The sequence below is a fragment of the Psychrobacter sp. JCM 18901 genome (assembly GCF_000586435.1).
Lineage (GTDB): Bacteria > Pseudomonadota > Gammaproteobacteria > Pseudomonadales > Moraxellaceae > Psychrobacter.
Genome location: NZ_BAWH01000017.1, coordinates 1 through 57,671, shown reverse-complemented (window position 1 = coordinate 57,671; position 57,671 = coordinate 1). Strand labels below are relative to the sequence as shown.

Genomic DNA, 57,671 nt, shown 5'->3' with positions numbered 1-57,671 from the left:
AGCAACCTTTATGCAGCACTATCAGCAAGGTCTGTGCCGTAAGCTTGGCCTACCGCATCAAAGAGAGAGTCTCAGCTTGGCCTTTGAATGGTTGACGCTATTAGAAGACAACTTGCTCGACTACACCAATAGCTTCCGCGCACTACTCGGTTTGGTCGCACCAGCAGATCATCCTTATGAGCAAAAGCTACTGGATACCATGACCACTGAATTAAGCGGTGATGCGCAGCAAGTATGGCAAGACTGGTCAGCACGTTATCTGGCACAGATCGAGCAGCTGCTACTTGAGCAGGCAGTTAACGACATGACAACCAACAATCCTGTTTATGTTCTTCGTAATAGCATGGCGCAGCGTGCAATTACTGCCGCAGAGCAAGGTCAGTTTGAAGAAGTTGATCGAGTGTTTCGTTTATTAGCCAACCCTTATAGTGTGCAAGATATCGCTAATGATTTAGATAGCAGTGCGCCTGCGCCTGATACACCGCAGATGCCTATTAGTTGTTCGTCTTAGTAGTTGCTCATCTTAGTAGTGGCTCGTCTTAGCACCTTTCAATTCTGTAATATTGTGAAATATTATGAAATTAAGGTTGATATCTAGACGCATTTTTTTGGCATTATCAACGAGATAAATAACGAATATCATTTTATTATATTATTCGCACAATTCACCGTTGTTGACTAGGCAGTGAATTGGCAATAATGCTAGAATGAATATTTTAGCTAGTTTGCTTTTTTTGACCTGATTTTTGATCGTCGACCATGATTCTGATGGTCGCGAGTCGTTTAACGTCTGTATACCTTTCAGTTATTATCATTCAATGATTTTTGGAGGGTTAGACGTTGTTTTTTTTATCACCATTTAATTTATTCCAATTTATTCCAACCATGGCAATTATTATGAATGACGATACCACTTCGAATACGGATAACCTCAATACAGAAAAAGAGCAGTTTGAACAAGCTGCCTTACATTACCATGAGTTTCCACGCCCAGGTAAAATTTCGGTAACCCCTACTAAGCAGCTAGCTAACCAACGTGATTTAGCACTCGCCTACTCTCCAGGCGTTGCTGTACCTTGTCTTGAGATCCAAAGAGATCCAAAACTTGCGTCTAAATACACGGCACGTAACAACTTAGTTGGTGTTATCACTAACGGTACTGCTGTATTGGGTCTGGGTAATATCGGTCCATTGGCATCGAAGCCAGTCATGGAAGGTAAAGGCGTTCTATTTAAGAAGTTCGCAGGTATCGACGTTTTTGATATTGAAATTGCTCAAAATGATCCAGACAAATTCATCGAAGCGGTTGCCTCGCTTGAGCCTACCTTTGGTGGTATCAACCTAGAAGACATCAAAGCACCAGAATGTTTCAAAATTGAGCGCGTACTACGTGAGCGCATGAACATTCCTGTGTTCCATGATGATCAACATGGTACGTCAATCATCGTTGCCGCAGCCATGCTAAATGCTTTGTTGATTACTGGCAAAAAGATTGAAGAGATTAAAATTGTTTGTTCAGGCGCAGGCGCAGCAGCCATTTCTTGCCTAGATATCATTTGCGCACTTGGTGTTAATAAGAACAACATCATTGTTTCAGATTCACGCGGTATCATCACCACTAGCCGTGAAAACCTTGACGAAACCAAACAACGCTATGCTCGTGATGTTACGGCTACTTCTATCGAAGAAGTCATGGACGATGTCGATATGTTCTTAGGCTTATCTATGCCTGGTACATTGTCTGAAGACATGGTTCGCCGTATGGCCAAAGACCCTATCGTCTTTGCACTTGCCAACCCAACACCTGAAATCATGCCAGAATTGGCACATGCCGTACGTCCAGACGTCATCATGGCAACTGGTCGTTCAGACTATCCAAACCAAGTAAACAACGCGCTATGTTTCCCATACATCTTCCGCGGTGCATTAGATGTTGGTGCGACCACCGTTAACGAAGAGATGAAAGTCGCCTGCGTAAAAGCAATCGCTGCGATGGCACACGTCGAAGCCACTCCAACTACCAGCGCTAGAAACATCGAAAAGATGCAGAGCTTTGGTCGTGACTACTTAATCCCAGGCCCTCTAGAGCCAAATCTAATCATTGAAATCGCATCTGCTGTTGCCAAAGCAGCGATGGATTCAGGCGTTGCCACGCTACCTATCGATAACATGCAAGCCTATCGTCAGCGTCTGTCTGAGTTTGTTTATAACTCCGCGTTTGTCATGAAGCCAATCTTTGCTCGTGCTAAAGCCGATCCAAAACGTATTGTGTACTGTGAAGGTGAAGACAACAACATCTTGCTTGCTGTACAAGTCGTCGTTGATGAGAAGCTAGCACAACCTATCTTGGTTGGTCGCCCTTCAGTTATCGAAGCCAATATCAAAAAGCTAGGCCTACGTCTAAAAGCTGGCGAGAACATTACCATCGTCAACGTTGATGACGATCCTCGCTACAAAGACTACTGGCAGGGCTACTACGAGAAAAACAAACGCCGCGGTGTAAGCATCGAACTTGCTCGTCGTGATGTTCGCCGTAAGACGACTTTGATTGGTTCTTTACTGGTCGAAAATGGTGCGGCAGATGGCATGGTATGTGGTACCTTTGGCCATTACCAATTGCATTTAAAATACGTTGAAAGCGTCATTGGCAAAAAAACAAGGTATGAACGACTTCTATGCGATGAATGCGGTACTCATGCAAGATCGTAATATCTTTATCGCTGATACTTATGTCCATGAAGACCCAACAGCTGAGCAATTGGCTGAAATGACTGTCTTGGCAACAGATCAATTACGTCGCTTTGGTATCACGCCACGCGTTGCGCTAGTGTCTCATTCTAACTTTGGTGCTTCAGATCGTGCCAGCGCTGTCAAAATGCGTAAGGTTCATGAGCTATTGACCAATATGAATGTCGACTTTGAGTTTGAAGGCGAAATGCAAGGTGATGCCGCGCTTAACGAAAATATTCGTCTAAACGATATGCCATCAAGTCCGTTAAAAGGTGCAGCGAACTTGCTTATCTTGCCAACACTTGATGCCTCAAACATCGCTTTCAACCTGCTTAAAACAGCGACTGGCAGTGCTTCTATTGGCCCTATTTTATTGGGTACTAATAAGCCGGTACACATTTTGACGCCATCAGCGACAGCACGTGGTATCGTCAACATGACTGCACTGACCGTTACTGAAGCGCAAGACCTAGAAAACGAAAAATAATCATATATCATACCCATTATGAATGCATTATAGTCAGTTCAATATAATTTGGATACAAGGAAGCTGAGTGAAAGTACTACAAATAGTAGACTTAGCGAGGCTGACACCATACTCAATTTATAGAGGATTGACTATATTAAGAAGGCTCTGTCATCCATTGACAGAGCCCTTCTGCTATACTAAAACCAGTCAATGCAACTTATAGAGCATTGGCTGTTTTTTTGATTTATAAAAATTGAGCTGATGATATAAAGCTCGATAATAACAAGAGGCTTCTATGCAAATTTACCTCGTAGGCGGTGCTGTACGCGATCGACTGCTTAAACGCCCTATCAAGGATAAGGACTTTGTCGTCGTTGGCGCTACTGTGGCAGAGATGATTGATGCAGGGTTTCAACAAGTGGGCGCTGACTTTCCTGTGTTTTTGCATCCGACCAGTCATGAAGAGTATGCATTGGCACGCACAGAGCGCAAGCAAGGCTCAGGCTACAAAGGTTTTAGCGTACATGCCAGTCCCGATGTCAGTCTAGAGGATGATTTGCGCCGTCGTGATTTAACCATCAACGCGATGGCAATCGAAGTTACCAGCTTAACCGATGATACCCCGATTAACGGACAAGTCATCGACTACTATGGCGGACTACAAGACTTAAAAAGTAAGACATTGCGTCATGTGTCCAGTGCTTTTAATGAAGACCCATTACGTGTACTTCGAACAGTACGCTTCTATAGCCGTTACTACGATTTGGGCTTTACCATCGCGGATGACACTTTAACGCTGATGCGTCAATTGGTTGATACAGGAGAGCTGGCTCACTTGAGCGCCGAGCGTATCTGGCAAGAATCAAGCCGTGCGACTATGCAACTATCACCGCAAGTCTATTGGCAAAAACTGTTTGAAATTGGTGCACTCACAGAGTATTTCGCGCCTTTGCATCATGCTTGGGACAATGTCCAAATAAGAGAAACAGCGCAGACAGCATTATATTTCGCAGGACAGATGCATTTAAATTTATCACAGCGTTGGGCGCTATTAATGACTAGCCTGTCTTCATCATTATTTAATAGCGAAAACTCTGAGTCTACCTCTAACGTATCAACCGCTATAAAAAATATTAACGCTATCGGCAATAAAGCCAAAGTCCCCAAAGCACATACTCAGTTCGCAATTTTATTCGCTCAGCAAGCTGACAAACTAAGCACAATAAACAGTCTAAATGCGGCTGAAAAAATCGATCTATCCAAGCCTGCGGTGCGCATAAGGAGCCTGACAAGCTCTCTCAACTGCTAGTGTGCAGTCATGTGTTACAGCTAGCAACACAGCATCGCCAAATGATGTTAGCACTAAACAGCTTTCACGCCATCGGTATGACTGACATTGCGCCAGACCTTAAAGGCCCGGCTATTGGTACAGCCTTACGACAAAGCAGGATTGAACACTTGCAAGCGCAAGAATGATATAGACAAGCACCTTAGAGAAAAAAAGTAGTATTGCTATGGACCAAGAAACTAATGCCTACCAAGCAGAAAATATCAATAACCAAGCGCCAGTGATGCTTGTCACAGGTAGTGCTAGGCGCATTGGTGCGGCTATTGTTAAAGCGGCTCATAGGCAAGGTTACCGCGTCATCATTCATTGTCACCGTAGTGAACAAGACGCTAATGACTTGGCTGACCATCTGAACGACATCCGTGCTAATAGTGCAAAAGTTATCGTTGCTGACTTGACAATAGTTAATGATAAAGCAGCTTTAGACAGCTTTGTTAAAAATATCGTAGAGGCGTTTGGACAGCTTGATGTATTGGTGCATAATGCTTCGCGGTTTTATCCTAGCCCGCTCGGTAGTATCAATCATGCACAGTGGGATGAGTTGCTTTTGACCAACGCGAAAGCCCCTTTATTACTGAGCCAAGCCCTATTACCTTATCTTAGGCAACAACAAGGCTGCATTATTAGCTTATTGGACATACACGCGCATGATAGACCGTTTAATAACTACACTGTCTACAACATGGCAAAGGCTGCACATCGGATGATGGTACAGTCGCTAGCGCTAGAGATGGCGCCAGAAGTGCGGGTTAATGGGGTGGCACCTGGGTCAATATTTTACCTGACCCTACTAGCGACCAAGCTATTGATAACGAGCAGCAACAAAGTATTATCAATGCTATCCCCATGCGGCGCATAGGCCAACCTGATGAGGTTGCTCATAGCGTACTATACCTTGTTCAGGCAAATTATGTCACAGGAGAGATTATCACTGTGGATGGAGGCCGTAGTCTAACCATAGCTGGCGGTCACCTGTAATACAAAAATATGGCTCAATAAAAAATATCTTGATTACTGCCTATCTTTTACTTGAAAAATTAAAAAAATCAGGTATCATTGTGCGTCTAACGTTAGGGCCCATAGCTCAGTTGGTTAGAGCAGAGGACTCATAATCCTTTGGTCGTAGGTTCAAGTCCTACTGGGCCCACCATATTTAAGTTTTAATAAAAAAAGACCTTCAAGAGATTGGAGGTCTTTTTATTGTCTGTTGTTTTTTTAGTAAATAACAACTATGTGTATAAGCATAGATATAGGCACTTTATTCAAGCCTCTTCGCTGACAACGGATAATTATTGATAATTTTGTAGTGCTGTGTTTTTCAGACCTTTTACGAACTGCTACAGCGTAATGTACTAGTTTTAGACCCGAAAAGCCTAACTATTAATATAGATAGGCTTTTCTTAGGTAAACAGGTTTTCTACATCCAAAAGTCAGTAACAGATCTATACACGTAATGACTGTCTGTTCGTAGTAGACAGTTTGTATATAATCATTGAAGATGGCTGAATAAAATCCATGTACCGATTGCAATTAGCATCACACCACCAAATATTTCAGCTCTGTGACCGATTATGGAGCCCAACACCTTTCCTAACATCACCCCTAGAGTGACCATTATCGTAGTCGCTAGACCAATTAGACCTGCCGCCAGCAAAATATTGACCTTTACAAATGCTAGGCTCACACCGACAGCCATGGCATCGATGCTGGTACCAAATGCAGTCAAAGCAAGTTTGAAAAAAGAATGTCTCGATAGCACTTCTGCCGTTTCATCACTTGGCTTCAGTCCCTCATACAGCATGTGCAGACCGAGCGTAAAAAGTATGACAAACGCGACCCAATGATCCCATGCCTCAATAAAAGACGCATCTATAAAGGATGTGGCAGAGTGACCAATTAACCAACCAATAATCGGCGTGATCGCTTCAATGGTGCCAAAAATAACACCCATTCTGAAGGCTTCGGTAAAACGAGGGTTTTTAAGAATTGCTCCTTTACTGATTGCCACAGAAAAGGCATCCGTAGACATAGAAAAAGCAAGTAATAGAAGTGCGATAGGATTCATGTGATTTTCTCTGGTCGAGTATAGAGTCCACGACATAGCCACACCCCCGACCTGCAGTGTAGATATATCGATGGTCTCGCCAACCGAGAGGTGTTCGCACCATGGCATGTGGCCAAGTATGTTGATACGAACGCTTTCGCAGTACGAAAGCAGGCTACTCCCCAAAGAGTGCTTAGATTAGCATTGATACGCTATAAGTCAATCATAAAATACTAAAGAAGAATTTTACACCTGATAAAGCGTGAAGTTGGAAACGCTAGCAAATACTCTTGGAGCAGATGAATGATTTAGAGAGTTATGAACATTAAAAAAACCCTTCACGCTAAATTTTCATAGCATGAAGGGTTTTTTAATGCGTGACGCTTTTTAGTAATCCACGGTATAGCTCAAGCCGTAAGTTGTCCCTGAAGCAGGTAAGCGGTTTAAATCGCCAAAGGTCGTTTGATGATACACGGTCTGATAGTCTTTGTTTAAGATATTATACACGCCGTAGCCCATACGTCCGACAGGTAATTTGACTTGCCCAAGCACATCAAAGGTCGCATAGCCTGTCAATGGCTGCGCACTCGCGTCTGGGTCGTTCTGTTGGTCTTTATAAGCCTTGTCGCTACCGCCGACTGCCAGCGCTTGCAAGCGAATGTTACTGCCTTCGCTAAAGTTATACTGCGCGTATGCCGTGCCTTTGAGTGGCGTCAGGCGTACTGCATCCAGCTCCAGCCAGTCGCCGTCTTTTTTTTGTATTGCCCGCGGGTATAAGCAACACTGCCGCCTACTTGCCAGTCTTTGTTTAAATCATGCGTGAGCGAGGCTTCAGCGCCGTAAATACGTTCGTCCGTATCGACGACTTCGACGGTATAGTCGTTGGTAAAGCGCACGGTTTTGTCTGAGTCGTTATAAAAACCGCTAACCTTTGCGCTGGTATCACCGCGCGTACCTGTCCAGCCCAGCTCGTAGTTATTGATAGAAATGGGCTGAATATTGTCTGAGTTGACCACAAATCCAGCGCGCACGTCACGTAAGGCGCGCTGCACGTCAGCCGTGGTAAAGCCTTGCGAGAAGTTAGCAAAGACTTGGTCGTCATCGGTCAACTGATAGCTGGTACCAAGGTTAAACAGCACTTTGTCGTGCTTACTGCTACCCGCCTCAACCGCGCCTGCTTCGTAATCAATACCGTAAGCGTCAGCAATATCACTGATGCCATTGGTCGCAAAATAATCCGCCAATAGCTGTTCATAAATGGGCACAAAACGGTCGGTATCCGATTTGATGTTTTGATAGCGCACGCCAGCGCTGGTGTGCCATTTGTCGGTCATATCCACATCGGCATTGACGAACGCGCCCCATTTATCGATAGTGGTTTTTGGTCCGCCGTTATAGCTCAGACCATTACTTGTTGAAGTCAAGCCATTACTTGCAAGGAAGGTAGTCAGGTCTTGGCCATAATAGGTCTGCTCACTCTCTTCACGTTCAAAGTCCGCGCCATAGCTGAACAAGGTATTTTTACCCATAACATCGGTTTCAGTCTGCATAGCGGCGCGCAATCCCATCACCTCAATGTCCGCTTCTGATTGAGTAACCACAGCCGATGCAGCCAATAATTTTCCTAAGGTTGTTTCATCCGTCAAGCCATTATTTACCCATACCTCTTGGGCTTGTTTGTTAAAAAGCTTTCCTGACGGATAAAAGCGCGCCTTTTCGTCACGGTAATAGCCTGTCAGACTTAAGTTAGAACCCAAAAAGTCGCTGTCATTGTAGTTTAGGTTGACCGAGCTTTTGGTATTGTAGGGCTGGTTTTCGATATTGGCGCCATCGATAGCACGTAGTGACGGTATAGTACCTTTTACTAGCAGTACAGACAGATCATTGCCGTAATCGACGCCATAATCGGTATCTTGCTCGCTGTCATAATAAGTCGCCGCAAGATTCATGGTTTTGGTATCGCTAATATCAAAGCCAAGGTTGGCGTTGACGCTGATAGTATCGGTGTCTTGGTTGTCGGTTTGGTTGGCATCAGGCTGATGCGGTCGCCATGACTGTCAAACTTGCCACCTGTGTCTCGTAGTCTACATCGACATTACCATACACGCGCTCGCCGCCGTAGCCGATGCTTTGTCCCACATGATAGCCGAGCGAGTCGGATTTAAACTCGCGGCTGCTGTTGATGCCAAGCGCGTCTGTCTTGTCAAGCCATAGCCTGCCGTCGATTTGGTCACAATATTAATCAGACCGCCGGCTGCCCCCGCGCCATAGATGCTGGTCGCACCTGAGAGCACTTCGACGCGCTCAATTTGCTCAGGGTCGATGCTGTTTAGCTCGCGTGACAGACTGCGCGAGCCAGATAATGGCACGCCATTTAGCAAATACTGTACAGGACGCCCGTGCATGGTCGTGCCGTAGTTACTAACCGAGCCGCTGCTCACGCCAAGCTGGGCACGAGCTGGGCTAAGATGTCCCCAACTGTGCGGTTACCTGTCGCCTGCGCCTGAATGTCCGCCTCATAAATCACTTGCGTGACAGCAGGCATTTCACTGATTTTCTGTGCCAGCGCTGTGCCTGTTTTGGCATTGGCACTAACTGTAATAGCATCTAAAGTCACACTAGGTACATCGCTTGATGATGCATTCGGGGTCGCCGCAGCGGTGGCCTGCACACCTGATGCACTTTGCACTGAATTGGTATTAGTTTGGGCGTATAACTGCTGGCTGATACAAAGGGTAAGAAGAGATAGAGCAACATGATGGTGGCTTTTCATAATTACTTCACTTAGGTTATTTCACTTAGTTGGATAGGTGGACAGTGATACGCGTTATATTTAGCAAATAATACTGTATGTACTAACTTTGTGAATGATATTCTAAATGATAATGATTTTTATTTCTATAAGTATTTACAAATAGATTTTTATAAGTAGCGAGTGACCATGTTGACTGACTTACTGCAATTACCGTCCGTTTCTTTGGTAAATTTGGCGAAATGGTTAGACAGTGACATAAGCGGCTTGTCTCAAAGTTTGTTCAAATAAATAGATAAAAGGGATAAGCCTTCAAGCAGATCGTCATTGACACCGGTAATCTACATGCTGCCCAACTATGAAGTTGATCGTTATGGCGCGCGGGGTAATTTGCAGGCAGAAGGAAGTGTGAACAATAGCATCAACGCGATTATCACCAGTATTTCTTGGATAGCGCTTGCTATGCCAACATCACTACCTGCGGCTAGTAGCTGCGCGCTTCGACTATGGATATAAAGGGTTGTCAACGTGATAACGATGGTAGAGATGATACGGCGACTGATATTATTGAGTGCGGCTCCCTCAGTGACCGCGTCTTTGGGTAAGCTGCTAAAACCAACGGTAGTGGTCGGCAGATACGCCAAACCTACCCCAATACCTCGCACACTCATAATTAGCATTAATAGCCAAAGCGTAGGCTGATACAAGCACCATGCCAGCATCAAAGTAGACAGCGCACTAATCGCAATTCCTACGATGCCAATCCCTCGGGCACCTTGCTTATCTACCATTTTGCCAGCGTAATGCGTGGTGATACTGGCCACGAGCGTCGCGACCATCAGGACAATACCTGTCCATAAAGCACTTTCGCCCATCACATCTTGTATCACCACGGGCAATAACAAGAGACACAGCATCAAACCGACTGTTTGGCTAATGCTGATGATATTACTGTGCAAATAGGTTTTATTATTGAACAAGCGCACGTTTAATAATGGATATTTCTGCCGCCGCTCATATGCCCACCAAACCATCGCGGACAGTAGAAACCCAATAGATAATAAACCCAACGTGGCTATCTTTAATAAGCCCTCACTGCTGAATAATCCACTAGTAAAATCTATTTTCAGCGTGCTGAGCCAAACCATCATCGCAAGCAGCCAAATGAGTAAGCTGATAAACCCAATGGTATCGAAAGGGCTTTTTTTATCATGTGAGCGCATATCAGGTATTAACCACCACACCATCGCCATGACCGCCGCACTGAGTGGCAAGGTAATGGCAAACAGTGTCCACCACGCAAACTGCTCAACCAAGTAAGCACCGACCAAAGGGCCAAACGCTAATGACATCATAATAACAATGCCCCATAGCGCCATTACTCTGCCGTGCTGCTGCTGCGGATAAATCTGATACAGCATACCAATAGACAGCGGGATAATCAGACCGCCACTCAGTCCTTGTATAGCCCTAGCAATAATGACAAAGCTCATACTAGACGCCAGCATGCCAATAACTGAGCCCAACATAAATCCAAAAATTGCCGCCAAATAAACATGCTTAAACGGAAACTTTTTGTTTAAGTAGCCACTCAGCATCAGCCCCACACTCATGGCCAAGACATAAGCATTTAGCACCCAGCCGCCCATCACGATATCGACATCAAACACCGACATAAAGACAGGAATCGCTGGATTGAGCGCACTATTGCTAAAGCTGACGACCGTACCGCCGAGTAGTAATGTCAGTAATATCTGCTGTACTTGTTTGTCGGTCAAGCCATCACTACTACTCTGAGAGACTTCGCTTATAGGCGACTCAGTTGTAGATGCCTTATTTATAGGGGCATTGCTCATTAAGCAGTGGCACCATAAAATTGAGTGATGGTCGGCATGACTTGCTCCTAGTTATTATTTTGCTAGCCTGCCGAGCACGTCATCCAATCTCGCTGAAACTTAGCATCATTATTCTTATCAAAATACTGATCAAATAAGGTTAGATAAGCCTCTGCTGAATGAAGTCAAAATTGTCGGCTATTCAAATTCAATGCTTGCAGACATGAGCTACCTTTTTGCTGAGGCTGGTACCTTACGAATGAGCCATAAGAAATACCCACCACCGATAATGGCAGCAATCGTACCAGCTGGCAGCTCATAAGGGAAAATAACATAACGGCCAATCCAATCCGCTATCACCATTACCCCTGCCCCTAAAAGTGCAGCTAGTGGCAATTGTCGTTCAAGCTTCACAGCTCCCAGTGAAATAGCCAAATGCGGCACCATCAAACCAATAAAACTCAACGGGCCAACGGCAAGCGTGCTGGCCGTACTAAGTGCTGCTACTAATGCCAATAACGACAAAGTCACTGGCGTAACCGCCACACCTAAATTACGCGCCACACCTGTACCTAGCCCAAGAACTCGCAAAGGCTTAACCAGCAATAGACTGAGTACAAATAAGATAGCGGCAATGCCAATGAGATACCATACCGTACTGGGCTGAGCGCTATAAGTTGTCCCTGACAGCCAGCTGAGCATCGCTTCTAGACGCGGATCTCCTGAAAGCTTGACCATATGCATCACCCCATCCATCATGGCGGCAATGCCTATACCTACTAACAATAAATAACCTGAGCTGACCCTGCGTGCTAGCCAAATAATCAATAGCAGCACGGCCATCGCCCCTGACAGTCCTGAAATTAGCAACGTCCCTGCTCCCGCAGATAGCCCTAAACTTGGTAATAATAAAAACCCTAAAATAACCCCCAATGCAGCGCCTGAACTGACACCTAGCACCTCAGGACTGGCCATAGGGTTACGCGTTAATGTTTGCAGTAGCACACCGGCGACTGCTAACATCAAGCCTGTGGCAGCAGCACTCAAACTACGAGGTAAGCGGTACTGCTGCGTGAGTGCCCAGTCCGTACTGAGCCCCCAACCATTGATATCTTGTACAAATAAACAAGCCAACATGATGACAGCAAGTACACCAACGCCCCATCGCCAAAATGCAATGGATGTATGTTTACCCGCAAGCATAGGCGTCACTGTCTCTATCCGCGCGCGGCGCTGACGCAAAATCAGCCAAATAATCAGCGGTGCACCCAAGATACCTGTCATGGCACCAGCTGGAATCTGCATATCCAGTATCGGCTCAAGCAGTAACGCGACATTGCTAGTCAATAATAACAGCAGCGCCCCCAACCCAAAGGCAGTGGCCAAACGCTTACCAATAGCAGAGATGCCCAGCGCATTGACCAAGCTTGCTGCACCAAGACCAATGAAACCAATCAAGCCAACTTCACTAATCACTAGAGCAGTCACAACGGCAACAACCAATACGACAAGTGCACGAATCCCATTAATAGGCACACCCAAACGTTTGGCCTGCGTGTCATCTAGACTCATTAGCGTTAATGGTTTCAATAGTGGCAGACATACGACCGCCATCAAAATAGCAGTGATAACTAACGCGATACTGGTATGCCAGCTGTTTTGTGCCAAAAACCCAGCCGCCCACGACAGCATGCCATTACTACGCTCAGCAAAAAACAACACCAGTACATTGGCTACTGCGGCCAGCAAAATATTGACCACCAAACCGGCCAATATTAAAATCAATGGATTAAATCGACTGGGTGATGATAAGGCAAATACCAGACCCATACTAATGATAGCTCCTACAAAGGCTACATAAAGTCCGCCATAAATAGCCAAGCTTGCAAAAATAACGTGACAATAAGCATGGCCAACTGTGCACCCACGCCCACACCTAGCGTGGTATCTGATGCTAAGGGGTTTTTTACCAATTGCTGTAGTAAAATACTGACCACGCCTAATAGCCCGCCAGCCAACAACGCCACCACGCTGGTCGCCACTAGATGCAGCTGTATCGCCATACTGGCAATATCCAATTGCGAGCTTGGTATAAGCAAGTCACTCAGTGGGCGCGTCCACTGCTGATCTAGCAGCGCCCAACTACTCCATAACGACAAAGCCGCTAATCCGATGAGCATGGCCCATAGTCGCCAAGACATACTGGCAAACAAAGAAGTCTGGGAATCGGGTTGATTCGGTGGCTGATTCAGTGGTGATGATAAATGTTTCGATGACGTTGATGAGGATGACGATATCGATGAATCTGAAACCGTTGCTGCTTGAGAAGCTAATGTCATCGTATGAGACTGTCGTTATGAGAACTGTCGGTGTGGTTATTGATAAGGTTGTTGTTAGTATCTGCATTGGCGCTCATAGTACTTCCCCGCCTTTTAATGAAACTTCTGACAAGTTATTTGCTAAGCTGACCAATGATGACATCCCACCATAAATCCATACTGGTGGTAGCTCGCCCACACAGCGGGTATTGCCATAACCTAGACGCTGCCAAATCAAGCTGTCATCAATTTCAGCTCTAGTAATTGGGCTTAGTGGATCGATAATTAATAGACAAGTCTCATCATCTAATTGCGCCAAATCTCCCATTCGTATTGGCACAAACCCCCACTGATTGCCCTTGCCCAATACCACAAGCTCTCTACCCATCTGCTCTAACGCAGGCTGAAATAAGCTGTTTGCCACATACATACGCATGTTATTAGCATCCGCAAACTGTACCACTGCGAATTTTTTGGCTTTTGGATAACGCTGCTGGAATTGCTGACTGGCCAGCTGTATGGCTTTTTGACTTTGTACAATATAGTCTTCAGCCATCTTCGGGTTATCGATCAGAACGCCAAGCTCCCGCGTCGGTTCGGTATAGTCAGCCCACGTTGCTGTCTCTCCTTTTGCCGCAGACATTACAGATTCTGCAGGCACATCGCCGTATAAGTTGCGTGCATGCTCATAAAAATAATTATCTATGACCATATCGACAGGCAGTTGAGCGATTAGCTCAGCGTTGGCTGATAGCGTATGCCTAAGTCTGTTATCGACGCTGGCAGTTTGGGGCTACCCACCCATCTGTCCCAAACCCTGACATCACCTGTTGCAATTGGTGCATGCCCCATCGCCGTCAAAGTCGCTGCATTACCCCAGTCGGGAGACACGATATTCATCCTATCGCTATCACTTTCTTCTGCTTCTGAGGTAGTGGGTGTCTGACTATTACAGGCGGTCAATACCAAGCACAATGCGAGGGCGAACCATTTCAGTGATGTCATTACTGATACTGACGTAACTATTGGATGTTTTGATAATTTATCTGTATAAAAAAACGGGAGGCATAGAAGCGTATCTTTGTAGGCGAATTAAAAAGAAGGAGCAGAAACTAGACGTTAAGCGACTGCGACAGGCTGTCCAGTAATAGGATGACTGAGCAACTGCATATCGACATTAAAGATATCGTGTAGCACGGTAGGTTGCATGGTACTGGCGATATCGCCGTTGTGACATATTTGGCCATTTTTCAGCGCGATGACTCGATCGGCATATTGCGCTGCCAAGTTAATATCATGAATAATAATTACCACGCTCAAGCCTTGCTCGTCCACCAAACGACGAATGAGCTGAATGACCTCGATTTGATAATGCATATCGAGGGCAGCAAGTGGCTCATCGAGCAACAGGTAACGGGTATCCTGTGCCAGACACATCGCAAGCCACGCACGAGCGCGCTCACCACCTGACAGCGTGGCCGTGATTCGATCAGCGAAGGCTTCGGTTTGAGTCACTTTTAATGCTTGCGCGACTTTGTCTTTATCTATTTGAGTTGGCTTTTGCAGCCATTTTTGATGGGGATAGCGCCCTAACATGACCAGCTCACGCACCGTGAATCCAGCAGCTTCTGGCAATTGCTGCGGCAGATATGCCATTTGCCGCGCTAATTCCTTACTGCCGTAGTCATTGATACTGTGCTCATCTAATGTGACATTGCCGCTACTACTTGCCATCTCACCTGCTAGCGCTTTGATCAAGGTCGACTTGCCAGACCCGTTATGCCCAACCAAAGCCACCAGTTGATTGGTATCAATCTCACAAGTCACGTTGTCTAATAGAGTATTTCCTTGACGGCTGATAGTCAGCTGGTTTGCACGTAGCATATAAGCACTCATTGTTGATAAAAATAATATGTCATAAAAATGATGGTTTATCGGCCATCGGTTATAGACCGATTTTTGATGATCAAACCACAATAAAAATTGATTTTACTCGTAAATGATAACAAAAACAATTATCATTAACTATAAACTCATTCACTTTAATTTCAACGCTCTGTTGATTGCGAGTATTTATATGACCAACCTTCTTTTAGCTTCTACAGAAAACATCGATAACCAAAACAGCCAATACACTTCCCTAAACGACCCTGAAATAGCAAGTGTGGTCGCTCATATTAATGAAGAGCACCTCGATGAACTGCTTGGATTCTTGAGTGCATTTACCTCATTATCTACCACCGAATTAGATCTGGTCGATGCGCAGATAACTGATATTTATGCTGAAGGTATTGCTATACAGACTTTTCTAAAAAGCTCAGAGATTCAACCAGCTGGCGCTCACAACACCTCGCTTGATGACCAGACTTTCTTTATCGCTTTTGCCGCACCTATCTCCCAGCTTGATGACTTGCAAGCCCAATATATCTTGCTAAAACAAAGAGCAGATAAAAAGCTAGGCAAAAAAACAATCAAACTGACCAAGCAAGTGTTTGAGGTGCAAGACAGTTATAGAGTTAGCAAAAACATGCTGCGCCTTGAATTGAGCATGCCGTCATTAAGTAATGATACGCCATTAAATAATACCGCTCAGTTAAGTGATGCCAAGGGCGCAACAAACTCGACGTCAGTACCTACCAACGAAGCGGGTTACGCTTACTTGTTTGATTTAGAGCACAATGCAATGACCGACGCATTGATGACTGACAGCACTGATGGCAATAAAGCTGGTGACTATAAAACTAATGGTAGCGATAAGGAGAACATACGCCCTGCTCGTCCTCACTGCTATTACACTTTAAGAAAAGCATGGCAAGCTGATGATGGAATACGAGCTTGGGTCGATGTTTTTTTACATGGGGATACGCCAGGCGGCAACTGGGCAGCAGCACTCCAAGCAGGCGAGACCGTCGTCACAAAACGAGAGTTTCCAGAAAAGGTAGAGCACTTACGAGACGGTCAAGCGGTACTGATTGTCGATGAGACCTCGATACCAACGGCAGCACGACTGCTAGAGCTATGGAACAACCCTACGCCACCATTAGTCATTTGTGTGACGCAAGATGCAGGCGATCAAAGCTATTTTGATACGGTAAAAATGCGCAGTGGCCTCAATTGCGATACTGAAAACAGTAGTAATAACTACTTTACCGTATTGCCTATAGTAACCAATCAATCAAACTCAGGAGCAGAGTTAGCCACGCTAATCGACAGTAAATTGGGTAATTATTTGACTGACAACCCTCTAAAGATTGATAAAGTCTGGGGAGCACTAGAAGCGAATACTGCCAAAGCATTGCGCCCGTTGCTTAAAGACCGACTTGAGCTAAGTCGTACCGATGTCGTGGTAAAGGTCTACTGGCGTCACGATTAGATTAGCCTTATAAAATGAAACTCAAAACCTACCCTTATCAAAACTTATCCTATATATAGTGGATGCTACTGACGCATCCACTATTAATGTTTGCAGCAACGAATGCATGTAGGGTATAGTTTTCATTTTGAACGTTTAATCAACATAGTATATCGGCAGATAGTTTTATCGCTAGGATTACCAGTGATAGTCGAGTAGCACTTAGAGACTCATTTTTAATAGACTGTCTAACACCTGTGCCAGAATGCACTGTTATTTTTCTAACCCAAGGATGATGTATGAAAAAACTTAGGACACCTGACTCGTGTTTTGCTAACTTGCAAGATTACGATTTTGAACCGAACTATTTGATGGTCGATGATACAGAAGGTGGCGAGCTGCGCGTACACTACCTTGATGAAGGTCCAAGCGACGCTGATCCTATTTGATGGTCGATGATACAGAAGGTGGCGAGCTGCGCGTACACTACCTTGATGAAGGTCCAAGCGACGCTGATCCTATCTTATTATTACATGGTGAGCCTTCTTGGTCTTATCTGTACCGCAAAGTCATTCCCATACTAACAGCAGCAGGACACCGTGTTATCGCGCCAGACCTTCCTGGGTTTGGACGTTCAGACAAACCTGCATCGCGTACTGACTACACTTATCAGCGCCATGTCGATTGGATGCAATCGGTGCTTGATCAATTAGATTTAAAAAATATAACACTGTTTTGTCAAGATTGGGGCGGTTTAATCGGTCTACGTTTAGTAGCAGCGCATCCTGATAAATTCGATCGCGTCGCAGCAGGTAATACAATGCTACCGACTGGGGATCACGATCCGGGCGAAGGCTTTCGTAAGTGGCAGAAGTTTTCTCAAGAGACGCCGCAATTTAATGTAGCAGGCACCATCAAAAGCGGTACCACAACAACACTGCCTCAAGCCGTACTGGATGCTTACGATGCACCCTTCCCTGATGAGTCCTATAAAGAAGGCGCCAGACAGTTTCCTATCCTAGTGCCCACGACACCAGATGATCCTGCTTCAGAAAACAACCGAGCAGCTTGGGTCGTGCTAAGCAAATGGAGCAAGCCATTTATTACACTGTTTAGTGATTCCGACCCCGTAACTGGTGGCGGCGATCGCATCATGCAAAAGCTGATTCCGGGTACCAAAGGCCAAAATCATACGACTATCACTAACGGTGGTCATTTCCTGCAAGAAGACCAAGGCGAAACGCTGGCTGAGCTTCTACTGAAATTCATCAATGACAATCCGAAAGCACAGTAATAGATAACAAAAACCCTGACTGCTAATGTACTAGCAATCAGGGTTTTTAGTAATGCCGTGATAATTGGTCAACGACATGATCACATGCTAAAAAATCTGCTTTTTATACAACCTTGCTATACGATATTTTTAAAAATATCATCGATATATTTTTCTACTGCATCATTGTCGTTAGTGACTTGCGCATACGTCCTGAGACCTATAATTTGAATTTGGAAATAACGCGCCAGCTCAACTGGGTCTTTTTCTGCGCTAATCTCACCGCTATCAATGGCTTGTCCAAAGAGCACGGCAAACGACGCCTCTATACCTTCCAATATATTCGTTGCATGTGCGAGCAAATCTGGACTATCATTTTGAGTAAGCTCAGCGACTGTCTTGACGATCATGCACATACCACTAGGGGCAGTAGCGCTATTACAAACAATCACTGTATGGATAAAATGTTTTAAGCCATCTAACACTGTGTCTTTTTGCTCAATACAGTCGGCCAATCTCTTGGCACCATCTGCGGCATAGCGATTCAGTGACTCTGTAAATAGTTTATCTTTACTACCAAAAGCTGCATAAATACTACCTGGATGCATATTCACCACATCTTGCAAATTGCGCATTGATGTCGCGTGATAGCCTTTTTCCCAATAGAGATTTTTTGCTTTTTCGATCACATCCTCACGATTGAACTTTATCGGAGCACTCATAATTTTCACCTTAATATCTTTGCCATGAACTATCCACTACCTTACTTATAGGTAGAGGTTTCTTAGGTAACGCTCTTACTTAATACACTATTCTGTATCAGCGGTTAAGCGAATTTACTAAGCTAACCCTATCGCACCGACAGTTTTTGATTGTTTAACCAATATCAATCCTTGATTTAAGATATTGATGCTGGCATTGATGTCTCGATCATGGGTCTGCAGACACCTTGGGCAGTCCCATAATCTATCGCTGAGTTTAAGGTCATCTTTGCCAAGGACATAATCACAGCCTGAGCATGTTTTAGATGACGGGTACCATTGGTCTATTCTCACAAGCGCTTTGTCATACCATTCTGCTTTATAAGCAAGCATAATTGTAAAGACTGACCATGAACTATCGTTAATAGCTTTGGCAAGCTTTCTGTTTTTAACCATCCCTTTAATGTTCAAGTCCTCTATAGCAATGACATCGTGGTTTTTGATGATATTGAATGAGAGTTTATGTAGAAAATCAAGACGCTGGTTGGTTATTTTTTTCGTAAATCTTCGCGACTTTAGCTTTTTGCTTTTGATAATTACGACTGTCTGACAGCTTACGCTGCTGAGCTTTAGCAACCTCTCTACGTTTGGCTAAAATCTTTTGCTCACGCGCAAGCTTGTCTTTCAGCTTCGATAGAAACCTAGGATTAGCAACTTTAGTACTGTCTGATAAGACAATAAAGTTGGTCAATCCTAAATCAATGCCTATATTAGAATAAGTCTTTGGTAGCGGCTCCACTACTGTTTCAACCAATAGGCTGACAAAGTACTTACCAGATGGGGTTGCGCTGATAGTGGCACTTTTAATAAGCCCATTAATGCGGCGATGTATTTTTGCTTTGATATGACCAATTTTGGGGAGTTTGACACTGTTATATGTGAGTGCAACCGTCCCTTTTTGACTATTAGTGGTGTAGCTGTCTTTGATACCTTTTTTTCTTGAATTTAGGGAAGCCTGTGCCTTGTTCGAAAAACTTTTTATAGGCGCTGCGAAGGTTCTGCTGCACGTTAGCTAACGCTAAGCTATCTACTTCTTTGAGCCATTCAAACTCTTTTTTTTATACTGAGCAGGGGTGTTGTTTAGAATCGTTTTATTTGCTTTATAATGATTAACCTTATCAGCTAACATCTTATTCCAAATAAAGCGGGTACATCCAAATGATTTAGCAAAGAATACTTGCTGTTCGTCATTTGGATATAATCTCACTTTATAAGCTTTTAAGATTTGTTTGGGCATAAGGTATGATAACATCCTAAGCTATACTAAAAAAATAATGATATACTCATCCCTCTACTTTAAAGGTAGAGGAATTCTGCACATAGTCATTAAAATCTATTTTAAGGCAAAGTTTGTAGAATCAACCTTAGTTACTGGTTTTAATCACTTTTTATATTATAAAACTTATTAAGTCTCTTTGCTTCGATTAACTGTTTTTATCAAAGTTTTGCGGATAAAGCGCGCGTGCAGCAACGTCATCAAACTCAGTTTTGAAATCAATACCTTTAGGAATGTCACGAGCTTTTTGTACCGCTGGGCGGGCATTAATGCTATCAAACCAGCGCTTTAGATTCGGATAATTATCCAAGCCGCCTTCGCTTAGTACAACTGTCGCCTTATCAATCCAGCCCCAAGTAGAAATATCAGCGATTGAGTAGCTATCACCAACCATATATTCACGGCCTTCTAGATGTGTATCTAGCACTTCATAATGACGCTCGGCCTCACGAAGGTAGCGATTAATTGCATATGGGATTTTTCTGGTGCTTTATGTCTAAAGTGAACAGACTGACCAGAAAAAGGGCCTAGTCCAGATGCTACAAACATTAGCCATGACAGCATCTCGCTACGATCTTCTGGCTGTCCTGCCAGCTTGCCTGTTTTTTCAGAAAGATACATCAAGATTGCCGTAGAATCAAACACGCGTTTACCATCATCTTCTAGAGCAGGTGTTTTGCCGTTTGGGTTGATAGCACGGTACTCAGGTGTATGCTGCTCACCTTTTAGCGTATCTACTGCCACAAGCTCATAAGGCAGACCAGTTTCTTCAAGAAACAATGCTACTTTCTTGGGTTTGGCGTTTGATGGAAATAAAATTTAAGCATAACTTTATCCTATTATATGAAGACAGTCGTCTAATGACTACAAAAGCTGACAACTATAAAAATTGTAATGAGATAGCAAAAACAAGCATCTGATTTGAAGCACATTTTTATTGTCTGACATACACTATAAACGCAAATGAACGGTCGTTCAAGTAATGTTATATATTGATATAATAAGCATCATATCAATACTATTTTCTCTAAATGCAATGGATGAAGTCGATCAGCTCCATTTCGATAAGTCTTGTTCGTACTACAGAGCCACTAAAGTTAAAAAATATTTTTATCGTTGTTTTTTTCTTACTACTTACACAGTGTTACCTTCTTAAGATATTGATATTAATAGAGTAGTATGAATTAAGCAGAGTAATGTAATTTAGCCATTACAATTTACTTGAACGATTACTCAAATAATTATTGAGCGACTGCTCAATATCATTTATAGTAGTCTCTATTGACTCGCTTGCTAAGCAAAGTTGCTAATTTTGAGTAATTACTCAAGCCAATAATTAAATGTAAATCAGCGACTGCTTTGAAGCGGGCATGAAAACTCTAAAACACACTAAATCTTAAACCTATTATCAGGAATTATATTATGACCGAATTTACTCTACACGATAAAGACACAGCCCCAGCAGAAAGCAAAGACTTACTTGATTCTTCTATCAAAGCATTTGGTATGGTACCTAACCTACATGCTGTGATGGCTGAAGCGCCTGGCTTGCTAGAGGGCTATCAAAAGCTACATCAACTGTTTTTAGACAGCAGCTTTGATGATGAAGAAACCACTGTGGTATGGCAGACTATCAACGTTGAACATGCTTGCCATTACTGTGTGCCTGCGCATACTGGTATTGCTAAGAGCATGAAAGTAGATGACGCTATCACTGATGCATTACGTGACGAAACGCCACTACCAACTGAAAAATTGGAAGTGCTACGTGACTTCACACTTTCTGTAGTACGTGGTCGTGGTAACGTTGATGACAGCGCGGTTCAAGCGTTTTTAGATGCTGGTTACACTAAGCGTCAGATTCTTGAAGTTATTCTTGGTGCTGCTCAAAAAGTCATGAGCAACTACACGAATCACCTAGCTAACACACCAGTCGACAAACCATTCCAGAAATTTGAATGGCACAAAGCTGACTAATACGTTTTTCGGCTAACGCTGACACAGTCCATTTGATGTTTTCATACTGTTGTTCGAAACATCTTCGGGCAGCAGTTTTTCATTTTAATTTATCGCTAATGAGAGATCCTATGGAACAGGCAAAAAAACCCTTACGAATAGACATCGTGTCAGACGTTGTATGCCCTTGGTGCGCTATCGGCTATAGTCAACTGGCCAAGGCATTAAAGCAAACCAACACGCCGCACGAGATTCATTGGCATCCATTTGAACTAAATCCTAATACGCCGCACGGAGGACGAAACTATCGTGAGCATATTATGGAGAAGTACGGTACAACTGCTGAAGACGTTAAAGAGAGCCGAGCTAGAATGACAGCAGCAGGTGCAGAAGCTGGATTTAATTTTCAGTTTACCGATGATTTCCGTACCTACAATACTTTTAATGCGCATCAGTTGCTGCATTGGGCTGATCAGCAAGGACGTATGCACGACCTAAAACAAGCATTATTCGTTGCACACTTCGTTGATAATAAAAACGTGGCTGACAGTACCGTACTGGCAGATGTCGCAGCAGATATTGGACTAGATCGTAATGAAGCACTCGCCGTTATCGCAGATCAACGCTTTGCCAATGTGATACGTGAAGCCGTACAGCATTCAAAGCAGCAAGGTGTTCAAAGCGTACCATCCGTTATCTTTAATGGTCGGCATCTGGTGAGTGGCGCGCAAGGTGTAGAAAACTACAAAAACATCTTAAAGCAACTAGCAGACATGCCAGAATAAAAACAATAAACTGGATCTGACTTACCAATTACACCCTACTGAGCACAGTATATAAAAAGGTATCATCATTATGTCAAACTCTAATCATTACGAGCCACCCAGCGTCTGGACATGGGATGCAGAAAGTGGCGGTAAGTGGGCAAGTGTCAACCGCCCTATCGCTGGCCCAACGCATGAAGCAGAACTACCTCGCGGCAAACATCCGTTGCAGATCTACTCAATGGGCACCCCTAACGGTCAAAAAGTCACCATTATGGTCGAAGAATTATTGGCATTAGGTGTGACAGACGCTGAGTACGACGCGCACCTTATTCAAATTGGTGAAGGCGGACAGTTCTCATCAGGTTTCGTTGAGCTAAATCCAAACTCAAAAATCCCTGTACTTTTGGATACAGAGACTGGTAGCCGTGTGTTTGAGAGTGGCGCTATTTTGTTTTATCTTGCCGAAAAATTCGGAAAACTACTGCCTAAAGATGCAGCCGCACGTACTGAAGTGATGAATTGGCTCTTTTGGTTACAAGGCTCTGCCCCTTACTTGGGTGGCGGTTTTGGACATTTCTACTTTTATGCACCAGAAAAGTTTGAGTACCCTATCAATCGATTCACGATGGAAGTAAAACGCCAGTTAGATGTACTAGAACGTGAGCTTGCAGAAAATCGCTATTTAGGTGGCGATGAGTATACGATTGCAGATATCGCCACTTGGCCTTGGTATGGCAATCTAATACTAGGCGAAGCCTACAATGCAGGAGAATTCCTACAAGTTGAGAGCTATCCAAATGTACGCCGCTGGGCAACTGAGATTTTAGAGCGTCCTGCTGTGCAACGTGGTCGCAAGGTAAACCGCACTTGGGGTGAACCTGCTGAGCAATTACACGAACGTCATAACGCCTCAGATTTCGAGCTAAAAACTCAAGATAAAGTAGACCCTCAGACAACTGAAGAAGCGAAAAAATAGACGCTTTGTCTATGACTCACTAGGGCGTGTCATCATTTAGATTGTGAGGCTTAAAATGAGAAAAATTGCAGTCAAACAAGGAAGAACTCGCCACAAATATGAACATATTGACAAGATTTCTGACGATGTTTGACAAAATTTAGCCATTTTAAGACCACTAAATGTGTCAATGTGCTAATTGATGATATGCCCTAGCCTACTTAAATAGTCTTATTGGTCTATTTTAAAGGTAATGTTAATTTTTCCTGTTACTACTTGGGACGACTGTAAACATCCAATACTTTTGCACTTAAGACTGCTAATGTAACGCTGTTAAATACCAACTAACCATAAAAATACTATTAAAAAGGATAAGAACTATGTCAACAGATTATGCTCAAAAAAATTCAAGCCGGTACTACGTTTCCTAAAATGGAAGTACAAGTATTAAACAGTGAAATGACTTCGTTAGGCAAACCTGAAAACGGTCATGACTGGAAACTGGTCGTTGTATACCGTGGTAAGCATTGCCCAATTTGCACAAAATATCTAAATACTTTAGAGACAGTAAAACAATCTTTCTATGACGTCGGTGTCGATATCATCGCATTATCTGCAGACAGTAAAGAGCAGTTAGAAGCTCATCTAGATCAAATAGATGTTAGCTTCCCTATGGCTCATGGTCTGACTATCGAGCAGATGAACACGCTAGGTCTATATATCTCTGACCCACGTTCAGCGAAAGAAACTGACCATCCTTTCGCTGAGCCTGCTGTGTTCGTTATCAATGCTGAAGGAAAAGTGCATATTGTTGATATCTCGAACGCACCGTTCTCTAGACCAGATCTTGAAGCCTTGGCAAACGGTTTGGCTTTTGTTAGAAACCCAGAGAACAACTATCCTATCCGTGGTATGCACGGCTAATTGATATAGTAGATATAGAGTGTTGATTCACTCGATTATTTAGCTAATCAAATTTCATTGGTTAGATTATAGCGGGCGTATCGAGATAATTCTTGATATGCCCTTTTTTTGTTTATTGATAACTTAACTGTTATCAAAATATTTAACTTCATTAATCTTTGCTCAGTACTAATGTGTGAGTAGTACTGTTAATCTATAAAAAGAGGTTCTAGACGAAACTCATAGACTAGCCAGCATATAAGGCTATATTTGAGCTCGAAATATCACCATAGACACTTACCCTTTAAGTAATCTGTATTTCTTTTTTTATCGGTTTATTTTTATAGATAAAACAGACTGTTTTTATGGTTTGATTTGTCTCTCGTTTCGGCTAAATCTCAATACGATTGTACATTTTGATTTATCAATGCTGTTTATTATTTGTTGTTAACACTCGTACACTGAGATTGATTTCTGCTAAAATCATGCAGCAACATTATCAATATCTCATCATAGGCATGAGTAAAAGGATTCGATATGCGATTGAAATCAATCGTTCAAAAACTACATGAACGCGCTCCAAAACTGGGCAAAGCTGCCTCACTGACGACAGCAACCAGCGTTATCACTTTCAATAGTATGTTAGCTGGTCTACCTGTCTGGGTCATGGGTGCTACCAAGGCTATCACCGGTGCTGCCATCGCTGACAAAGCCGTTATCGATGTGACGAACTATTGGATCAATAGCAACAATGCATTGATCGATAACGTATTACCGCGCAAAGATTGGCGCATTAATCTGCCTGATGATGTGCATACCAACGGTAAGTATCTACTGGTGAGCAATCATCAATCATGGGTTGATACCAGTATCGTGCAATATATCAGCGAAAAACGTTTGCCATTGACGCGCTTTTTTACCAAGTTTGAGCTCATATATATTCCTGTCATTGGTCAAGCTTTCTACTTTCTCGACTTTCCTATGATGCGTCGACACTCTAAAGAAGCCATCGCCAAAAACCCTGCTCTAAAGGGTAAGGATATCGAAGAAGCGAAACGAGCATGTGCATTGCTCAAGGACAAGCCTTTTACACTATTGAACTATCTAGAAGGGACTCGCTTCACTCCTAGCAAACATGATAAACAAAGATCCCCATATACGCATTTACTTAAGCCACGCGCTGGCGGGTTATTACTGGCTATGAGTGCATTAGGGGAAGAGATTGATGGGATTTTGGACATGACGATTGTCTACCCTGACGGTGTTCCCACTTATAGTGATCTATGGAAAGGCAATATCAAACGTTTAGGCGTCGATGTGCGACATATTGAGATACCCAAAGACCTGTTTACGGCGATCAAGAACGGCGGCTATGAAACAGATGAAGCGATAAAAGCACAGATGTTTGAATGGGTAGAGCAAATATGGCATCAAAAGGATCAGCTAATCACAGAGATGTTGGCTGACTTTGAGAACAAAGATGCTATCAAAACAAGTGATCTTTGATACTTTTACCTAAAGGTACTCATATATAGATAAGAGTTTCTCATAGTGTAGTAAGTTCTAATACAGATAATTTGGCACCTCATGACTGAAAAGTTGACGTGCCAAAGTTTTTGATGATGTATGTTTTAATAACTAGCTATTAATAACGAAGTCATTCAAGCCTCTTGAATGTCTAAACCGATGACATGGTTAAGATGGCCAGTTTTTAGGTATATCGTCGCGCCCTCTACCCCTGCTTTTATTTGTACATTTATATCTATCGGCAGGCGTATCCAACTATCCTGCTGATATAACTGTCCACCCTCTATTAGCTCGCCTGCTACAACTAATATTTCTGCACCGCCATGAACTGTCTCAGTGCATAGCAACTCGCCTGCATCGATACGCTGTAGACTAACGTGCTCTACCCCATCAGAAAAAAGCGGGCAGATATTACGGTTGCCTTGTTGCTGCCAATTAGCATCTTTATAAGTGTCGATAACCACGTGCTGCGTTTCGTCAGACGACATTTGCCTCAATTTAACGAAAATAACAGCACCTTCATCACTATAAGGCCGATGACCTGAAGACGGTGGATTACGTAAATACCAACCTGCTGGATAATGAGTGTCATCTGCAGAAAAAGTGCCTGATAATACCAATATCTCTTCGCCGCCTGGATGCAGATGGTGCGGAAAGTAAGAGTTTGGCGCATAGCGTACAAGACTGGTAGCGCGAGCCTTCTCCGCGCCTACACGATCAAGCATGACACGCTCCACACCATTTTGTGGTGACTTAATCCATTGATGTGCTTCAGGAGTCAGTGAAGCACGTTGTGAAAAATCTGCATTAATTAGCATAAAGTATTCCAAAGGTATTAAATGATTAGGGCGTACCCACAATATGAAACTGAGGACACGCCCTAGACGATAAACACAAATATATGACGTTATTACCGCACTAGAATGACCGGCGATAACGTGCTAGCGATAATTTCTGTCGTTGTACTACCGAGAAACAATTGCTGCCATTTCGAATGTCCGTACGCACCTACGACCATAATGTCGACATTGTTCTCTACCTGAAACTTTAACAATCCGTCCACCGCATCAGAAGCAGATAAATGATGTGCTTCAACAACAAACCCAGCATCTTCTAACTGTGCGGCGGCGGCGCTCATACTTTGCTTAGCAGCGTCGTTATGATTGCCCACCATCACGATATGACCTTTCATACCTTTTAATAACGGACTTTTTGACACCATTCGTGCCGCTTTAATAGAAGTTTTACTGCCATCAAAGGCAATCATATAGGAGCTTGGCTCTTCAAATTTTTCTGAGCAAATCAATATGGGAATATCTGACCCACGAGCGACCGTCTCAATCTGACTACCAATATTGATCCGACTGTTCTTATGATCTTCTCCGCGTCGTCCCATTACAATCGCACGATTTTCTTCTTTGAAATGCTCAATACTAGGAAGCAGTTTGCCGTGGCGTTGATAAACGCGAACATTGACATCAGCGAAACTGCTTTGAATATGACTTTTGGCATCTTGTACCAGCGCATTGCTGTAGCTGTTGACGACTTTTGCTCTTTGCTCATCCAGCTGGGACAACTCTTCTAACAAAAACTGACGGCTATTTATACCTATAGCACCTGATAAATCTCGTCTGGTCGATGCCGGTATGTCACTGACATGCAATAATCCAACAGGTACGTTTAATTTATTGGCATACCACGCTGCATAGTCACAAACCGATTCAGTCACTGCCGAGCCGTCAATACAGGCTAAAATGTGCTGTGATGTTGTCATAACCTGTCCTTAAATTTAATTATTTAATCCTATACAGCTTGTTAGTCCTGACCAAGCTATGCTCTCTGGGTAGGGTATATTTTACTTACTTCACAACAGTTACCTTGCAGAAATCCCCTTATAAAGCAAATTTGCCCCTTCATTTGATAATAACCAATTTACACGGCTTCATCCAGCGATGTGTGCGACCCTTTTGCAATAATTGCAATTTGTTACCGACAGCATTGTGCATGGCTCACCGCAGGCTGATACCTAGCTATATATAAAGTCTTATCATCGTCTGACCACATGCGCTAGCAAAGTTTGCTACAATGTATTTTTTTAGCATTTATGATTTCGGTATCGTTATTTAGGTGATTGGATTATGGCAAAAAAATGCCCTACAGGCTCAATTATTAAAGGCTGGATTGGTTGATAGCAAAAAGGCCAAAAAAATCAGCAAGCAAACGCAACATGCCAAGCGTACTGGTGACTCAGAAAGCGTCGAAGCAAAAAAAGCGTTGGCAGAGGCGCAAGCTCAAAAGCTAGAAAAGGATCAAAAGCTTAATCAAGAAAAACAGCGCGTATTGGAAGAGAAAGCATTAAAGGCCAATATCGTGCAAATGATTAAGCAGCATCAAATTACTGAGACAGAAGGTGAGATCAGCTATCAGTTTGTCGATGAGTCCAAGGTAAAGAAAATTGCTATCACTCAGAAACTGTACGATCAAATCGTGGCCGGTCACGTAGTCATTGCACGTTTGGAAGAGAGCTACGCACTACTACCTCGCCCATTAGCCGATCGTATTGATTCAAAAATGGAAGGTTTTATGGTTGTGTCAAACGACACTGCTGAAGAAGCACTGGCAGAAGACGATCCGTATGCTGCTTATGTGATTCCAGATGACTTGATGTGGTAGAGAGTTGTTTTACTGCTGTTGGCTTTACTATAGTGTTATAAGCATCCCCTCAAAAGCTTTATAGAATTTATGTTCTATAAAGGGCTTTTTGCGTTTATACAGGTTAGGCGAATCTTTATAGCACAAAATAGACGTCAAATGTGTCGATAGGCTCAATCAAACGTACATAAATCAGGCTTCTTTAACCTAACATTGCTGGTTTGTTTAAAGAAAGTAACCTATCGCTATAATTGCCAGAATATGGATATAATCAACTTGAACAGTTATTCAATAACTACTACAATGCATTTTTAGCACATATGGTGGTAATACTTTGTTTTTTTTGAGTAATCACTCAAAATTATTCATCTTTTACCTGTGTTTGTTACCTGATAGTTCGGTGCCATCGTGCTCGTTTTATTTGCTTAATTTGTTCCAATTCACTTTTACTTTTTCTCAAAAAGAGATAATTCATGCCAAAACACTTGCCAATCTCACTATTATTTCTTCGCCTTGGTGTTTTCATCGTATTCTTCTTTTGGACAGTCGACAAATTTGTAAATCCTGAGCATGCCGCCAATGTGTTTGCTAAATTCTATGCATTGGAAAACTTGGGCATTACTATTGTTTACGTTATTGGTAGCTTACAAATTATTCTTATCTTCTCGTTCGTCATGGGTTTGTTCAAAAAATGGACATACGGCATCATTTTATTGCTACATGCCGCCTCTACGTTTGCATCCTTTGGTCTTTATTTAACGCCTTTTGAGAACTTATTATTTTTTTGCTGCATGGCCAATGCTGGCAGCCTGTTTGGCGCTATTCTTAATGAGAGACTATGACGCCCTAACATTGGGTAAAAATACGTCTCCAGTATAACTGTTGGCAGCAGTGCTTGTTGCTTCAGTCGTATAAATGTCAGCCAATAAGACATAATGTATATACTATTAAGACTGCCGACTTAAATTTTTTATCGTAGTTAAGCGATTCAGACAATTCGATTTGATTGCCACGTTACTCAACTATAGTCACTTAAGTATTGTTACTTAAGTTTAGTTATTCAGACGATGAGTGTTCTACTGTTTGAGTAATAACTACGATTTTAGCCTTTGCTCCCTTATTTGGCCAGATTTTCCATGATTAAAAGAATATTTTTAATACTATTAATATTGATATTAGCGGCAAGCTTTTTTTATTTTGACCTAAATCAATTATTGACGCTTGATGGCTTAAAAGGGTCGATGGCGCAATTTAATGAATACAAAGCGCAGTCACCGCTATTGATTATCGGTGGGTTTTTCTTACTATATGTCGTCGTCACTGCCCTCTCCTTACCAGGCGCTGCGATTTTGACGCTAGCGCGGGTGCGCTATTTGGTTTGGTTCAAGGCTTACTCGTTGCCTCATTTGCATCGAGTATTGGTGCTACCATTGCCTTCTTGGCATCGCGTTATTTACTGCGTGACACCATCAAACAGCGCTTTCCTGAGCGGTTGGCAGCTATCGATGCAGGCGTCGCAAAAGAAGGTGGATTTTATTTATTTACCTTACGTCTGGTACCCATATTTCCATTCTTTTTGATTAACCTATTGATGGGTGTGACGTCTATTAAAACATGGACTTACTACTGGGTCAGTCAAATCGGTATGCTGGCTGGAACGTTTGTCTTTGTCAATGCAGGGACACAGCTGGCACAGATAGATAGCTTATCGGGTATTTTATCTTTCAACTTAATTGTCTCGTTTGCGTTATTAGGTTTCTTTCCATTAATAGCAAAAGGAGTGTTGAACATGTTTAAAAAACGCCGTGTTTATAAAAACCATACCAAACCTAAAAAGTTCGACCGCAATATGATTGTGATTGGCGCAGGTGCTGGCGGATTAGTCACAAGTTACATTGCCGCCGCAGTAAAAGCAAAAGTCACACTGATTGAAGCAGGTGAAATGGGCGGTGATTGTCTAAATTATGGCTGTGTACCTAGTAAGGCCGTCATTAAGAGCGCAAAAATCGCTGATCAAATTCGTCATGGTGAGAACTATGGTCTAGAGAACACTGTACCGCAGTTTTCATTCAAAAAAAAGTGATGGCACGTGTACAGCAAGTAGTGGCTGATATCGCACCGCACGATAGCGTTGAGCGTTATACCAATCTGGGCGTCGATGTGGTCAAAGGCTATGCCAAATTAGTTGACCCTTGGACAGTAGAGATTCAACTGAATGACGGCGGCATGCAAACCCTAACAGCACGCACCATCGTCATTGCCACTGGCGCTCGCCCATTTGTACCGCCTCTCCCAGGTATAGAAGAAACAGGTTACGTGACCAGTGACACGCTATGGACGAAGTTTGCTGAGCTAGAAGAAGCCCCGAAAAAGCTAGTAGTACTGGGCGGTGGTCCAATCGGTAGCGAGCTTGCGCAAAGCTTTGCTCGCTTAGGCTCTAATGTAACGCAAATTGAGATGAGCGATCGTATTATGGGTAGAGAAGACCTTGAAGTCTCTACCTTTGCTCATCAGTCGCTTACTGAAAGCGGTGTCAATATTTTGACCTCACATCAAGCGATGCGCTGCGAGATGCGTGATGGTAAAAAAAATACATTATCGTCAAACACAATGAAACAGAAATCGATATCGAGTATGATGAGCTTCTTTGTGCCGTTGGTCGTAGCGCACGCCTTGAAGGTTATGGTTTAGAGGCGCTAGGTATCGAAACCAATCGTACAATCGTAACCAACGAATATCTCGAGACGTTATATCCCAATATTTTTGCCGCGGGCGATATCGTTGGTCCATACCAGTTTACTCATGTCGCTGCCCATCAGGGTTGGTACGCCGCAGTGAATGGTTTATTTGGCAACCTGAAAAAGTTTAAAGTAGATTATCGCGTGATTCCGTGGGTTACATTTATCGACCCAGAAGTCGCTCGAGTCGGTATCAACGAGCAAGAAGCCATTGATAAAGGCATCGATTACGAGATTACTCGTTTTGAGTTTGAAGAGTTAGATCGTGCTATTACAGATAGCGCGGCTAAAGGATTTATCAAAGTCATCACGCCAAAAGGTAAAGACAAAATATTGGGCGTTACGGTGGTTTCTGAACATGCAGGCGACCTAATCGCTGAGTTTGTATTAGCAATGAAACATGGTCTGGGTCTTAATAAAATATTGGGCACCATTCATAGCTACCCGACTTGGCTGAAGGTAACAAATACGCCGCTGGTGAGTGGAAACGTGCTCACGCCCCTGAGACCATATTAAGTTGGTTAGAAAAATACCATACTTGGCGTCGCGGTTAATTAATGATAGTTAGTTAATATCAGTTAATTAAGGACAGTTTGCTGATCAACGTCATTAAATGATGCAATTAGCAGCAAAGTTCTAAAAGACTCTAATAAAGCTGGTTTAGATTTTGTGATATCTATTTGGTTTGACATGGCAGACTATGAAATCTTTACCAGCTTTACTAACATTTAAATCATAACGGAAACTTGAATGCGCGTTATTACCACTTTACCGATGCTCAAACGTCTTACGCGATATAGCACCTACGCTATGGTGATGAGCATTTGTATTGGTATATCAGCAAGCACAGCATCGCCAACTACTGCCAATATTAACCAAGATTTGTCACCTTGGCAGCAGATAGAAGCCAAAGGCAGCAATCAAGACGTTTACTTCTACGCGTGGGGCGGTGACCCACAGATTAACGCCTACCTACAATGGGTCGCCGATCAAGTTGATGATAAATATAATATCAACTTAGTCCATGTTAAATTGAGCGACACCAGTGAAGCAGTCAGTCGGGTACTCGCAGAAAAATCTGCTCATAATGACAACCAAGGCAGTGTTGATTTGGTCTGGATTAATGGTGCTAACTTTGCCACCATGAGTGAGAACTCATTGCTACTTAAACAATGGGCAAACAAACTGCCCAATTTTGCGTTGACTGACCCAGAGAATAATCTAACCGTAAACTTTGACTTTGGTGTGCCGACCAACGGTATGGAAGCACCATGGGGACAAGCCTCTCTGACGTTTTATTACGACAGCCTGTCGACCAGTAAACCGCCAACAACGCTAACTGAACTGACCACTTGGACAGCACAAAACCCTGGCCGTTTTAGCTATCCTAAGCCGCCTGATTTTTTGGGTATGAGTTTCTTAAAATACGTCTTAGTTATGCTGCATGAACGACAAGACGCTCAAACGGGTAAAAACATTAGCGCACAGCTCAACTTGCCTGCCACTGAAGAAAACACCGCGCTCGTATTAGATCCGCTATGGGCGTTTTTGGATGGCTTTCATCCAACCTTATGGCGTAATGGCGAGCAGTTCGTGCAGACAGGTGCGCAGATGCGGCGCTTGGTCGATGATACTGAGCTGAGTCTGGCCTTTACCTTTTCAGCACCAGAAGTTCCTGCAGCCGTACAGCGTTATGACTTACCCCAGAGCATTCGCAGCTATGCCATGAGTGACGGCAGCTTAAGCAATACTCATTTTGTCGCTATCCCTTATAACGCTAGCCATCCTCAGGCGGCACAATTAGTAGCCAACTTTTTGATGAGTCCAGAAGCCCAAGCAAAAAAAACAAACCCCTTCGGTATGGGGTGACAAAAGCGTACTGGTTCAATCTACACTTAGCCCTGCACAACAAGCATTATTCAAAACCAAGCAGCCCCATCCAAGCGCCCTGCCCTTTGACAGTGTCAAACGCACGGTAAGCGAGCCGCATCCAAGTTGGGTAGAGGCCATCCAGCAAGGCTGGCAAGCACGTTATGGGGTGAGTCCATGAGCCAAGGTTTTGATAAAATAACGAAAAAAAGGTGATAGCCCTAGACCTATTACGCTTGAGAAAAAAGATCTGTTTACGCGTATCGTGTCTTTTAGTCCCAAACTCTTAATTCTCATATTAATATTACCCGTACTCTGTGGCCTCATCTGTGTACTGTTGCCTGCCCTAAGCTGCTTCCTGCCCTAGAAAAAAAACGACCTTGAATCTGCAAGGGTTTATAGACCTGTGGCAAACACCTGGCATCACGCAGATGGCTGCGTTAAGTCTCGCTACAGGACTTATCAGCACCCTACTTGCTTTTGTGATTGCCTGATGATATTAGCCGCGTTTTTTTAACAGTGTTTGGTTGCAGCGTATTGAGCATTTATTAAGTCCTATCTTGGTCATTCCTCATGCAGCTGCAGCCATTGCCGTTGGGTTTTTGATTGCGCCATCAGGTATGTTTGCACGGCTCATCTCCCCGTGGCTAACTGGTTGGGAGATGGCACCCGATGGTATGTTTCCACATGATCCATACGGTATCAGTATCATCTTGGGTTTAACATTAAAGGAGCTGCCGTTTTTGCTATTAATGGCTTTGGGCGCGCTGGCTCAGCCTGAGCTTGGCAAAAAACTGCGTCAACAGTATACCGTTGCGCTCAATTTGGGTTACTACCCGATTACTGCTTTTTTTAAGGCGGTCTTGCCTCTGCTATATCCTTTTCTACGTTTACCGATTTTGGCCGTGTTGGCCTATTCCAGTGCGAGTGTCGAGATACCATTGATATTGGGCCCTAACACACCGCCAACACTTGCTGTCTCTATCATACAATGGTTCAACGATGTCGATCTTACCCTACGTATCAAAGCATCAGCAGGGGCATTATTACAACTTGTACTGACAGCAGGGTTAGTCGGCTTTTGGCTGGGCGGCGAAAAAGCTATCAAAGCCATGTTTAGTGTTTCGTCAATCAATGGCAAGCGTCATTATGCAGACGCTATCTGGCAAAAAATCACCGCTATTCTTACCGTAGGCGTGATTGGTTTTATGATATTGTCGCTCGCTGGGCTTGTACTATGGGCATTTGCAGGATTTTGGCGATTTCCGGTGATGCTACCAGAGCAGTTCGTACTATTACATTTTCAAAGTGCCTTTACCCAAATGAGCACACCATTGGTCAATACGCTTAGCATTGGTGCCGTCAGTACCGCCTTTGCTGTTTTTCTGACTTTGTTATGCTTGGAAGCTGAGCAACTGAGTGCTAAGCCATTGTCACACTTCACCAGTTTTATTATTTACTTACCGCTCTTGGTGCCAAGTATTGCTTTCTTGTTTGGCTTGGTATGGTTGCAGCAGTTGGCCAATCATCAATCAGAATTTTTTTAATGTGGCATTTGCGCATCTTTTATTCGTGCTACCGTACGTGTTTTTATCACTGGCCAGTAGCTATCGACGCCTAGATCCTCGTTTTGCTCATGTGGCCGCCAGCCTTGGTGCTGCACCAATGAAAGTGTTTTTTCAGATAAAGCTACCGCAGTTATTTGCCCCTATTTTGATTGCTATAGCACTCGGTCTAGCAATCAGCTTTGGTCAGTACTTGCCAACTCTATTGACGGGTGGCGGACGTATTGCCACTATCACGACAGAAGCGGTGACACTGGCAAATGGTGCCAGTAGGCGTACCAGTGCCGTCTATGCCATCATGCAAATGGCGCTACCGCTCATCGGTTTTATATTGGCTTGGATGCTACCCAAATACTTTTTTTAGAAGTGGTACTCGATAGCAGGCTGATCATAAAAAAAGCACACGTTATCAAACATTAAAATAATCAGTCGTAAAAAACGCAAACAAAGGGTTCCTGATGCCATCATCTTTACAGATAAAAGACTTACAACTGTTTCGTCAAAACGAGCAGTTATTGAGTATCAACGAAGACATCGCTGGTGGTGACATTCTAACCGTGATGGGGCCTTCTGGTAGTGGTAAGTCCAGCCTACTAAACTGGCTAACAGGCACTTTGGCTAGCGATTTTACCGCGTCTGGTACTGTCTGGTTGAACGATGAAAACGTGACTCACCTGCCAGCACATTTGCGCCGTATTGGTGTGCTGTATCAAGATGCACTGCTGTTTTCACACCTATCAGTCGCGGGCAACATTGCTTTTGCTATGCCAAAAGGAAATAAGAGACAGCGAGTTGAAAAAATAGCGCAGTCTTTAGCGCAAGTGGGCTTAGAAGGGATGGGAGATCGTCATCCTGATAACCTATCAGGTGGTCAACAAGCACGTGTCGCCCTACTACGTACGCTACTGAATGAGCCCAAAGCGATACTACTTGATGAGCCGTTTAGCAAACTTGATACTCAATTGAGAATGGATACGCGGCAATTGGTATTCGATCAGATTCGTACTCATAAGTTGCCTGCTATTATGGTCACGCACGACCAAAGTGACGCTGAAGCAGCCAATGGCAAAGTTATTTATCTAGGCCGTATCATCAATTAGCACATTGATACATTTAGTGGCCTTAAAATGGCTAAATTTTGTAAAACATCGTCAGAAATCTTGTCAATATATCCATATTTACGGCGAATTCTTCCTTGTTTGACTGCAATTTTTCTCATTTTAAGCTCCACAATCTAAATGATGACACGTCCCTAGGACAATAGCTTTGGATATCAGAGTCAAATATCAACGCTAAATACCCAATCAAAGTACCAAAATAAGCAAAATATAAAAGGCAGCTCTCATGTTAGACAAGTTTATTACGCCCGTCATCAAGCCGCTGCTAACCCCAATAGTAGCGACATTGCATAAGCTCGGTATTACGGCTGATCAGCTTACGGTAGCTGGATTCTTGGTTGGTATGTTGGCACTACCACTCCTCGCATTTGAGCTATGGTATGGCGCGCTAGCAGTAATTATATTGAATCGTATCTTTGATGGACTGGATGGCGCAATGGCACGCTACGCAAAGCAAAGCTCAAGCGCAGGCGGCTACTTAGATATCACCCTCGATTTTTTTGTTTTATGCCGCTGTGCCACTCGGGTTTATTTTGGCCAACCCTGCGCAAAATGCTATTGCAGGTGCCTTGTTGTTAGCGGCGTTTATTGGGACAGGTTCGAGCTTTTTGGCTTTTGCGATTTCTGCAGAAAAATTTCAATTAGATAAGCCTCAGTTTAAATATAAGAGCTTTTATTATCTTAATGGTCTCACCGAGGGCACCGAGACTATTGCTCTTTTTATTGCTCTTTGCATTTGGCCGCAGCATTTTGTGCTACTTGCTGGTATCTTTGCTACTGCCTGCGCTATTACTATTTTTACTCGTATACATGGTGGATATCATACTCTCAAGCAGCTCGAATCTACCAAGTAAGCGTCTAAAGATATACGTCATATTGAAACCTAGCAATGAACCTCTAAGCATTTACTGAATCATCGAGTCGCAGTGCTTCTATAGATAAGGCCATATCTTCAGCAAGGGCATGTACCGTCGAGCTCTCTATGTCACGCTGTGCAAAGGCACGCAGACCCATGACTTCTGCTTGTAGGCGACGGCCAAGTCGAACCGCATCCAGCTGACTATCCATTTCACCTACATTCTGCGCTTCTTTAAAGCATTCTATAAAGCGTGTCTCCATACCTGCCAGCAGCATTTCCACCTTGGTTAACGCTGTTTGTTCACGCGCACCAAGCTCTAGTAAGCTTTTGACCAACATACAAGCACGGCTCGGCAACGCTTTATCACGAATCCCGCCAAGCTGACGTATGTAAGCCGCAAGGCCCAATAAAGGCGTTTTATGATGGCTCAATACTCGCTCAAGTTCAGTCAATCCTAGACGTGCATAGTATTCTAGGGCCTCTTGAAACAAGCCGTCTTTGTTACCGAAAGCGGCATAGATACTGCCTGGGCGCATATCGAGCGCTTGCTCGATATCTTTTAGAGATGTGGCATGAAAGCCTTTTGCCAAAAAAGCTGTAGCGCGCGCTCCAAGGCATCCTGACGATTATAAAGTGCGGTGCGTGACATAATGTGCCTCATTTAAAAAGCCGTGACTTCATATAAAAATGGGCACGGCTATAAAACTTGAATGATTGCTCAATTTTATCCTGAATGGGTGCGACAGTAAAGTTAATATAAGAAACGGTCTGGTAAACAAACGTAATGCTAGGGCGCGACTTAGCTATCAGCAATCACTCTACAATAATTCAACAGTCATGCTGATAGCTAGTAAATGGTCTCTACAGTGGCTAGTGATAATCTAGTTAAAAATCCAATTGATCGGTCAGTAATACGTGTTTGCTCTTCTGATAAGCGGACAAACCATCACCGCCCAACTCACGGCCGATACCGCTTTGCTTAAATCCGCCCCATCCTGCTTCTGGCAGTACGATTTGTTGCTCGTTAACCCAGATATGCCCGGCTTTTATTTGTAGCGACATCTCAAGCGCAGCAGTCTCATCGGCGCTCACGATGGTAGCTGCTAGAGCAAACTTGCTATCATTAGCTAGGCGAATAGCCTCTGCATTGTCGATAAAGGTTGTACTGACTAATACAGGCCCAAACACTTCCTCCATCCATAATTGGCTGGTCGTTGGTACGTCTGTATAAATCGTTGGGGTTGCAAAATATCCTGAACCAGTAACTATCTCGCCACCAGTCAAACAAGCAAGATGTTCGTCAGCGGCAATATCAAAGAACTTCTTAACTTGATTCAGCTGCTGCTCGCTCACCAATGGACCCATTTGCGTCTCTGTCGCGAAACCATCACCTATTTGCAAACTTTCCGTTTTTACTTTTAACGTCTCAAAAAGCTGTTCAGCGATGTCTTGATGGACAACCAAACGCGACGTGGCCGAGCATATCTGACCTGCATTGGTAAATATACCGCCAATGATTAAATCGCAAGCGTAGTCAATATCAGCATCTGCGCAGACCACGATGGCAGACTTACCACCCAACTCTAGGCTAATGTCTTTGATGCCTTTTGCTGCTTGAGCCATCACCTTTTCACCGACTATATTACTACCAGTAAACGATACTTTGTCAATCAGTGGATGACTGGTCATAGCAGTGCCCACTTCGGCAGCACCTGGTAAGATATTAACCACCCCTTTTGGCAAGCCAATTTCCGATAGGATATTACCTAGCATAAGCTCTGGTAATAATGTCAATTCAGACGGTTTCAATAGCACGGTACAACCTGCCGCTAGCGCAGGTGCCAGCTTCCAAGAAGTCGTCACCATTGGAAAATTCCAAGGGGTAATCAGCGCACAAACACCCACTGGCGAGTATGTCTTTAACAAACGAATACCCGATTCAAGCGTTGATACCTTAGACCATGTTGCCTGCTCTGTGATGAGATTGGCATAGTAGCGATAGCAGGCAATGGCGTCCCCTACGTCTATCTTCGCCTCTTCAATTGGTTTGCCGTTGTTTAATACAGACAGTCCAACCAACTTATCGAATTGCTGCTCCATAGACTCCGCAATTGCATTTAGATAGCGGGCACGCTCACTTACACTAGTCTGTGACCAGCTAGCAAAGGCTTCATCAGCCGCTTCGACTGCCTGCTCTACATGGGCGCTGGTACATAAGCGCGTCGTTGCAATCACCTCGCCTGAATTTGGATCATACAACGCATGGTTATTTGTATTATCAAAGCTTGCATCACCAGAATCGGTCACGAGCGCTTCAATCGTAACCCAGTCACCATTGATATAAGCGGCATTTAATACAACTTCGTTTTGAGCCGTTTGTATGGCAGTTTCTCTGGTTAAATCTGTAGAGTTCAGCATTTCCATAATGGTCAATCGCCTTATATTTTTGATCAAATTGTCTTTATGTGCGTAACGTCCGTAATGTAACTGGCTAAATGGTCGGTTTAACTGACTACAGAAAAACCGACCATTTGCATATTACTTTCAGGCTAGATGCCTTGTGAATACTAGACACGCCACTAATACAGTAGATGCGCCACTGATGTGATGACTACCAAACTAATAAGCGTACGAAGGATAAAGATTAAAAATAGCTCTAATACATTTAGCTTAATATTTGATTTCAAAATCAGCGCACCGACTTCAGACATATAGATAATCTGAGTGATTGAGGCAGCTCCAACGATGAATCGTGTCATCTCACTTTCAATGCTTTTGCCAACCAATGCTGGCAAGTACATATCTGCAAAGCCCATAATCATGGCAGGTGCAGCTTTTGCCGCTTCTGGAATCTGCAACCATTCAAGTACTGGTACAAGCGGTGTCGCAATCCAATTAAAGACAGGCGTGTACTCTGCTAAACCAAGGCCAATCGTACCGATAGCGAAGGTTACTGGAATTAGTCCCAAATAGATATCAAACAGATTGTGTACGCTGCGTTTGAACACTTTACCTAAGCTAGGCATAGAATGCGCGCGAGTGACGGCACGATTGACCGCCCACTGGTACGTTGTATATTCTGCAGGAATGCCTTCATCTAGCATGCTTTTGCCAGAATGATACGTATCAGGCTTAAGTGACAATGGTGGTATACGCGGCATGATAATCGCAGCGATGAAACCAGTTAGCGCAATGGTTAGATAAAAGAAAACGAAGTTATTGTCTACGCCGATGGTTTTGGCAACCACATAGGTAAAGGCGATAGAAGTGACGGAAAATGTGGTCGCGATAATGGCGGCTTCACGCTGGCTGTAGAAGCTTTTGTCATACTCTTGCATAGTGACTAGCAGGCCGATAGACGCTGCGCCAAACCAAGAAGACATTGCATCGACAGCAGAACGACCAGGCAGTTTAAAAAGCTTGATAAATACTTTACTGGCTAAGGTACCCAAAAACTCCATCAAGCCGAAATCAGTCAAAAATGGTAGCGATAAAATGGCAAAGAAGAACAACGGAATCAAAACAGGAATCAAATCTTCAAAAATGACACCGCCCGTATTCCGATTGATAATAAACTCAGGGCCAACTTGTAGAAAAATCATCCAGACAAATGCCATACCTAAAAACCGGATAGCAAGCCAAAACCACTCAACATCAAAAAGCTTTTTTACCAGTGAATCTTCATGCAAATTGGGCTTTAACGCTTTGACGGCTAGCGCACCAAAAAAAGGATATCGTCACGAGCGCCATCGTGATATAGGTCACCAAACCACCTAAGGCAGATTGTAGCGTATCGGTCAATACACCTAATAAAATCGTGACTTTACCATCCCACTCAAACGGTATGATAAATAACGCAATACCCAATGCTGAAAACAACAAAAACTTCCACATTGCTGCTCGCCACTGACCTGCTTTTGGCGTTTCTGGATCGACCGTATTATTCCCTAAAATCGGCTGCTGCGACTTATCCATATAACTCGTCATTTAACTTCTCCTTGATGGGCGATGATTGCCAGTTTTTCCATTTCTCTGTCTGACCAATACCTGGGTTGAGCGAATTGGTTGGATCCAGTTTTTTTTATAAAAATAATGTAGCTCAGTTTTAGCAGGATACACATGCCCCACATTGTGCTCAGCAGGATACTCAATATGACGTTGGTCATAAAATGCCAGCAGGTCTTCCTTGAATTGCTTGGCATTGGTCTTAGGTTTTAATAAATAGTCTTGGTGCATGACATGACAGAAAAAAATGCCCCAGATAAAAGGTTTTACTGACTTGTTCTTGTAAGTGTTCAGGTAGAGTCTCGTCCCAATCTACGGCATTTCTAGGTAAGGCAATATCGGTCGATAGCAGCTCGCCAAATTTGTCTTGATTTAAATTGTAATAACGGAACATAGCAGCGGTCGCGGCACTGCGAAATACCAATAATGATTGCGATTCAAGCTGTGTACATACATGCAGCGCACCTTGATAATGCTTTAGATGGTTTTGCAAAAAAATTCTGCGCAGCAGCGATATTGTTGCCATCATTTTTATTAGAATCTTTATCTGAATTTTTATTGGTGCCATTATCAGAGTCGTTATCAAAACCATCTGCGACTTTGATAATCAAATGGTATTTATATGAGAGTGCCTGCGCAGTCAAAGTGGCTGGTAATGACGGCGGCATAAACCTAGATGTCATCTGTAATATCCGATCTGGCAGCGTCTTTGGGAGATGCCACTTATCCAGATAATAGCCAATCTTTGCTTGTAGTCGATACAGCGCCCCTATCTTGCTAGCAGAGAGCTTACGCATACTCAGACAAGTGTCTCGACCATAGTGCATCGTGATGTCGTTATAGTCTTTGTGCATATACTCAGCCAAAACAGGCAGTTTCAACTCGCTTTTTAACCATTGTTTTCTGAGTGTGGACAAGGTATCAGTGTCGTTGGTCGAGAAATAAAATGTTTGCTCGTGTTTGAGCTTGGCAAAGGTCGCTACCCTCACCGCAAATACAATGACCTTGCCAGCTGAGCCAGACGCTTCGTACAGGCCGTTAGGATCATTGTTAAATCTAGCAGGTGTCTCTGCCTCACAATCACGGACTTTGTGTTGATAATGATGGTTAGTGCAAACTTTACTGTTGCTCTTGCTATCTAATGCTTCGCTAAATGTACCAGCTTGCAGGTTCTCTAGCATTTCCTCTGGCTGTGTGCCCAAATCCAGTCCTAGATGATTGATTAACTCAAACGCTCCTGAGGTATTGCGTCTGGCAAATAACGCCATCTCAGTATAGGCAGGTCCACGCTGCACTAGCATCCCGCCTGAGCTGTTGCAGATGCCGCCTATCACTGATGCGCCAACACAACTAGAGCCCAATACTGAATGCGGCTCACGCCCTAATGGCGCAAGGGTAGACTCTAATTGCTGCAAAGTAGCGGCTGGCAAAGCAACCAGCTCTGCTGCCTCATTAAGTAAATGCACACCGGCTAGTAACTGCATAGAGATTACGACTAGCGGCCTGTCATAATCTCCATTCGGAGTTGAGCACCTGTTAGGCCTGTATTGGCCGCTTGAGCAATGATAATCACATCAAAAGCGGCACAGATATTAATGACGCGCCATAGTGCCACAAGAGAGTGCGGTATCACAACTGCTACGGTAGCGTCTGTGACAGCCTCAAGCGCACCTTGCACATAAGACTGCTGTTGGCTAGGTTTTGTCAATACATTGGTCGTACCAACGACAGCAGCAAGCTCCGTCAACAAACGCGGCATTTGCTCATGTATACTTTCTGACATTTCTCTAGCATTCGGCGTCATGCACATGCTTCCTTGCGTAACCAGCGTTTGTCATTTTTTTGTCGTTTTTTTAGAACTGTGACTATCGGTCTCCGTGATTATCAGTGGCATTAGCGCCAGTATTACTTTAACTAAAATAAGTCACTGTCTCAGCCATTTCTTTTAGAAAGTCATCTGCTTCATCAATCTCATAAATGATTGGTTGTTTACCCTTCGTGTCTTTCTTTAATGCGTCTAGCAATTGCTGCCTATCAGTAATTCTACGATAGCCAGCGCCAAACCCTGCTGCTAGTGGCTCAAAGTTTGGCGTTTTGATATTGACGCCAATCAATGGTAGACCGCCCTCTTCCATGTAACGACGAATCTCACCGTAGCCTTGGTTGTTCCATAGCAAAACGATCAATGGTAGCTCAAGCTCGGCCGCGCAGATAAGCTCGGCAATCGTAAATTGAATACCGCCATCACCCATCAGGCTGACGACAGGTAGATTGGAGCCAACCATGGCCCCAATAGCAGCAGGCAAACCATAGCCTAATGTGCCAAAACCCGTCGATGAGTTAAACCATTTACGCGTCGCTAAGGCTTCAAGACCAAGGTTACCGCTATAGACAGGTTGCGTTGAGTCACCAACGAAAATGACGTCTTCTACCTCGTCTCTAATCAGCTTTAGTAATGCATTTTGACCCGCAAAGTCTGTCGTTACATCCTTCAAGATGGCTTGTTTGGCCTCATTGACACGTGACAGTGCTTGATGATCGAATGTCTGACCCTCTAAGCGACTACACAAACCCCTAATCGCCATTTGTGCGTCGGACAGTACCGCGATATCTGCTCTAAATGGACGCTGCAACTGCTGAGCATCACAGTCGATACGTACCAGCGTGCCATTTATCTTAAACTCACCATTAAAGAACACATCATAGTCAGTCTCACCAAGCTCAGTACCAATCGCTAACACCCAGTCGGCCTCGGTAATTACGGCTCGGCCTGCGTCTAATGACTGATTACTACCCAAACTTAATGGATGACCAGGTGGTAGTAGACCTTTGGCATTAATTGTCAAAAATGTTGGTGCATCTATCAGTTCTGCCAATCGTTGTGCATCGTGGCCGACATCGACACAGCCGCCGCCATAAAGTATTACAGGGTTTTTAGCGGTTTGTAATGACTGTATGATTAGGTCTAATTGCGTAGGATTCGGCAGTGGTCTTGTGACCTGTGGTAGGCTCAAGCTGTTTGTACCAGCTTGGCTATTTGCTACAGCATTTAAATTAGGCGTCTAGCGACATGACTGGCATCAGCGGTGATGACATCAATTGGCAATTGAATATGAACTGGTCCGGGACGTGCACCATTAAATAAAGCAAAAGCTTCTGCGATGACTTTTGGTAGCGATTCAGGCTGCCAGATAGTTTTACTAGTGAGTGCCACTTTGCTGACCATGCCCTGCTGATCATGCAGCTCATGTAAATGCCCTTCGCCGCTGCCAGTGTCTTTGACCTTATTCACGCTAGATATCACCAACATCGGTATTGAATCTGCCAATGCTTGCGCCATCGCCGTCATAATATTGGTCATGCCAGGGCCTGTGATGATAAAGCACACACCGATTTTGCCAGAGGCGCGGTAGTAGCCATCCGCCATAAACCCAGCGCCTTGTTCATGACGCGGTGTCACATGACGAATATTGGTATTTGGCAGACCGCGATACAGCTCTACCGTGTGTACACCAGGGATACCAAAAACGGTCTCTACACCATAATAATCTAGCCACTGCACCAATAGCTCACCGCAGGTCAATGATGATGTGTCAGACAAAGAAGAAGGCGTTTGCGTCAATTGGGTCATGGGTCAGTCATCCTAAAAAAATTTCGCTGAATATTCAGATAGTTATCAATACCTCAAAACAACCTTTGTATTTTTTTCTTTCATACCGATTATTAGTCACTAATTACTGGCTGCAAAGGTTGCTCATTATAAAGGTAATCATTGATGGTGATTAGTAAACCGCCTTAACCTTGTCGTCATAGCGTACGCCCGGCAGGATACATAGCATCTCAAACAATAAATTCGCCGCCAATACCGAGGTATTACCGAATGGATCATACGGTGGTGATACTTCAACTAAGTCCCCACCTACCACGTCTAGGCCACGCATACCGCGAATGATTTCGATACCTTGAGTAGAGGTCAAGCCGCCGATTTCAGCAGTACCGTACCTGGGGCAAATGCAGGATCAATACCGTCGATATCAAAGCTCAAATAGACAGGACCATCACCTAGCTTTTCACGTACTTCAGCCATGAGCGGTGTTAGCGACTTATACCAGCACTCCTCAGCAGGTACCACGCGGAATCCCTGTTCAGTTGACCAGTCAAACTCTTCGGCACTATAGCCTGTACCGCGTAAGCCAATCTGTACGACGCGGTTACCATCAATGAGGTTTTCTTCGACAGCGCGGCGGAACGGCGTACCGTGCGCAATTTTTTTTCACCAAACATATCATCATTGATATCAGCATGAGCATCGATATGCACCATACCGACAGGACCATGTTTTTTTGGCAAGTGCACGTAGGATAGGCAACGCGATAGTATGATCGCCGCCTAGTGTTAGAGGAATCGCACCGTGTTTGACGATTTTATCGGTATAGAATTTTTCGATGATATCAACGCTTTTTAGCAGGTTGAAGGTATTGATAGGCACATCGCCGATGTCAGCGACTTGTAATGACTCAAAAGGCGCAGCGCGAGTGGCCACATTATAGGGACGAATCATTCTTGACTCATCACGAATCTGCCTAGGACCCAATCTTGCACCGCTACGGTTGGATGCACCAATATCTAAAGGTACGCCAACGAACGCCACATCTAACCCTTCAGCATCAGCCTGAGTTGGCAGACGCATCATAGAAGCGAAACCGCCAAATCTTGGCATATCGTTGCCGCTTAATGGTTGATTGAATGTCATAAGTTACTTCCTTGTTCTATTTGGTTTAGTACACAATTTGCTACATGCCATTGACAATACATAAATATAAGAGAAGGAACCATGGTAAAATTTAGAAGTAAACTTCTATTTTTTCGTAGTAAAGTGCGCTTATAGGTCACTATCAGAAGTTTATGAAAGGCTGTATCGACTGAAAGAAAGATGATATTGATTTAATAAACGAGGAGCCGCTTTTGATATTGGATGAACTGATAAAGATAGACATCAAAACACTACGCAGCTTTATGGCTATCGTAGAGTGCCAAGCGTGACGGCCGCCCAGTCACGCTTGAATGTCACTACTTCTGTGATCAGTGGGCACTTAACCCACTTAGAAGACCGTTTGGGAATGACGCTGTGCCATCGTGGTCGAGCAGGATTTAAGCTCACAGAGGACGGTGCCGCTGTTTACGAGGCTTGTTTGGGCTTTACCGAATCAGTCGCCAACTTTCAACATCAGCTGCATTACATTAAACAATTAGACTCAGTTCATGGCGGACACATCAGGCTTTGCTTGATTGATCAGATGCCCAAGTTTTTTTATGATGCACTTAGACAACGTCTAGCCAACAGCTACCGTAATAACCCGTTAATACACTTTTCTATCGACGTACAAAGCCCTGAGAGCATGTTAGAAAAGCTCTTAAGTAACGAGAGTGACATTGGCGTGGGTTATTTTGGCAGCTTTCCACCGCTATTGACCTTTCAACCTGCTTTTATTGAAACGCAAGTCGTCTGCTGCGGGCGTGAGCATCGCTCGTTTCATGAGCCTAACAAGCTAACATTTGAGGAATTAGAGCAAGACCATCATTGGGTGAAACGAGGTTATATTACTGATGTCAGTATCAATCATATTCGCCCAAAGATACTGAGCGCGACTACTTATCAGATGGAAGCCACCGCACAGCTTATCCTAGCAGGTCATCATGTGGGTTATTTGCCACGTGATCTAGCAATGCGCTATGAAGAGATGGGGCTGATGAAAATACTACTGCCTGATGAGGCAAGCTATGAAGTGAAGCATCACTGGGCATACCGAGAAAACCTACACAAACATGTGGCAGATTTTTTTGAATAAAATGATAAATTTGTTGTCAGAGAATTACTCTAAAGCCTAATTTATCAGCAGATTTTGCTACTCGGACTCTCAGTGTTTCTTAATCATAGAGTTCTAGTAGCTGGTGCATTGTCTTGAAAGTAATGCCTTCAAAACTTAAGCCTTATCTTACTATTCTGATAATTAGCCATTAAAAATTTGCGACAAAATTTTAGGCGGTCGCTGTTTGGTCTTGGTACTTTAGGCCAATGGTTCTTAGCTTGCCTTTGTCATCGACTTCTTTAATAACCAATGACCATTCATCGCTTATCACAACAGTATCGCCCGACACTGGCGCAGTACCTAAGTGTGATTTCACGTATTCGGCCACCGTCTGTTCCCACATGTTTTTTTGCGCTGTCTTCATCAGACGTTTTGAGTGTTTTTACCAATGTCTCAGACGCCATAATTCCTGTAAAAAAACGGCAAGTCTCCAAGCTTAACACTCGGTGATAGCAACCAATCGCCATAGAAATCATCGATAGCTTTGCGATCTAGTGTCGTGTCATTGAAAATCTTGGCGATTTTGCTCGCGTGATTACCTCTCATCGCATACCAGACACTGTCGCCGAATTTTAGCTTTGTATTGTCATCGACTACTACGATTTGCTGATTACGGACTAGCGCAAAGACACTGATTTCATCTGGATTGATACCTTTGGAGATACCCATAGGATGACGCCCAATGGCAAATGCGCCCGACTTTGCCTCAAACTCATACAGCGTGATACTGGCCTTATCCGACACCCAGACCTCATGCTCTTCTTTGGGATCTTTATTGGTTGGAATACGTACCTTAAACAGATTGGCCATCGTCGGGATGGTTGTGCCTTGCAAAATCAACGACAGAACCACGACGCCAAAGGCAATATCAAACAGCATAAAGGCATTATCTATACCAGCCATGACCGGTAAAATTGCCAAGGTAATAGGCACTGCACCGCGCAAACCAACCCAAGAGATAAACCCAATCTCTCTGTCTTTAAATTTGAATGGTTTGACACTGGTATAGACGGCAATAGGACGCGCCACAAAGATCATAAAGAGCGCGATTGCAACCGAATAATGCCAGACATTGAGGACGTTTGACGGAGTGACCAATAGTCCCAATACCACAAACAGCACGGCCTGCGACAGCCAAGCAAAGCTGTCCATCACTCGCATGACATGCTCTGTCGAGCGCACCTTGTGGTTGCCGATTAACACACCAGTGAGGTATACCGCCAAAAATCCACTGCCGCCAATGAGATTGGTCGCGGCGAACACAGCCAAGCCAGCAGAGAGAATCAAAATAGCGTACATGCCTTCTGCTAAATGTACCTTGGGCAATAATCGGGATAAGAAATAACCGAACAATAAGCCCATACCTAGCCCAAAGCTCAGCTGCTGTAGCAATAAAACTAAAAAGCCAAATACTTTCTGACCATCAGGATCAACATTTAGCGCAATCAAACCAGTAACTAATAAAATAGCCAAGGGATCGTTGGCACCAGACTCAAGTTCAAGCGTTGCTTGTACACGGTCGTTAAGCTTGACGCCGCCATTACGTAATAGAGAAAATACCGCTGCTGCATCGGTTGAGCCGACAATCGCTGCCATCAGTAAACCAAAGCGCCAATCGACATCAAGTAGCCAAGTGACAAATACACCTAGCACCATGACCGTGACCAACACACCCCACGTGGCCAGCGTAATCGCAGGTTTTAGCCCTACTCGAAACGATTTAAAAGACGTACGTAAACCACCATCTAGCAAGATACAAGCTAAGGCGGCCTGCCCTACGAAATTGGCTAGCGCATACTGAGAGAACTCAATACCCAAGATACCCTGCTCGCCTGCCAACATACCCACTATCAAAAACAGCAACAACAATGGTACGCCTAAGCGCGCCGATAGTGTACTCGCCATGATACTGGCGAAAATTAATACTGCGCCTACGAGATACAGGATATTTAAGGTATCCATTTTTTTCGAGCCCTATTTTTTATTATTAAGAATAGTAATTGATTGCGATGGGGTTTTCGTTATCTTGCTGTTAGTAGATATTACACCAGTGAGCCTATCATAAGCGGTCGTTATTCAAAATATGAATGACAATTATTTATGATGATATTAGCATCACCATCAGAACTAGCAGCCAATACCAAATCAACAAAAATACTTCAATGAAAAACGCTCGAATATTAAAGTGAAGCCCACAAAATGCCACTGCTGTGCTAAAAGAGTTTACGTCTTAATATTACTTAACCTTGAATGTACTGCCATGTCAGTACCAGAATCGCAGCCGCAACCGTCCAAGCGACCACACCTAATAGCAATGCCTTGTATAAACTCATATAACTGATGCTAAAAAAACACCACAAAGGTATAAATCAAATGCGGTATGACACCAAGCATACTAAATATCAACGCGACCTTTAAATCAGCGGGACTGCGCTCAGTACCAACAATAAAGTGACTGATTAACGTAAAAGTGGGGAATAGTGGCGCGAGCGCCGCCAAATAGAAAAATCGGGTTTGGGCGAACATTTGAATCGCCAGTACCATCAATGCGCCGATAAGCATTTTTAACCAAATCACGACGGGTCCATCTCCTGTTGACTATAAAGGCTGAACGTAGCCCAATCCGCTATGATACTAAAGTCTGCAAACTGACATAAGAGCAATCGCTGATTAATTAATCCGTATGATAAAAAATGCAAAAAACCCCACTTAGCTAAGTTGCTAAATGGGGCTGTTCCTTTTATTCAGTAAGCTTCTACGAATTGCTTAATCCTTTTTTTGGCTTTAATGCCGCGCTGATGTCTGCTAGCAATGGCGGAATATCATGCTTGTCTGCGATCACCTCAATCATTATAAGCTTATCGGTAGTCGCAGCAGCTTTGTCGAAAGCAGATTTTAGCTCGCCTGCTGTCTCTGCTTTGAGTAATAGGCTATTCGCTTCTGTCGCGCCAAACGCTCGCGGCATGATTTGCCAATCGCATTTAGGAATATCATTATAGTATTGGTTTTCACCATGAATCGCGCGCTCTACCGTATAGCCATCATTGTTGATTAAGACGATCACAGGATTGATGCGTTCTTGAATCATGACCGCTAGCTCTTGGATCGTTAGCAATGCTGAACCGTCACCAATTAATAACACACTGCGTTTATCTGGCGATGCGATTGCGGCGCCCAAGCTGGCAGGTAACGTGTAGCCAATTGATCCCCACATCGGCTGCCCATATGACGTCACCCCTTCTGGCAGACGCACGTCACTGATACCAAAATAGGCCGTCCCTTGTTCAGAAAACACCAAATTATTGTGATCTAAGCGGTCAGCGATAATATGCCATAAATCATCTTGGCGGATAGCTCACTATCTTTGCCTTTTTGTTGGTGCGGCTTAACTTCTTCACAGAAAGGTTTTGGCACGATGTTAATGCCAGAGGTCATCACTTCATGTAGGGCTTGCAACGCATCTTTTAGCGCAATCGGTGCAAAGTTCTTACCACTGATAGAAGCACGCTCATAATGTAAATCTACGACCACATCTTCATTGATATCTTGGCTAAACCCTGCGGTAGTAGTATCAGTATATTGCACCCCTACTTTGATGAGGCATTCGCAGTTTTCTACCGCATCTTTCACAATTGGACGCGAAGCAACACCCGCATAAGTGCCTGCCCAACGATCGCTATTTTCATCAAGTAGCGTCTTGCCCCAAGATAGCGTGGTATAAGGAATATCGGTATCAGCGATCAGTGCCTTGAGCTGTGACTGTAAGCCTAAACGATGCACCATCAAATCTGCCATTAGTGTTGTTGTCTTATTTGGCAAAAACTCGGTTAGTGCTTGCTTAAAATCTGATAATGCCGCTTGGCTAGTAATGTCTTCTTGGCTATCGATCAACTTGGTTGTTGGTGGATAGATAGGCTGACGAGCAACGTCTGGTGATAATAGTAAGTAACCTGGGCGATGCTTTTTGAGAATCAAGCGAATCACTCTATCAATTTCTGAAGCAGCATTTTCAGGGGTAAGCTGCGCTCGTGCTACCGTCACAGGCTCAACCATCTTAATAAAATGATTGAATACACCATCACCAAGCGAATGATGAATACGGCGCTTTGAGTCTTGTAAGGCTGTGCTTGGTGCACCGACGATATGCAATACCGGCGCGTACTCAGCAAAAGAACCTGCAGTTGCGTTAATAGCTGACAGCTCGCCCACGCCAAAGGTCGTTACCATAGCGGCAAATCCACGCTCGCGTGCATAGCCATCGGCAGCATAGCCAGCATTTAGCTCATTTGTGTTGCCTACAGCGTAGCTTGTCAGAAGCAAGAACGTTATCCAAAAAAGTTAAATTGAAATCACCAGGTACGCCAAATATCTCAGATGCGCCCGCTTCTGCGATACGATCAAACAAATAATCAGCGATGGTATATTGTTGACTCATTTTTTATCCTTATGACTTATCTTTGTAAGTATTGATAATTGTGAATGTGATTACGATTAAATTATAAAGTGCGTCCCAGCTTATTTATGTACTACAAAGCTTTTGGAATACATATTATAATAAACCGTTATAACATATATCTATGACCAGAAGACACGCCTATTTTAATAACTTTAATTTTTTTCGTCATAGGTGTTGACACCTAAAAAACTGCGTATAATACGCCTTCATCAACTGACGATAGTTAATTGATAATTAGCGGGAATAGCTCAGTGGTAGAGCATAACCTTGCCAAGGTTGGGGTCGAGAGTTCGAATCTCTTTTCCCGCTCCAAATACTTAAAAAGCCTCACTTAACAGTGAGGCTTTTTTTGTCCTATTTTTAAGGGCTATAGCGTTTTTCAGCATGAGCTATTCAGTCTAATTGCTAAGTTTATCTAACATATTAAAAGCTCAAAAATCAGCACCGTGACCAAAACGTGACCATTTCGTGCCCACGCTATAAACACTGATTTCGTAATTGAACCCAACTTATTATTCTTATCTTTATAAAAAGCGATGCTAAGAAATATTTTCTTAACATCGCTTTTCCTTTTTTACTGCTTTTGTATGTTGAGCTCATAGCGTGACCAAAACGTGACCAAATCATGAAAAAGTAAGTTTTAAAAATAACCCCAACCTTAATTTTAGGCCTTGAAACGTCATATATAAGGCTTTACCACTTATTCCTCTGCGCATCTTTTTCAATTTTGTAGATCCTCAAGACTCTTCATCATCTTTATTATTTGGCTTATAAATAAATAAGTCACCCACCTGCACATCTAAAAACTCACATAACTGGTCGATGGTATTGAAGTCAATTCTTGATGACTCTTCATTGTATAGCTTATGAAGGGTTGATTTACTCATACCTGTTGCTCTTACAACATCCGCTACACGCAATTTTTTTTCTCTGCCAAAATAACAGGAAGTTTAGACACAATCATAAAAATTACCTCTTTTCGGGTAAAAATGCTTTACATTGCAGTAAAAAGGTAATATATTACACAAATCGGTTACTAATTACCTTTAAGCGGGTAAATTATAACTGATTCCTTCAAGATGCATTTTTACAGGTTGATAAAATAATTTTTATTCTATCACTTAATGCAATGACTTAATAACTGAAAAGAGGTAAACACCATGAGTAATACTTATTTAACAACTGATGAGTTAGCCGAACGCATCAAGTACGACGCACGTACTATCCGCAATCAAATGAAAGATACCGTTTTGATTGAAAACATTCACTACATACGCCCTTTTGGTGGTCGTAAGATTTTGTACGTATGGGAGCGTATCGAGGAAGACATGTGCAAGCCGGTTATGAGCGCTATCAACGGTATGGCACTTCAATAAAAAAATAAGGAGATTTACTATGGCTACTATGCGAGGACGGTTTGGTAAGCTGGTCGTTGACTTCCGCTACTTAGGTAAGCGCTGTCGAGAAAAGACCAGTTTAGAAGACAACCCAGCTAATCGTAAAAAAATTAGCGCAAGTCATGAAAAAAATGGAAGCAGAAATAACTTTAGGCATCTTTGACTATGCTGCTTACTTCCCAAAGAGTGAACGAGCCCAGGAGATGACGGCATTGGCTGATAGAGCCGAAGCTTGTATCAGTCGTAATCCGACCTTTGAGCAGTTTGTCGATATTTGGTATGAGGAGAGGAAGATTGAATGGCGACCGAGCTATCGGCAAAAAAATAAAGATTATTTTGAATAAGTATTTATTACCTGAGTTTGGTGGTAAAGCGGTACATGCCATAAAAAAACCAGACTTGCTGACCTTCCGTAGCTCCCTCGCCAAAGTTTGTTACGGTAAAGATGGTCAGTCAAGTCTGTCAGTAGCACGGATCAACCAGATCATGATACTTCTTCGTATGATACTAGAAGAAGCATCAGATCGCCATGAGTTTGAGATGCCTTATAAAAATATTAAGAATCTCAAACAAGCTCGTCCGGATGTAAACCCGTTTACATTGAGTGAGGTATGGCTGATTTTAAAGCATGTTCGAGCTGATTATAAGCTACTACACTATTCGCTTCTTTACAGGAATGCGTACCAGTGAGATTGATGGCTGAAGTGGGATTGCATTAATTTTGATCGCCGTGAGATTAGTATAAGAGAGGCATTAGTTAATGGTGAGATGGGTCCGACTAAGACATTAGGCTCACAACGTGATATTGCTATGTCACAGTTAGTATATGACGCCCTACTGGAGCAGAAGGCACGCACCTATGGCAAGTCAGAGTTCGTGTTTTGCAATTCACAGGGCAATCCGATGGAGTACCGTAATGTGAACCGGCGGGTATGGAAACCCACGCTTGCCCTACTCGGTCTTAAACATCGGCGGGCTTATCAAACTCGGCACACGGCAGCCACGCTTTGGCTCGCTGCTGGTGAGAACCCTGAGTGGATAGCACGTCAGATGGGCCATAGCAGTACAGAGATGCTGTTTCGAGTATATAGCCGTTATGTACCTGATATCACTCGTCAAGATGGCTCAGCGATGGATAACTTGCTACTGGCGAGCAAGGAGAAGCTAACCAGTGCATCGAATAGCTCTGACACTGAAGCACTAATCACGAATGCACAAACTGACAAGGAGACGTCACAATGAAAATCATCAATTATGAGCAGCTGTTTGGTGAGTTTAAACCTGACGGTGCAATCAGTGAGGATGCAAACCTTATCGCTAATGCATTGATACGTGAGTTGTATATTTCATCTAATCATAACCTAGCACGCTTCTTAGGATTGAAGCAGTGTTTTAATAACGATATGGCGATGCGTGTGTGGGTGCAGAAGCGCTTGGATGCTCAGGATGGGTACTTTGTGGAAGATATGCGCAGTCAGCTTCAAAGCGAACTTTATGAGCTACTACCGCACTCTGACTATGGCAGCTACTGAGGAGAATATGATGAGTATAAAACTTCAGCCTAATATGACGCAGAGCCCATATGATATCAAAATATGTGAGGATTACTGGGCATATGATAATCAGAGCAGCTTTATTAAACATGTGAAGACGCTTTGTGAGAAGTATGAGGTAAGTCCTCAAGTATTCTTTGAGACAGTTGCTCAGTGTTATGCTTACTTAGACGATGTGGTATGTGAGTACTGCGGTTATGCTTGTCCAATCGAAGTACCTGCTGACATTCCTTATATGCGTGCACAAGACAGTTGGTTATGCGCAATATGTGAGCATGCTTTATGGCGGACAGATAAAGAAAACAAATAAGTGTTAACCATCGAAAAGGCCAGGCAGCATAAGTTGTCTGGCCTTTTCTTGTATCTAGTATCTCTTATACACAGTTTAAATTTAGTTCTGAAATATCTCCGCTAATTGATAGCAAGCCCTAGCTTTGTTAGAAATACATTAAGATATATTCTTACTTTCATTAATACGCCAACGTTTTTGCTTTTTAACTAGGGTAGATTGATCAATACTAAGAGCATTAGCAGCAGCTCTTGTGGTGCCATACTCTTCTATAGCTTCATTGATTAAATGTTGTTCTAGTGCCTCCACCTGCGCTTTCAAGGAAGACTTATCATATTTCGAAAATTTTTTTGAACTGTATTCAACAGGTAACTGTGCAGCGGTGATCAATGATTTGTCAGCTGTAACTACTAATCTTTCCGTTAAGTTAATCAACTCACGAATATTACCGGGCCATTTATAGCTGCTTAATTGTGAAAGAACACCTTCGTGCCAATGACAATCTAGTTCATATTTTTCATTAAAGTATTGAATGTAATGTTCTAGTAATGGACGAACTTCATCGCTTCTTTCTCGTAACGGTGGTAGATAAATGGGAACAACACTTAATCGATAAAGTAAGTCTTCTCTAAATAATTTTACTTCTACCAGTTTTTTTAAATCATAATGTGTAGCGGAAATTAAGCGGAAGTTTGTTGTTTTAAACTCAGTGCCACCGACAGGTATAAAGCGATTTTCAGCAATTACTTTAAGTAACTTTGCTTGCAAACTGAGCGGTAAATCACCAATTTCATCCAAGAATAAAGTGCCGTTATTGGCGGCTTCAAGCAGTCCAATCTTTCCTTTTATCAATGCTCCAGTAAAGGCTCCCGGCATATATCCAAAAAGTTCAGCTTCAAGTAGTCCTTCTGGCATAGCCGCGCAATTAAGTTCAATAAATGGACCGTCACAGACCTTGCTATACTGGTGGATGGTATTTGCTAATAGTGTTTTGCCAGTACCAGTTTCACCTTGAATAAGCATTTTGGCACTAGTTGCAGCAACTTTTTTTGCTAAATCATAACAAGCTTTCGTATTACGGCTAATAATAAATTTTTCTTGCGCAGTACTCTCTTCGACTGACGTTCCGTAATTCTCTCTTAGTTTTAATAGTTGCTCAAGCTGCTCTTCTGCATGCTTTGCTTTTAAAAGCTCTGTTATATCCCTTGCTGTAGTGACAACGTACTCTATTCGACCTTGTGCATCGAACATCGGAGTACCAGAAACAAATATTTTATGATTACTACCTATTGTTTGAATGATAGTAATAGCACGCAGTTCTTTCAATACTTCGAGTGAAACGGAACGCGAAATAAAACCCGCCTTGACGACTTCAGACATATGCAAACCGATCAAACGCCGCTTAGGTAGCCCTGTCATTTGCTCATAAGCTTTGTTCATAGTAATTGTTATACCATTACCATCAGTGATATAGACACCATCACTTAGCGCATCTATAACCCTCTGTAGATTTTCATCAAGGAACACTCAGTTTTACTCCTTTATTTTTTTCACGCAAACGCCAACCATATATTAAGAAGCATAATAACACTCCAGCAGCGAATGCCCACGTGGCACCTTTTATAACTAGTATTCCAGCAATAACACCAGCAATACCTAGATCACTATCGCAACGCGCTTCTTGAATGCCAATTCGAACACTAACATAGCCTTGAATCAATAATGTTAAAGCTAATGCTATTCCTAGTATTGGTTGTACTAAACTGACTACAGGCAATAGTAACAATCCAGTATTAGTCCCCCAGCGGAAAGAACCAGCACCCCCAAATATTGAGTCCATTGCCTGTCTGCCCTGCTTGTATCGCTCAACAATCACAACATGCATTGCCGCCCACAAAGGACCACACATTGCAACATCTGGTCCCATAATACTCATTCCCAGATTTCGAGCGCCAAAAATCAGATGTGCTCGATTCGGATCGTAATCAATTTTTTTCATCTTGGCGTGCTTCATCAGCTTCTTCTAATATGGATTTGCTTTGTAATACATCACCAAATAATACGATGTAAGCAGCCAGGACTGTTGGAATAGCTGTTAAATACATTGTCATTGGAGGGAGACCTACACCAAATACAGTATATTCGGTAAACATTGTCACAAAGTCTGGCTTTGTGATACCCCACTGGATATCTGGCCAAGGTGCTTCTGAGAACATCGGCGCAAGAATAATTGCCAGTACAATAATAGGAAACACACCAAGGTTACCAATAAAACGAAAGCTCCAATGATACTTTCTTAACTTAGCAAAATGCTGCGAAAAAAAATTAAGTAGAATGCTATCCCAACAGCGATAGTAACAGTAAACGGATAAGTCTCAAACCGTCCGCCTGCTTGAAAAACCACAGATACTGCAGCTAGCCCGGCACCCATAATGATACCTGCTTTAATCGCACTAGGAATAAGATGAACGACTCGCTTAGCTGCACCTGATGCTCCTAAAAATATGGCGAATAAGCCAAGCATCATCTGAAAAGCAATGAGCGCATGGACTCTACTTTCTCCTTCAGGAAAAGTAGATACATACATAATAAGTAGAGGTATAGCAGGTGTGATCCACCCAGGTACGACAGGATCACCTAATAGGTGATGGAGTAGATAAAAAAATTCCATTGATCATCACAATGGCAAGGGCTGCTTCAAAGGGCATACCCAGTAGTTCTGTCATTAGCGGAATAGCAGCTAAATCAACAGCACACATGAGTAGACCTTGGAAATAATCAGGCCACTCAAAACGGTAATGTAGAAAGGGTAGTCGGACTTTAAATGGTCCTAGTGGATAATAAGATGCTTCTCCTGCTGCTGTTCGCTTCTTCCATAAAGACATAGCAGACTTCCTCCTTAAAAGGCTTCTTGGTATATAGTTTCAATATCTTTGACACTCAGTTGTCTAGGGTTGTTTCGCAATAACCTGGTCACAGCACTAGCTGAAGTAGCTAACTCATTTAAATCGTCAAACTCGATTCCAAACTCTCT

63 protein-coding genes, 2 tRNA genes, 8 pseudogenes and 1 riboswitch (1 of these 74 running past the window's edge) are annotated in these 57,671 nt (G+C 43.4%); of the genes and pseudogenes, 33 read left to right on the top strand and 40 right to left on the bottom strand.

Features of this window, described 5'->3' with window-relative positions; genetic code table 11:
• From TT11_RS12270 to TT11_RS12245, 7 genes and pseudogenes are all read left to right on the top strand, one after another.
• On the top strand, window positions 1–511 hold the end of the coding sequence (locus TT11_RS12270) for a YdiU family protein (RefSeq protein WP_261870659.1). It extends 956 nt beyond the left edge of the window; the window shows 511 of its 1,467 coding nt (coding positions 957–1,467); its start codon lies beyond the left edge, outside the window; its stop codon occupies window positions 509–511.
• A 374-nt stretch (window positions 512–885) separates the two neighbouring features.
• Window positions 886–3,217, top strand: a pseudogene (locus tag TT11_RS12265) (NADP-dependent malic enzyme).
• 277 nt (window positions 3,218–3,494) lie between these two features.
• Window positions 3,495–4,508 carry a tRNA nucleotidyltransferase gene (locus TT11_RS12260; RefSeq protein WP_261870658.1) on the top strand — a complete coding sequence of 338 codons (1,014 nt, stop codon included), beginning with the start codon at window positions 3,495–3,497 and terminating at the stop codon, window positions 4,506–4,508.
• 11 nt (window positions 4,509–4,519) lie between these two features.
• Window positions 4,520–4,675, top strand: a complete 156-nt coding sequence (locus TT11_RS12255; protein WP_261870657.1) for a hypothetical protein — start codon at window positions 4,520–4,522, stop codon at window positions 4,673–4,675.
• A gap of 38 nt (window positions 4,676–4,713) precedes the next feature.
• The gene (locus tag TT11_RS12250) at window positions 4,714–5,406 is read left to right on the top strand and encodes an SDR family NAD(P)-dependent oxidoreductase (RefSeq protein ID WP_370587845.1); all 693 of its coding nucleotides are present in this window, start codon (window positions 4,714–4,716) and stop codon (window positions 5,404–5,406) included.
• Window positions 5,394–5,525, top strand: a complete 132-nt coding sequence (locus TT11_RS17355) for an SDR family oxidoreductase (protein ID WP_370587844.1) — start codon at window positions 5,394–5,396, stop codon at window positions 5,523–5,525. The genes TT11_RS12250 and TT11_RS17355 overlap by 13 nt, the downstream gene beginning before the upstream one ends.
• Before the next feature lie 95 nt (window positions 5,526–5,620).
• Window positions 5,621–5,697, top strand: a tRNA-Ile gene (locus TT11_RS12245).
• A 339-nt stretch (window positions 5,698–6,036) separates the two neighbouring features.
• Here TT11_RS12245 and TT11_RS12240 read toward each other — a convergent pair.
• The 10 genes and pseudogenes from TT11_RS12240 to TT11_RS12195 form a co-directional block, all read right to left on the bottom strand.
• On the bottom strand, window positions 6,037–6,612 hold the full coding sequence (locus TT11_RS12240; protein WP_165597223.1) for a manganese efflux pump MntP family protein: 576 nt from the start codon (window positions 6,610–6,612) through the stop codon (window positions 6,037–6,039).
• Window positions 6,613–6,619: 7 nt separating this feature from the next.
• Window positions 6,620–6,787, bottom strand: a riboswitch (yybP-ykoY riboswitch).
• A gap of 191 nt (window positions 6,788–6,978) precedes the next feature.
• Complete coding sequence (locus TT11_RS12235; RefSeq protein ID WP_261870656.1) at window positions 6,979–7,245, bottom strand: hypothetical protein; 267 nt, start codon at window positions 7,243–7,245, stop codon at window positions 6,979–6,981.
• Between the two features lie 59 nt (window positions 7,246–7,304).
• The gene (locus TT11_RS12230; protein ID WP_261870655.1) at window positions 7,305–8,540 is read right to left on the bottom strand and encodes a TonB-dependent receptor domain-containing protein; all 1,236 of its coding nucleotides are present in this window, start codon (window positions 8,538–8,540) and stop codon (window positions 7,305–7,307) included.
• A gap of 135 nt (window positions 8,541–8,675) precedes the next feature.
• Window positions 8,676–9,032: a TonB-dependent receptor plug domain-containing protein gene (locus TT11_RS12225; protein WP_261870654.1), complete on the bottom strand. Its 357-nt coding sequence runs from the start codon at window positions 9,030–9,032 to the stop codon at window positions 8,676–8,678.
• Entirely contained in the window at window positions 9,029–9,364 is a 336-nt protein-coding gene (locus tag TT11_RS12220; protein ID WP_261870653.1) for a hypothetical protein, read from the bottom strand. Before TT11_RS12220 ends, TT11_RS12225 begins: the two co-directional genes overlap by 4 nt.
• 350 nt (window positions 9,365–9,714) lie before the next feature.
• On the bottom strand, window positions 9,715–11,199 hold the full coding sequence (locus tag TT11_RS12215) for an MFS transporter (protein WP_261870652.1): 1,485 nt from the start codon (window positions 11,197–11,199) through the stop codon (window positions 9,715–9,717).
• A 207-nt stretch (window positions 11,200–11,406) separates the two neighbouring features.
• Window positions 11,407–13,241 (bottom strand): annotated as a pseudogene (gene fhuB / locus TT11_RS12210) (Fe(3+)-hydroxamate ABC transporter permease FhuB).
• Window positions 13,242–13,590: 349 nt separating this feature from the next.
• Window positions 13,591–14,208, bottom strand: coding sequence for a hypothetical protein (locus tag TT11_RS12205; protein WP_261870651.1), 618 nt, complete (start codon window positions 14,206–14,208; stop codon window positions 13,591–13,593).
• Window positions 14,209–14,228: 20 nt separating this feature from the next.
• A complete protein-coding gene (locus TT11_RS12200) occupies window positions 14,229–14,501 on the bottom strand; it encodes a hypothetical protein (protein WP_261870650.1) in 273 nt (90 codons plus the stop codon).
• A gap of 114 nt (window positions 14,502–14,615) precedes the next feature.
• Entirely contained in the window at window positions 14,616–15,380 is a 765-nt protein-coding gene (locus TT11_RS12195) for an ABC transporter ATP-binding protein (RefSeq protein WP_101205244.1), read from the bottom strand.
• Window positions 15,381–15,573: 193 nt separating this feature from the next.
• Here TT11_RS12195 and TT11_RS12190 point away from each other — a divergent pair, with 193 nt between their 5' ends.
• The 3 genes from TT11_RS12190 (at window position 15,574) to TT11_RS12180 (ending at window position 18,142) form a co-directional block, all read left to right on the top strand.
• The gene (locus TT11_RS12190; RefSeq protein WP_261870649.1) at window positions 15,574–16,869 is read left to right on the top strand and encodes a siderophore-interacting protein; all 1,296 of its coding nucleotides are present in this window, start codon (window positions 15,574–15,576) and stop codon (window positions 16,867–16,869) included.
• Between the two features lie 278 nt (window positions 16,870–17,147).
• The gene (locus TT11_RS12185; RefSeq protein ID WP_261870648.1) at window positions 17,148–17,297 is read left to right on the top strand and encodes a hypothetical protein; all 150 of its coding nucleotides are present in this window, start codon (window positions 17,148–17,150) and stop codon (window positions 17,295–17,297) included.
• Window positions 17,297–18,142: a haloalkane dehalogenase gene (locus TT11_RS12180; protein WP_261870678.1), complete on the top strand. Its 846-nt coding sequence runs from the start codon at window positions 17,297–17,299 to the stop codon at window positions 18,140–18,142. Before TT11_RS12185 ends, TT11_RS12180 begins: the two co-directional genes overlap by 1 nt.
• Window positions 18,143–18,258: 116 nt before the next feature.
• Here TT11_RS12180 and TT11_RS12175 read toward each other — a convergent pair whose 3' ends face one another.
• The 6 genes from TT11_RS12175 to TT11_RS12150 all read right to left on the bottom strand — a co-directional run bounded on the left by TT11_RS12175 (window position 18,259) and on the right by TT11_RS12150 (window position 20,938).
• Window positions 18,259–18,843 (bottom strand): TetR/AcrR family transcriptional regulator, encoded by a 585-nt coding sequence (locus TT11_RS12175; protein WP_101205246.1) that lies wholly within the window; start codon window positions 18,841–18,843, stop codon window positions 18,259–18,261.
• A 117-nt stretch (window positions 18,844–18,960) separates the two neighbouring features.
• The gene (locus TT11_RS12170) at window positions 18,961–19,458 is read right to left on the bottom strand and encodes a transposase (protein WP_261870647.1); all 498 of its coding nucleotides are present in this window, start codon (window positions 19,456–19,458) and stop codon (window positions 18,961–18,963) included.
• On the bottom strand, window positions 19,355–19,636 hold the full coding sequence (locus tag TT11_RS12165; RefSeq protein ID WP_261870646.1) for a transposase: 282 nt from the start codon (window positions 19,634–19,636) through the stop codon (window positions 19,355–19,357). The genes TT11_RS12170 and TT11_RS12165 overlap by 104 nt, the downstream gene beginning before the upstream one ends.
• Before the next feature lie 273 nt (window positions 19,637–19,909).
• Complete coding sequence (locus TT11_RS12160; protein ID WP_261870645.1) at window positions 19,910–20,119, bottom strand: helix-turn-helix domain-containing protein; 210 nt, start codon at window positions 20,117–20,119, stop codon at window positions 19,910–19,912.
• Between the two features lie 187 nt (window positions 20,120–20,306).
• Window positions 20,307–20,585, bottom strand: a complete 279-nt coding sequence (locus TT11_RS12155) for a glutathione binding-like protein (protein ID WP_261870644.1) — start codon at window positions 20,583–20,585, stop codon at window positions 20,307–20,309.
• Window positions 20,579–20,938, bottom strand: coding sequence for a glutathione S-transferase family protein (locus TT11_RS12150; protein ID WP_261870643.1), 360 nt, complete (start codon window positions 20,936–20,938; stop codon window positions 20,579–20,581). Before TT11_RS12150 ends, TT11_RS12155 begins: the two co-directional genes overlap by 7 nt.
• Window positions 20,939–21,580: 642 nt before the next feature.
• Here TT11_RS12150 and TT11_RS12145 point away from each other — a divergent pair.
• The 5 genes from TT11_RS12145 to TT11_RS12125 all read left to right on the top strand — a co-directional run bounded on the left by TT11_RS12145 (window position 21,581) and on the right by TT11_RS12125 (window position 26,245).
• Window positions 21,581–22,135: a carboxymuconolactone decarboxylase family protein gene (locus tag TT11_RS12145; RefSeq protein ID WP_261870642.1), complete on the top strand. Its 555-nt coding sequence runs from the start codon at window positions 21,581–21,583 to the stop codon at window positions 22,133–22,135.
• A gap of 110 nt (window positions 22,136–22,245) precedes the next feature.
• Window positions 22,246–22,899, top strand: a complete 654-nt coding sequence (locus TT11_RS12140; protein WP_261870641.1) for a DsbA family protein — start codon at window positions 22,246–22,248, stop codon at window positions 22,897–22,899.
• A gap of 70 nt (window positions 22,900–22,969) precedes the next feature.
• Complete coding sequence (gene yghU, locus TT11_RS12135; protein ID WP_261870640.1) at window positions 22,970–23,857, top strand: glutathione-dependent disulfide-bond oxidoreductase; 888 nt, start codon at window positions 22,970–22,972, stop codon at window positions 23,855–23,857.
• Between the two features lie 372 nt (window positions 23,858–24,229).
• Window positions 24,230–24,760: a redoxin domain-containing protein gene (locus tag TT11_RS12130; protein WP_261870639.1), complete on the top strand. Its 531-nt coding sequence runs from the start codon at window positions 24,230–24,232 to the stop codon at window positions 24,758–24,760.
• Between the two features lie 516 nt (window positions 24,761–25,276).
• Complete coding sequence (locus TT11_RS12125; protein ID WP_261870638.1) at window positions 25,277–26,245, top strand: acyltransferase; 969 nt, start codon at window positions 25,277–25,279, stop codon at window positions 26,243–26,245.
• Window positions 26,246–26,400: 155 nt separating this feature from the next.
• Here TT11_RS12125 and TT11_RS12120 read toward each other — a convergent pair whose 3' ends face one another.
• Both TT11_RS12120 and TT11_RS12115 read right to left on the bottom strand, forming a co-directional pair.
• Window positions 26,401–27,084 (bottom strand): cupin domain-containing protein, encoded by a 684-nt coding sequence (locus TT11_RS12120; RefSeq protein ID WP_261870637.1) that lies wholly within the window; start codon window positions 27,082–27,084, stop codon window positions 26,401–26,403.
• Between the two features lie 92 nt (window positions 27,085–27,176).
• A complete protein-coding gene (locus tag TT11_RS12115; protein ID WP_261870636.1) occupies window positions 27,177–28,040 on the bottom strand; it encodes a universal stress protein in 864 nt (287 codons plus the stop codon).
• A gap of 356 nt (window positions 28,041–28,396) precedes the next feature.
• Between TT11_RS12115 and TT11_RS12110 the strand changes: the two genes are divergently transcribed.
• The 12 genes and pseudogenes from TT11_RS12110 (at window position 28,397) to TT11_RS12055 (ending at window position 37,062) form a co-directional block, all read left to right on the top strand.
• Complete coding sequence (locus tag TT11_RS12110; protein ID WP_261870677.1) at window positions 28,397–28,939, top strand: DUF2058 domain-containing protein; 543 nt, start codon at window positions 28,397–28,399, stop codon at window positions 28,937–28,939.
• A 452-nt stretch (window positions 28,940–29,391) separates the two neighbouring features.
• On the top strand, window positions 29,392–29,760 hold the full coding sequence (locus TT11_RS12105) for a hypothetical protein (protein ID WP_261870635.1): 369 nt from the start codon (window positions 29,392–29,394) through the stop codon (window positions 29,758–29,760).
• 536 nt (window positions 29,761–30,296) lie between these two features.
• Window positions 30,297–31,001: a TVP38/TMEM64 family protein gene (locus TT11_RS12100; protein ID WP_261870634.1), complete on the top strand. Its 705-nt coding sequence runs from the start codon at window positions 30,297–30,299 to the stop codon at window positions 30,999–31,001.
• Window positions 31,001–31,609, top strand: a complete 609-nt coding sequence (locus tag TT11_RS12095; RefSeq protein ID WP_261870633.1) for an FAD-dependent oxidoreductase — start codon at window positions 31,001–31,003, stop codon at window positions 31,607–31,609. Before TT11_RS12100 ends, TT11_RS12095 begins: the two co-directional genes overlap by 1 nt.
• A pseudogene (locus TT11_RS12090) lies at window positions 31,546–31,680 on the top strand (hypothetical protein); the annotation flags it as partial. The gene TT11_RS12095 and the pseudogene TT11_RS12090, both read left to right, overlap by 64 nt.
• A gap of 72 nt (window positions 31,681–31,752) precedes the next feature.
• Window positions 31,753–32,172: a hypothetical protein gene (locus tag TT11_RS12085; protein WP_261870632.1), complete on the top strand. Its 420-nt coding sequence runs from the start codon at window positions 31,753–31,755 to the stop codon at window positions 32,170–32,172.
• A gap of 234 nt (window positions 32,173–32,406) precedes the next feature.
• Complete coding sequence (locus TT11_RS12080) at window positions 32,407–33,525, top strand: ABC transporter substrate-binding protein (protein WP_261870631.1); 1,119 nt, start codon at window positions 32,407–32,409, stop codon at window positions 33,523–33,525.
• 527 nt (window positions 33,526–34,052) lie between these two features.
• A complete protein-coding gene (locus TT11_RS12075) occupies window positions 34,053–35,072 on the top strand; it encodes an ABC transporter permease (RefSeq protein WP_261870630.1) in 1,020 nt (339 codons plus the stop codon).
• 25 nt (window positions 35,073–35,097) lie between these two features.
• The gene (locus TT11_RS12070) at window positions 35,098–35,454 is read left to right on the top strand and encodes an ABC transporter permease subunit (RefSeq protein WP_261870629.1); all 357 of its coding nucleotides are present in this window, start codon (window positions 35,098–35,100) and stop codon (window positions 35,452–35,454) included.
• A gap of 94 nt (window positions 35,455–35,548) precedes the next feature.
• Window positions 35,549–36,190: an ATP-binding cassette domain-containing protein gene (locus TT11_RS12065; RefSeq protein WP_261870628.1), complete on the top strand. Its 642-nt coding sequence runs from the start codon at window positions 35,549–35,551 to the stop codon at window positions 36,188–36,190.
• Window positions 36,191–36,434: 244 nt separating this feature from the next.
• A complete protein-coding gene (locus TT11_RS12060) occupies window positions 36,435–36,857 on the top strand; it encodes a CDP-alcohol phosphatidyltransferase family protein (protein ID WP_370587843.1) in 423 nt (140 codons plus the stop codon).
• Window positions 36,742–37,062: a hypothetical protein gene (locus tag TT11_RS12055; RefSeq protein WP_261870680.1), complete on the top strand. Its 321-nt coding sequence runs from the start codon at window positions 36,742–36,744 to the stop codon at window positions 37,060–37,062. Before TT11_RS12060 ends, TT11_RS12055 begins: the two co-directional genes overlap by 116 nt.
• Before the next feature lie 43 nt (window positions 37,063–37,105).
• Here TT11_RS12055 and TT11_RS12050 read toward each other — a convergent pair whose 3' ends face one another.
• The 11 genes and pseudogenes from TT11_RS12050 to speB all read right to left on the bottom strand — a co-directional run bounded on the left by TT11_RS12050 (window position 37,106) and on the right by speB (window position 45,825).
• On the bottom strand, window positions 37,106–37,657 hold the full coding sequence (locus tag TT11_RS12050; RefSeq protein WP_261870627.1) for a TetR/AcrR family transcriptional regulator: 552 nt from the start codon (window positions 37,655–37,657) through the stop codon (window positions 37,106–37,108).
• Between the two features lie 295 nt (window positions 37,658–37,952).
• On the bottom strand, window positions 37,953–39,491 hold the full coding sequence (locus tag TT11_RS12045; RefSeq protein WP_261870626.1) for an aldehyde dehydrogenase family protein: 1,539 nt from the start codon (window positions 39,489–39,491) through the stop codon (window positions 37,953–37,955).
• Between the two features lie 155 nt (window positions 39,492–39,646).
• Window positions 39,647–40,756, bottom strand: coding sequence for a YjiH family protein (locus tag TT11_RS12040; RefSeq protein WP_261870625.1), 1,110 nt, complete (start codon window positions 40,754–40,756; stop codon window positions 39,647–39,649).
• Window positions 40,749–41,054 (bottom strand): hypothetical protein, encoded by a 306-nt coding sequence (locus TT11_RS12035; RefSeq protein ID WP_261870624.1) that lies wholly within the window; start codon window positions 41,052–41,054, stop codon window positions 40,749–40,751. Before TT11_RS12035 ends, TT11_RS12040 begins: the two co-directional genes overlap by 8 nt.
• The gene (locus TT11_RS17350; protein ID WP_370587846.1) at window positions 41,035–41,142 is read right to left on the bottom strand and encodes a hypothetical protein; all 108 of its coding nucleotides are present in this window, start codon (window positions 41,140–41,142) and stop codon (window positions 41,035–41,037) included. The genes TT11_RS12035 and TT11_RS17350 overlap by 20 nt, the downstream gene beginning before the upstream one ends.
• Window positions 41,143–41,210: 68 nt before the next feature.
• Window positions 41,211–41,598: pseudogene (locus tag TT11_RS12030) on the bottom strand (hypothetical protein); the annotation flags it as partial.
• Window positions 41,510–42,556, bottom strand: a complete 1,047-nt coding sequence (locus TT11_RS12025) for a hypothetical protein (RefSeq protein ID WP_261870623.1) — start codon at window positions 42,554–42,556, stop codon at window positions 41,510–41,512. The gene TT11_RS12025 and the pseudogene TT11_RS12030, both read right to left, overlap by 89 nt.
• Before the next feature lie 11 nt (window positions 42,557–42,567).
• Entirely contained in the window at window positions 42,568–42,876 is a 309-nt protein-coding gene (locus TT11_RS12020; RefSeq protein WP_261870622.1) for a hypothetical protein, read from the bottom strand.
• Window positions 42,877–42,982: 106 nt separating this feature from the next.
• Window positions 42,983–44,086: a thiamine pyrophosphate-dependent enzyme gene (locus TT11_RS12015; RefSeq protein WP_261870621.1), complete on the bottom strand. Its 1,104-nt coding sequence runs from the start codon at window positions 44,084–44,086 to the stop codon at window positions 42,983–42,985.
• Between the two features lie 35 nt (window positions 44,087–44,121).
• Entirely contained in the window at window positions 44,122–44,703 is a 582-nt protein-coding gene (locus TT11_RS12010; protein WP_261870620.1) for a thiamine pyrophosphate-binding protein, read from the bottom strand.
• Between the two features lie 151 nt (window positions 44,704–44,854).
• Window positions 44,855–45,825: pseudogene (speB, locus tag TT11_RS12005) on the bottom strand (agmatinase).
• Between the two features lie 277 nt (window positions 45,826–46,102).
• On the opposite strand from speB, the gene TT11_RS12000 reads away from it, so the two are divergent.
• Window positions 46,103–46,921 carry a LysR family transcriptional regulator gene (locus tag TT11_RS12000; RefSeq protein ID WP_261870619.1) on the top strand — a complete coding sequence of 273 codons (819 nt, stop codon included), beginning with the start codon at window positions 46,103–46,105 and terminating at the stop codon, window positions 46,919–46,921.
• Window positions 46,922–47,111: 190 nt separating this feature from the next.
• Here TT11_RS12000 and TT11_RS11990 read toward each other — a convergent pair.
• The 5 genes and pseudogenes from TT11_RS11990 to TT11_RS11970 all read right to left on the bottom strand — a co-directional run bounded on the left by TT11_RS11990 (window position 47,112) and on the right by TT11_RS11970 (window position 51,377).
• A pseudogene (locus TT11_RS11990) lies at window positions 47,112–48,904 on the bottom strand (potassium/proton antiporter).
• Window positions 48,905–49,285: 381 nt separating this feature from the next.
• Window positions 49,286–49,519 carry a GlpM family protein gene (locus tag TT11_RS11985; RefSeq protein WP_261870616.1) on the bottom strand — a complete coding sequence of 78 codons (234 nt, stop codon included), beginning with the start codon at window positions 49,517–49,519 and terminating at the stop codon, window positions 49,286–49,288.
• A gap of 178 nt (window positions 49,520–49,697) precedes the next feature.
• Window positions 49,698–50,237, bottom strand: a complete 540-nt coding sequence (locus TT11_RS11980; RefSeq protein WP_261870675.1) for a thiamine pyrophosphate-dependent enzyme — start codon at window positions 50,235–50,237, stop codon at window positions 49,698–49,700.
• 14 nt (window positions 50,238–50,251) lie between these two features.
• Window positions 50,252–51,262 (bottom strand): thiamine pyrophosphate-binding protein, encoded by a 1,011-nt coding sequence (locus tag TT11_RS11975; protein ID WP_261870615.1) that lies wholly within the window; start codon window positions 51,260–51,262, stop codon window positions 50,252–50,254.
• Window positions 51,225–51,377 carry a hypothetical protein gene (locus TT11_RS11970; protein ID WP_261870614.1) on the bottom strand — a complete coding sequence of 51 codons (153 nt, stop codon included), beginning with the start codon at window positions 51,375–51,377 and terminating at the stop codon, window positions 51,225–51,227. The genes TT11_RS11975 and TT11_RS11970 overlap by 38 nt, the downstream gene beginning before the upstream one ends.
• Before the next feature lie 258 nt (window positions 51,378–51,635).
• Between TT11_RS11970 and TT11_RS11965 the strand changes: the two genes are divergently transcribed.
• A tRNA-Gly gene (locus TT11_RS11965) sits at window positions 51,636–51,710 on the top strand.
• Window positions 51,711–52,135: 425 nt separating this feature from the next.
• Here the strand turns inward: TT11_RS11965 and TT11_RS11960 are convergent.
• A pseudogene (locus TT11_RS11960) lies at window positions 52,136–52,362 on the bottom strand (helix-turn-helix domain-containing protein).
• Window positions 52,363–52,558: 196 nt separating this feature from the next.
• On the opposite strand from TT11_RS11960, the gene TT11_RS11955 reads away from it, so the two are divergent.
• The 4 genes and pseudogenes from TT11_RS11955 (at window position 52,559) to TT11_RS11940 (ending at window position 54,658) form a co-directional block, all read left to right on the top strand.
• Window positions 52,559–52,774, top strand: coding sequence for a hypothetical protein (locus TT11_RS11955; protein ID WP_011513303.1), 216 nt, complete (start codon window positions 52,559–52,561; stop codon window positions 52,772–52,774).
• Between the two features lie 19 nt (window positions 52,775–52,793).
• Window positions 52,794–54,037, top strand: a pseudogene (locus TT11_RS17345) (Arm DNA-binding domain-containing protein).
• Entirely contained in the window at window positions 54,034–54,327 is a 294-nt protein-coding gene (locus TT11_RS11945; RefSeq protein ID WP_261870613.1) for a hypothetical protein, read from the top strand. The pseudogene TT11_RS17345 and the gene TT11_RS11945 overlap by 4 nt, the downstream one beginning before the upstream one ends.
• Before the next feature lie 10 nt (window positions 54,328–54,337).
• Entirely contained in the window at window positions 54,338–54,658 is a 321-nt protein-coding gene (locus TT11_RS11940) for a hypothetical protein (protein WP_227673350.1), read from the top strand.
• Between the two features lie 138 nt (window positions 54,659–54,796).
• Here TT11_RS11940 and TT11_RS11935 read toward each other — a convergent pair whose 3' ends face one another.
• Genes TT11_RS11935 through TT11_RS11915 form a run of 5 tightly spaced genes read right to left on the bottom strand, consistent with a single transcriptional unit; the run spans window position 54,797 to window position 57,522 of the window.
• Window positions 54,797–56,164 carry a sigma-54-dependent Fis family transcriptional regulator gene (locus tag TT11_RS11935; RefSeq protein ID WP_261870612.1) on the bottom strand — a complete coding sequence of 456 codons (1,368 nt, stop codon included), beginning with the start codon at window positions 56,162–56,164 and terminating at the stop codon, window positions 54,797–54,799.
• Entirely contained in the window at window positions 56,154–56,636 is a 483-nt protein-coding gene (locus TT11_RS11930) for a hypothetical protein (protein WP_261870611.1), read from the bottom strand. Before TT11_RS11930 ends, TT11_RS11935 begins: the two co-directional genes overlap by 11 nt.
• Entirely contained in the window at window positions 56,623–56,892 is a 270-nt protein-coding gene (locus tag TT11_RS11925) for a hypothetical protein (RefSeq protein ID WP_261870610.1), read from the bottom strand. The genes TT11_RS11930 and TT11_RS11925 overlap by 14 nt, the downstream gene beginning before the upstream one ends.
• 41 nt (window positions 56,893–56,933) lie before the next feature.
• Entirely contained in the window at window positions 56,934–57,224 is a 291-nt protein-coding gene (locus tag TT11_RS11920; RefSeq protein ID WP_261870609.1) for a hypothetical protein, read from the bottom strand.
• Window positions 57,225–57,270: 46 nt separating this feature from the next.
• Window positions 57,271–57,522 carry a hypothetical protein gene (locus TT11_RS11915; protein WP_261870608.1) on the bottom strand — a complete coding sequence of 84 codons (252 nt, stop codon included), beginning with the start codon at window positions 57,520–57,522 and terminating at the stop codon, window positions 57,271–57,273.
• Window positions 57,523–57,671 lie beyond the last annotated feature (149 nt).

Excerpts from the sequence above, each read along its gene's own strand:
- TT11_RS12115 (WP_261870636.1), bottom strand. The coding sequence starts at position 28,040 with ATGACAACATCACAGCACATTTTAGCCTGTATTGACGGCTCGGCAGTG.
- TT11_RS12205 (WP_261870651.1), bottom strand. The coding sequence starts at position 14,208 with ATGGTCATAGATAATTATTTTTATGAGCATGCACGCAACTTATACGGC.
- TT11_RS12230 (WP_261870655.1), bottom strand. The coding sequence starts at position 8,540 with ATGAATCTTGCGGCGACTTATTATGACAGCGAGCAAGATACCGATTAT.
- TT11_RS11930 (WP_261870611.1), bottom strand. The coding sequence starts at position 56,636 with ATGAAAAAAATTGATTACGATCCGAATCGAGCACATCTGATTTTTGGC.
- TT11_RS12060 (WP_370587843.1), top strand. The coding sequence starts at position 36,435 with ATGTTAGACAAGTTTATTACGCCCGTCATCAAGCCGCTGCTAACCCCA.
- TT11_RS12240 (WP_165597223.1), bottom strand. The coding sequence starts at position 6,612 with ATGAATCCTATCGCACTTCTATTACTTGCTTTTTCTATGTCTACGGAT.
- TT11_RS12140 (WP_261870641.1), top strand. The coding sequence starts at position 22,246 with ATGGAACAGGCAAAAAAACCCTTACGAATAGACATCGTGTCAGACGTT.
- TT11_RS12125 (WP_261870638.1), top strand. The coding sequence starts at position 25,277 with ATGCGATTGAAATCAATCGTTCAAAAACTACATGAACGCGCTCCAAAA.
- TT11_RS12145 (WP_261870642.1), top strand. The coding sequence starts at position 21,581 with ATGACCGAATTTACTCTACACGATAAAGACACAGCCCCAGCAGAAAGC.
- TT11_RS12025 (WP_261870623.1), bottom strand. The coding sequence starts at position 42,556 with ATGCAGTTACTAGCCGGTGTGCATTTACTTAATGAGGCAGCAGAGCTG.
- TT11_RS12095 (WP_261870633.1), top strand. The coding sequence starts at position 31,001 with ATGGCACGTGTACAGCAAGTAGTGGCTGATATCGCACCGCACGATAGC.
- TT11_RS12080 (WP_261870631.1), top strand. The coding sequence starts at position 32,407 with ATGCGCGTTATTACCACTTTACCGATGCTCAAACGTCTTACGCGATAT.
- TT11_RS12035 (WP_261870624.1), bottom strand. The coding sequence starts at position 41,054 with ATGACGAGTTATATGGATAAGTCGCAGCAGCCGATTTTAGGGAATAAT.
- TT11_RS11945 (WP_261870613.1), top strand. The coding sequence starts at position 54,034 with ATGAAAATCATCAATTATGAGCAGCTGTTTGGTGAGTTTAAACCTGAC.
- TT11_RS12200 (WP_261870650.1), bottom strand. The coding sequence starts at position 14,501 with ATGACATCACTGAAATGGTTCGCCCTCGCATTGTGCTTGGTATTGACC.
- TT11_RS12180 (WP_261870678.1), top strand. The coding sequence starts at position 17,297 with ATGGTCGATGATACAGAAGGTGGCGAGCTGCGCGTACACTACCTTGAT.
- TT11_RS12130 (WP_261870639.1), top strand. The coding sequence starts at position 24,230 with ATGCTCAAAAAAATTCAAGCCGGTACTACGTTTCCTAAAATGGAAGTA.
- yghU (WP_261870640.1), top strand. The coding sequence starts at position 22,970 with ATGTCAAACTCTAATCATTACGAGCCACCCAGCGTCTGGACATGGGAT.
- TT11_RS12105 (WP_261870635.1), top strand. The coding sequence starts at position 29,392 with ATGCCAAAACACTTGCCAATCTCACTATTATTTCTTCGCCTTGGTGTT.
- TT11_RS11920 (WP_261870609.1), bottom strand. The coding sequence starts at position 57,224 with ATGTATGTATCTACTTTTCCTGAAGGAGAAAGTAGAGTCCATGCGCTC.
- TT11_RS12020 (WP_261870622.1), bottom strand. The coding sequence starts at position 42,876 with ATGACGCCGAATGCTAGAGAAATGTCAGAAAGTATACATGAGCAAATG.
- TT11_RS12120 (WP_261870637.1), bottom strand. The coding sequence starts at position 27,084 with ATGCTAATTAATGCAGATTTTTCACAACGTGCTTCACTGACTCCTGAA.
- TT11_RS11970 (WP_261870614.1), bottom strand. The coding sequence starts at position 51,377 with ATGAGTCAACAATATACCATCGCTGATTATTTGTTTGATCGTATCGCA.
- TT11_RS12010 (WP_261870620.1), bottom strand. The coding sequence starts at position 44,703 with ATGACCCAATTGACGCAAACGCCTTCTTCTTTGTCTGACACATCATCA.
- TT11_RS12215 (WP_261870652.1), bottom strand. The coding sequence starts at position 11,199 with ATGAGCAATGCCCCTATAAATAAGGCATCTACAACTGAGTCGCCTATA.
- TT11_RS12190 (WP_261870649.1), top strand. The coding sequence starts at position 15,574 with ATGACCAACCTTCTTTTAGCTTCTACAGAAAACATCGATAACCAAAAC.
- TT11_RS11915 (WP_261870608.1), bottom strand. The coding sequence starts at position 57,522 with ATGTCTTTATGGAAGAAGCGAACAGCAGCAGGAGAAGCATCTTATTAT.
- TT11_RS12250 (WP_370587845.1), top strand. The coding sequence starts at position 4,714 with ATGGACCAAGAAACTAATGCCTACCAAGCAGAAAATATCAATAACCAA.
- TT11_RS11955 (WP_011513303.1), top strand. The coding sequence starts at position 52,559 with ATGAGTAATACTTATTTAACAACTGATGAGTTAGCCGAACGCATCAAG.
- TT11_RS12195 (WP_101205244.1), bottom strand. The coding sequence starts at position 15,380 with ATGCTACGTGCAAACCAGCTGACTATCAGCCGTCAAGGAAATACTCTA.
- TT11_RS12065 (WP_261870628.1), top strand. The coding sequence starts at position 35,549 with ATGCCATCATCTTTACAGATAAAAGACTTACAACTGTTTCGTCAAAAC.
- TT11_RS11940 (WP_227673350.1), top strand. The coding sequence starts at position 54,338 with ATGAGTATAAAACTTCAGCCTAATATGACGCAGAGCCCATATGATATC.
- TT11_RS12220 (WP_261870653.1), bottom strand. The coding sequence starts at position 9,364 with ATGAAAAGCCACCATCATGTTGCTCTATCTCTTCTTACCCTTTGTATC.
- TT11_RS12175 (WP_101205246.1), bottom strand. The coding sequence starts at position 18,843 with ATGAGTGCTCCGATAAAGTTCAATCGTGAGGATGTGATCGAAAAAGCA.
- TT11_RS12185 (WP_261870648.1), top strand. The coding sequence starts at position 17,148 with ATGAAAAAACTTAGGACACCTGACTCGTGTTTTGCTAACTTGCAAGAT.
- TT11_RS12160 (WP_261870645.1), bottom strand. The coding sequence starts at position 20,119 with ATGCCCAAACAAATCTTAAAAGCTTATAAAGTGAGATTATATCCAAAT.
- TT11_RS17355 (WP_370587844.1), top strand. The coding sequence starts at position 5,394 with ATGCGGCGCATAGGCCAACCTGATGAGGTTGCTCATAGCGTACTATAC.
- TT11_RS12045 (WP_261870626.1), bottom strand. The coding sequence starts at position 39,491 with ATGGAAATGCTGAACTCTACAGATTTAACCAGAGAAACTGCCATACAA.
- TT11_RS12260 (WP_261870658.1), top strand. The coding sequence starts at position 3,495 with ATGCAAATTTACCTCGTAGGCGGTGCTGTACGCGATCGACTGCTTAAA.